General features: G+C 74.2%; 55 protein-coding genes and 3 pseudogenes (2 of these 58 only partly in view). 23 read left to right on the top strand and 35 right to left on the bottom strand.

Translation table 11 applies throughout. The features are described from left to right. A protein-coding gene (locus ACIRBY_RS04855) for a purine-cytosine permease family protein (protein WP_403896176.1) crosses the window boundary here: on the top strand, positions 1-454 show its 3' portion. It extends 992 nt beyond the left edge of the window; only the last 454 of its 1,446 coding nucleotides appear in the window; the start codon falls outside the window, past its left edge; it ends in the stop codon at positions 452-454. A 30-nt stretch (positions 455-484) separates the two neighbouring features. Here ACIRBY_RS04855 and ACIRBY_RS04860 read toward each other — a convergent pair whose 3' ends face one another. Further along, a complete protein-coding gene (locus ACIRBY_RS04860; protein WP_403896179.1) occupies positions 485-1,432 on the bottom strand; it encodes an NADP-dependent oxidoreductase in 948 nt (315 codons plus the stop codon). 109 nt (positions 1,433-1,541) lie between these two features. Between ACIRBY_RS04860 and ACIRBY_RS04865 the strand changes: the two genes are divergently transcribed. Further along, complete coding sequence (locus tag ACIRBY_RS04865; RefSeq protein WP_403896182.1) at positions 1,542-2,024, top strand: winged helix-turn-helix transcriptional regulator; 483 nt, start codon at positions 1,542-1,544, stop codon at positions 2,022-2,024. A gap of 417 nt (positions 2,025-2,441) precedes the next feature. After that, positions 2,442-2,717 carry an isoamylase early set domain-containing protein gene (locus ACIRBY_RS04870; RefSeq protein ID WP_366449528.1) on the top strand — a complete coding sequence of 92 codons (276 nt, stop codon included), beginning with the start codon at positions 2,442-2,444 and terminating at the stop codon, positions 2,715-2,717. Positions 2,718-2,768: 51 nt separating this feature from the next. Here the strand turns inward: ACIRBY_RS04870 and ACIRBY_RS04875 are convergent, their stop codons facing one another. Further along, complete coding sequence (locus tag ACIRBY_RS04875; RefSeq protein WP_403896186.1) at positions 2,769-3,041, bottom strand: CsbD family protein; 273 nt, start codon at positions 3,039-3,041, stop codon at positions 2,769-2,771. Between the two features lie 270 nt (positions 3,042-3,311). On the opposite strand from ACIRBY_RS04875, the pseudogene ACIRBY_RS04880 reads away from it, so the two are divergent. The 3 genes and pseudogenes from ACIRBY_RS04880 to ACIRBY_RS04890 form a co-directional block, all read left to right on the top strand. Further along, positions 3,312-3,596 (top strand): annotated as a pseudogene (locus tag ACIRBY_RS04880) (MFS transporter); the annotation flags it as partial. 527 nt (positions 3,597-4,123) lie between these two features. After that, positions 4,124-5,170, top strand: coding sequence for an endonuclease/exonuclease/phosphatase family protein (locus ACIRBY_RS04885; RefSeq protein ID WP_403896189.1), 1,047 nt, complete (start codon positions 4,124-4,126; stop codon positions 5,168-5,170). A 344-nt stretch (positions 5,171-5,514) separates the two neighbouring features. Next, positions 5,515-6,177 (top strand): deoxynucleoside kinase, encoded by a 663-nt coding sequence (locus ACIRBY_RS04890; RefSeq protein WP_403896192.1) that lies wholly within the window; start codon positions 5,515-5,517, stop codon positions 6,175-6,177. Between the two features lie 24 nt (positions 6,178-6,201). Here the strand turns inward: ACIRBY_RS04890 and ACIRBY_RS04895 are convergent, their stop codons facing one another. Further along, positions 6,202-6,972 (bottom strand): ATP-grasp domain-containing protein, encoded by a 771-nt coding sequence (locus ACIRBY_RS04895; RefSeq protein ID WP_403896195.1) that lies wholly within the window; start codon positions 6,970-6,972, stop codon positions 6,202-6,204. A gap of 403 nt (positions 6,973-7,375) precedes the next feature. Further along, positions 7,376-7,621 (bottom strand): annotated as a pseudogene (locus ACIRBY_RS04900) (cytosine permease); the annotation flags it as partial. Between the two features lie 24 nt (positions 7,622-7,645). Here ACIRBY_RS04900 and ACIRBY_RS04905 point away from each other — a divergent pair. After that, positions 7,646-9,244, top strand: a complete 1,599-nt coding sequence (locus ACIRBY_RS04905) for an amidohydrolase (RefSeq protein WP_403896893.1) — start codon at positions 7,646-7,648, stop codon at positions 9,242-9,244. Positions 9,245-9,342: 98 nt separating this feature from the next. On the opposite strand, the gene ACIRBY_RS04910 is transcribed toward ACIRBY_RS04905, so the two are convergent. Then, positions 9,343-10,122, bottom strand: coding sequence for a hypothetical protein (locus ACIRBY_RS04910; RefSeq protein ID WP_403896198.1), 780 nt, complete (start codon positions 10,120-10,122; stop codon positions 9,343-9,345). Positions 10,123-10,510: 388 nt separating this feature from the next. Here ACIRBY_RS04910 and ACIRBY_RS04915 point away from each other — a divergent pair, with 388 nt between their 5' ends. After that, positions 10,511-10,945, top strand: a complete 435-nt coding sequence (locus tag ACIRBY_RS04915) for a VOC family protein (protein WP_403896201.1) — start codon at positions 10,511-10,513, stop codon at positions 10,943-10,945. 95 nt (positions 10,946-11,040) lie between these two features. Here the strand turns inward: ACIRBY_RS04915 and ACIRBY_RS04920 are convergent, their stop codons facing one another. The 3 genes from ACIRBY_RS04920 to ACIRBY_RS04930 all read right to left on the bottom strand — a co-directional run bounded on the left by ACIRBY_RS04920 (position 11,041) and on the right by ACIRBY_RS04930 (position 12,739). Then, complete coding sequence (locus tag ACIRBY_RS04920; protein ID WP_403896204.1) at positions 11,041-11,418, bottom strand: hypothetical protein; 378 nt, start codon at positions 11,416-11,418, stop codon at positions 11,041-11,043. A 212-nt stretch (positions 11,419-11,630) separates the two neighbouring features. Further along, on the bottom strand, positions 11,631-12,077 hold the full coding sequence (locus ACIRBY_RS04925; RefSeq protein WP_403896206.1) for a carboxymuconolactone decarboxylase family protein: 447 nt from the start codon (positions 12,075-12,077) through the stop codon (positions 11,631-11,633). After that, entirely contained in the window at positions 12,074-12,739 is a 666-nt protein-coding gene (locus ACIRBY_RS04930; RefSeq protein WP_403896209.1) for a class II aldolase/adducin family protein, read from the bottom strand. Before ACIRBY_RS04930 ends, ACIRBY_RS04925 begins: the two co-directional genes overlap by 4 nt. 132 nt (positions 12,740-12,871) lie before the next feature. Between ACIRBY_RS04930 and ACIRBY_RS04935 the strand changes: the two genes are divergently transcribed. Next, a complete protein-coding gene (locus ACIRBY_RS04935) occupies positions 12,872-13,258 on the top strand; it encodes a MerR family transcriptional regulator (protein WP_403896896.1) in 387 nt (128 codons plus the stop codon). A gap of 113 nt (positions 13,259-13,371) precedes the next feature. Here the strand turns inward: ACIRBY_RS04935 and ACIRBY_RS04940 are convergent, their stop codons facing one another. The 11 genes from ACIRBY_RS04940 to ACIRBY_RS04990 form a co-directional block, all read right to left on the bottom strand. Then, entirely contained in the window at positions 13,372-13,944 is a 573-nt protein-coding gene (locus ACIRBY_RS04940) for a hypothetical protein (protein WP_403896212.1), read from the bottom strand. Positions 13,945-14,078: 134 nt separating this feature from the next. Next, positions 14,079-16,799 carry a cation-translocating P-type ATPase gene (locus ACIRBY_RS04945; RefSeq protein ID WP_403896215.1) on the bottom strand — a complete coding sequence of 907 codons (2,721 nt, stop codon included), beginning with the start codon at positions 16,797-16,799 and terminating at the stop codon, positions 14,079-14,081. Between the two features lie 48 nt (positions 16,800-16,847). Further along, complete coding sequence (locus ACIRBY_RS04950) at positions 16,848-17,867, bottom strand: polyphosphate kinase 2 family protein (protein ID WP_403896217.1); 1,020 nt, start codon at positions 17,865-17,867, stop codon at positions 16,848-16,850. A gap of 75 nt (positions 17,868-17,942) precedes the next feature. Next, positions 17,943-18,518 (bottom strand): GNAT family N-acetyltransferase, encoded by a 576-nt coding sequence (locus ACIRBY_RS04955; protein WP_403896220.1) that lies wholly within the window; start codon positions 18,516-18,518, stop codon positions 17,943-17,945. 85 nt (positions 18,519-18,603) lie between these two features. Next, a complete protein-coding gene (locus tag ACIRBY_RS04960) occupies positions 18,604-19,947 on the bottom strand; it encodes an MFS transporter (protein ID WP_403896223.1) in 1,344 nt (447 codons plus the stop codon). Then, positions 19,944-20,567: a helix-turn-helix domain-containing protein gene (locus ACIRBY_RS04965; RefSeq protein ID WP_403896226.1), complete on the bottom strand. Its 624-nt coding sequence runs from the start codon at positions 20,565-20,567 to the stop codon at positions 19,944-19,946. The genes ACIRBY_RS04960 and ACIRBY_RS04965 overlap by 4 nt, the downstream gene beginning before the upstream one ends. A gap of 86 nt (positions 20,568-20,653) precedes the next feature. Then, positions 20,654-20,836 (bottom strand): antitoxin, encoded by a 183-nt coding sequence (locus ACIRBY_RS04970; RefSeq protein WP_403896229.1) that lies wholly within the window; start codon positions 20,834-20,836, stop codon positions 20,654-20,656. 69 nt (positions 20,837-20,905) lie between these two features. Continuing rightward, positions 20,906-23,317: a SpoIIE family protein phosphatase gene (locus ACIRBY_RS04975; protein WP_403896231.1), complete on the bottom strand. Its 2,412-nt coding sequence runs from the start codon at positions 23,315-23,317 to the stop codon at positions 20,906-20,908. Continuing rightward, complete coding sequence (locus ACIRBY_RS04980) at positions 23,314-25,053, bottom strand: ATP-binding protein (RefSeq protein ID WP_403896899.1); 1,740 nt, start codon at positions 25,051-25,053, stop codon at positions 23,314-23,316. Before ACIRBY_RS04980 ends, ACIRBY_RS04975 begins: the two co-directional genes overlap by 4 nt. Before the next feature lie 204 nt (positions 25,054-25,257). Further along, positions 25,258-26,853, bottom strand: coding sequence for a HAMP domain-containing protein (locus ACIRBY_RS04985; protein WP_403896234.1), 1,596 nt, complete (start codon positions 26,851-26,853; stop codon positions 25,258-25,260). Between the two features lie 67 nt (positions 26,854-26,920). Further along, entirely contained in the window at positions 26,921-27,265 is a 345-nt protein-coding gene (locus tag ACIRBY_RS04990) for an STAS domain-containing protein (protein WP_403896237.1), read from the bottom strand. A 186-nt stretch (positions 27,266-27,451) separates the two neighbouring features. Between ACIRBY_RS04990 and ACIRBY_RS04995 the strand changes: the two genes are divergently transcribed. After that, positions 27,452-28,372, top strand: coding sequence for a SigB/SigF/SigG family RNA polymerase sigma factor (locus ACIRBY_RS04995; RefSeq protein ID WP_403896240.1), 921 nt, complete (start codon positions 27,452-27,454; stop codon positions 28,370-28,372). Positions 28,373-28,612: 240 nt separating this feature from the next. Continuing rightward, positions 28,613-29,080 carry an ATP-binding protein gene (locus ACIRBY_RS05000; RefSeq protein WP_403896243.1) on the top strand — a complete coding sequence of 156 codons (468 nt, stop codon included), beginning with the start codon at positions 28,613-28,615 and terminating at the stop codon, positions 29,078-29,080. A gap of 52 nt (positions 29,081-29,132) precedes the next feature. On the opposite strand, the gene ACIRBY_RS05005 is transcribed toward ACIRBY_RS05000, so the two are convergent. The 3 genes and pseudogenes from ACIRBY_RS05005 to ACIRBY_RS05015 all read right to left on the bottom strand — a co-directional run. Next, positions 29,133-29,354, bottom strand: a complete 222-nt coding sequence (locus ACIRBY_RS05005) for a hypothetical protein (RefSeq protein WP_042811755.1) — start codon at positions 29,352-29,354, stop codon at positions 29,133-29,135. A 123-nt stretch (positions 29,355-29,477) separates the two neighbouring features. Continuing rightward, positions 29,478-30,590, bottom strand: coding sequence for a glutamate--cysteine ligase (locus ACIRBY_RS05010; RefSeq protein WP_403896247.1), 1,113 nt, complete (start codon positions 30,588-30,590; stop codon positions 29,478-29,480). A gap of 349 nt (positions 30,591-30,939) precedes the next feature. Continuing rightward, positions 30,940-31,440, bottom strand: a pseudogene (locus tag ACIRBY_RS05015) (FAD-dependent monooxygenase); the annotation flags it as partial. Between ACIRBY_RS05015 and ACIRBY_RS05020 the strand changes: the two are divergent. Further along, the gene (locus tag ACIRBY_RS05020; protein ID WP_403896901.1) at positions 31,363-32,046 is read left to right on the top strand and encodes a TetR/AcrR family transcriptional regulator C-terminal domain-containing protein; all 684 of its coding nucleotides are present in this window, start codon (positions 31,363-31,365) and stop codon (positions 32,044-32,046) included. The pseudogene ACIRBY_RS05015 and the gene ACIRBY_RS05020 overlap by 78 nt on opposite strands. Here ACIRBY_RS05020 and ACIRBY_RS05025 read toward each other — a convergent pair. Then, positions 31,988-34,333 carry an Orn/Lys/Arg decarboxylase N-terminal domain-containing protein gene (locus ACIRBY_RS05025; protein WP_403896250.1) on the bottom strand — a complete coding sequence of 782 codons (2,346 nt, stop codon included), beginning with the start codon at positions 34,331-34,333 and terminating at the stop codon, positions 31,988-31,990. The two genes, ACIRBY_RS05020 and ACIRBY_RS05025, sit on opposite strands and share 59 nt — an antisense overlap. A gap of 289 nt (positions 34,334-34,622) precedes the next feature. Between ACIRBY_RS05025 and ACIRBY_RS05030 the strand changes: the two genes are divergently transcribed. After that, complete coding sequence (locus ACIRBY_RS05030; protein ID WP_403896253.1) at positions 34,623-35,261, top strand: ankyrin repeat domain-containing protein; 639 nt, start codon at positions 34,623-34,625, stop codon at positions 35,259-35,261. Next, on the top strand, positions 35,258-36,415 hold the full coding sequence (locus ACIRBY_RS05035) for a hypothetical protein (RefSeq protein ID WP_403896256.1): 1,158 nt from the start codon (positions 35,258-35,260) through the stop codon (positions 36,413-36,415). Before ACIRBY_RS05030 ends, ACIRBY_RS05035 begins: the two co-directional genes overlap by 4 nt. Positions 36,416-36,425: 10 nt before the next feature. Here ACIRBY_RS05035 and ACIRBY_RS05040 read toward each other — a convergent pair whose 3' ends face one another. Beyond that, a complete protein-coding gene (locus ACIRBY_RS05040; RefSeq protein ID WP_403896259.1) occupies positions 36,426-37,970 on the bottom strand; it encodes a hypothetical protein in 1,545 nt (514 codons plus the stop codon). Between the two features lie 428 nt (positions 37,971-38,398). On the opposite strand from ACIRBY_RS05040, the gene ACIRBY_RS05045 reads away from it, so the two are divergent. Then, complete coding sequence (locus ACIRBY_RS05045; protein ID WP_403896262.1) at positions 38,399-39,259, top strand: DUF6426 family protein; 861 nt, start codon at positions 38,399-38,401, stop codon at positions 39,257-39,259. Then, a complete protein-coding gene (locus ACIRBY_RS05050) occupies positions 39,259-40,407 on the top strand; it encodes a Fic family protein (protein ID WP_403896265.1) in 1,149 nt (382 codons plus the stop codon). The genes ACIRBY_RS05045 and ACIRBY_RS05050 overlap by 1 nt, the downstream gene beginning before the upstream one ends. On the opposite strand, the gene ACIRBY_RS05055 is transcribed toward ACIRBY_RS05050, so the two are convergent. Beyond that, positions 40,314-40,760, bottom strand: a complete 447-nt coding sequence (locus ACIRBY_RS05055) for a VOC family protein (protein ID WP_403896268.1) — start codon at positions 40,758-40,760, stop codon at positions 40,314-40,316. The two genes, ACIRBY_RS05050 and ACIRBY_RS05055, sit on opposite strands and share 94 nt — an antisense overlap. A 205-nt stretch (positions 40,761-40,965) precedes the next feature. On the opposite strand from ACIRBY_RS05055, the gene ACIRBY_RS05060 reads away from it, so the two are divergent. After that, positions 40,966-41,739 (top strand): hypothetical protein, encoded by a 774-nt coding sequence (locus ACIRBY_RS05060; protein ID WP_403896271.1) that lies wholly within the window; start codon positions 40,966-40,968, stop codon positions 41,737-41,739. Here the strand turns inward: ACIRBY_RS05060 and ACIRBY_RS05065 are convergent. Together ACIRBY_RS05065 and ACIRBY_RS05070 are read right to left on the bottom strand one after the other, a co-directional pair. After that, positions 41,727-42,620 (bottom strand): ergot alkaloid biosynthesis protein, encoded by an 894-nt coding sequence (locus ACIRBY_RS05065; protein ID WP_403896274.1) that lies wholly within the window; start codon positions 42,618-42,620, stop codon positions 41,727-41,729. The genes ACIRBY_RS05060 and ACIRBY_RS05065 overlap by 13 nt on opposite strands. After that, positions 42,617-43,072, bottom strand: coding sequence for a nuclear transport factor 2 family protein (locus ACIRBY_RS05070; RefSeq protein WP_403896277.1), 456 nt, complete (start codon positions 43,070-43,072; stop codon positions 42,617-42,619). The genes ACIRBY_RS05065 and ACIRBY_RS05070 overlap by 4 nt, the downstream gene beginning before the upstream one ends. An 86-nt stretch (positions 43,073-43,158) precedes the next feature. On the opposite strand from ACIRBY_RS05070, the gene ACIRBY_RS05075 reads away from it, so the two are divergent. Together ACIRBY_RS05075 and ACIRBY_RS05080 are read left to right on the top strand one after the other, a co-directional pair. Beyond that, positions 43,159-43,770, top strand: a complete 612-nt coding sequence (locus ACIRBY_RS05075; protein WP_403896279.1) for a TetR/AcrR family transcriptional regulator — start codon at positions 43,159-43,161, stop codon at positions 43,768-43,770. Between the two features lie 65 nt (positions 43,771-43,835). Beyond that, positions 43,836-44,051: a hypothetical protein gene (locus ACIRBY_RS05080; protein WP_366449490.1), complete on the top strand. Its 216-nt coding sequence runs from the start codon at positions 43,836-43,838 to the stop codon at positions 44,049-44,051. 31 nt (positions 44,052-44,082) lie between these two features. Here ACIRBY_RS05080 and ACIRBY_RS05085 read toward each other — a convergent pair whose 3' ends face one another. Continuing rightward, entirely contained in the window at positions 44,083-44,871 is a 789-nt protein-coding gene (locus ACIRBY_RS05085) for a VOC family protein (protein ID WP_403896283.1), read from the bottom strand. A gap of 129 nt (positions 44,872-45,000) precedes the next feature. On the opposite strand from ACIRBY_RS05085, the gene ACIRBY_RS05090 reads away from it, so the two are divergent. Then, positions 45,001-45,651: an HAD family hydrolase gene (locus ACIRBY_RS05090; protein ID WP_403896285.1), complete on the top strand. Its 651-nt coding sequence runs from the start codon at positions 45,001-45,003 to the stop codon at positions 45,649-45,651. 19 nt (positions 45,652-45,670) lie between these two features. On the opposite strand, the gene ACIRBY_RS05095 is transcribed toward ACIRBY_RS05090, so the two are convergent. Next, positions 45,671-46,306, bottom strand: a complete 636-nt coding sequence (locus ACIRBY_RS05095) for a hypothetical protein (RefSeq protein WP_403896288.1) — start codon at positions 46,304-46,306, stop codon at positions 45,671-45,673. A 185-nt stretch (positions 46,307-46,491) separates the two neighbouring features. Between ACIRBY_RS05095 and ACIRBY_RS05100 the strand changes: the two genes are divergently transcribed. Continuing rightward, positions 46,492-47,427: a VanW family protein gene (locus tag ACIRBY_RS05100; protein WP_403896290.1), complete on the top strand. Its 936-nt coding sequence runs from the start codon at positions 46,492-46,494 to the stop codon at positions 47,425-47,427. 122 nt (positions 47,428-47,549) lie between these two features. After that, positions 47,550-47,870, top strand: a complete 321-nt coding sequence (locus ACIRBY_RS05105; RefSeq protein WP_366449486.1) for a hypothetical protein — start codon at positions 47,550-47,552, stop codon at positions 47,868-47,870. A 22-nt stretch (positions 47,871-47,892) separates the two neighbouring features. Here ACIRBY_RS05105 and ACIRBY_RS05110 read toward each other — a convergent pair whose 3' ends face one another. From ACIRBY_RS05110 to ACIRBY_RS05130, 5 genes are all read right to left on the bottom strand, one after another. Next, positions 47,893-48,495: a GTP-binding protein gene (locus ACIRBY_RS05110; RefSeq protein ID WP_403896293.1), complete on the bottom strand. Its 603-nt coding sequence runs from the start codon at positions 48,493-48,495 to the stop codon at positions 47,893-47,895. Further along, positions 48,482-48,853, bottom strand: coding sequence for a DUF742 domain-containing protein (locus ACIRBY_RS05115; RefSeq protein WP_403896296.1), 372 nt, complete (start codon positions 48,851-48,853; stop codon positions 48,482-48,484). The genes ACIRBY_RS05110 and ACIRBY_RS05115 overlap by 14 nt, the downstream gene beginning before the upstream one ends. Then, complete coding sequence (locus tag ACIRBY_RS05120) at positions 48,853-49,254, bottom strand: roadblock/LC7 domain-containing protein (RefSeq protein ID WP_042818750.1); 402 nt, start codon at positions 49,252-49,254, stop codon at positions 48,853-48,855. The genes ACIRBY_RS05115 and ACIRBY_RS05120 overlap by 1 nt, the downstream gene beginning before the upstream one ends. Further along, positions 49,251-51,641 (bottom strand): nitrate- and nitrite sensing domain-containing protein, encoded by a 2,391-nt coding sequence (locus tag ACIRBY_RS05125; RefSeq protein ID WP_403896299.1) that lies wholly within the window; start codon positions 51,639-51,641, stop codon positions 49,251-49,253. Before ACIRBY_RS05125 ends, ACIRBY_RS05120 begins: the two co-directional genes overlap by 4 nt. A gap of 139 nt (positions 51,642-51,780) precedes the next feature. Beyond that, on the bottom strand, positions 51,781-52,968 hold the full coding sequence (locus ACIRBY_RS05130; protein ID WP_403896904.1) for an FAD-dependent oxidoreductase: 1,188 nt from the start codon (positions 52,966-52,968) through the stop codon (positions 51,781-51,783). A gap of 361 nt (positions 52,969-53,329) precedes the next feature. Here ACIRBY_RS05130 and ACIRBY_RS05135 point away from each other — a divergent pair, with 361 nt between their 5' ends. Beyond that, the gene (locus tag ACIRBY_RS05135; RefSeq protein ID WP_403896302.1) at positions 53,330-53,548 is read left to right on the top strand and encodes a hypothetical protein; all 219 of its coding nucleotides are present in this window, start codon (positions 53,330-53,332) and stop codon (positions 53,546-53,548) included. 114 nt (positions 53,549-53,662) lie between these two features. Here ACIRBY_RS05135 and ACIRBY_RS05140 read toward each other — a convergent pair whose 3' ends face one another. Continuing rightward, a protein-coding gene (locus tag ACIRBY_RS05140) for a hypothetical protein (protein WP_403896304.1) crosses the window boundary here: on the bottom strand, positions 53,663-54,729 show its 3' portion. It continues 532 nt past the right edge of the window; the window shows 1,067 of its 1,599 coding nt (coding positions 533-1,599); the start codon falls outside the window, past its right edge; it ends in the stop codon at positions 53,663-53,665.

The raw sequence follows: 54,729 nt of genomic DNA on the forward strand, positions 1-54,729 counted from the left end.
CTACATCGTCGGCTTCATCGCGGTGTCCATGGCCATCGCGCTCGCAGCCAGCGACGACTTCCTGAACAACTTCAAGAACTTCGTGCTGCTGCTCCTGGCCGTGTTCACGCCCTGGAGCGCGATCAACCTCGTCGACTACTACCTGATCTCCCGCGAGCGGGTCGACATCCCCGCCCTCTACGACCCGGACGGCCGCTACGGCCGCTGGAACGCCGCCGCGCTGAGCTGCTACGTCATCGGCATCGCCGTCCAGGTCCCGTTCCTGGCCACCAAGCTGTACACGGGCGCGATCACCAAGATGCTCGACGGCGCCGACATCTCGTGGATCGTCGGGCTGGCCGCCACCTCCGCCCTCTACTGGCTGTGGGCGCGCCGCACCGCCAACCCGCCCGCCGAGACCGTCCACCCCGCCGCGGCCGACGGCGGCACCCCGGCGGCGACACCGATCGGCTGACCGGGCACGCCCGGCGCCGGCAGGAGGGCGTCACGGAGTGAGGACGATCTTGCCTCTGACGTGACCGGTCTCGCTGAGCGCGTGCGCCGTGGCCGCGTCCTCCAGCGGCAGGACCCGGTCGACGGCGACGCGGAGACCGCCGTCCTCCACCAGGGCGGCGACGCCCTCCAGGTCGGCGCCGGACGGGGTGAACCCGAACTCGACGAACCGCAGGCCGCGCGCCTGCGCCCGCTCCCGGACGGCGGACCGGTCGGGACCGGTGCCCCGGACGTCGACGAGGATCCCGCCCGGCGCGAGGGTCTCCAGCGACCGGGGTCCGTAGTCGCCGCCGATCGGGTCCAGGACGACGTCGACGTCCCGCACGGCCTGCGCGAAGTCGGCGCTCGCGTAGTCGACGAGCTCGTCGGCGCCCAGGTCGCGCAGGAACGCGTGCCCGACCTCCCGGGCGGTGCCGATGACGTACGCACCGCGCGCCGCGGCGATCTGCACGGCGAGATGGCCGATCCCCCCGGCCGCCGCGTGGACGAGGACCCGTCGGCCGGGGCCGACGCCGGCGACCCGCACGAGCGACTGCCATGCGCTGAGCGCCGCCACCGGCAGCGCGGCGGCGGACACGGGGTCGATGCCCGCCGGCGCGAGGGCGAGCGCTTCCGCCGGTGCGACGGCGTACTCGGCGTAGGCGCCGTGCGGCGGGAAGGCGCAGCCGTACACCTCGTCACCGGGCCGGAACCGCCCCGCCGCCCGCTCGCCGACCGCCTCCACCACTCCGCAGAGGTCGAGGCCCAGGGTGAACGGCGGGGCGCCGAACTTCCGCACCGCACCGGAACGGATCTTCCAGTCGGCCGGGTTCACTCCTACCGCGCGGACGCGCACCAGCACCTCTCCCGGGCCCGGCACCGGCACGTCGGTCTCGACGACCTCCAGGACGTCCGGGCCGCCGTAGCCGCGCTGGCTGACCGCGCGCATGCGGGTGGTCATACGGGCACTCCCCTCGATCGGTCGGCCTGCTCGGCCGATGGCGGTCACCATCCTCGACGGCATCGGTATCCCTTGTGAAGTAGGCACCTGATTGATATCTAGGTACCCCATGGATACCGACAAGCCGGCCTCCGCCTCCGCCTCCGCCTCCGCCTCTGCCTCCGCCTCCGCCTCGGAGGACTGGACCGCCGCCTACCGCCGCGACTGCCCCTCGCGCACCGTCGTCGAGGTGCTGGCCAACAAGTGGGTGCTCTACGTCCTGGCGGCGCTCCGCCGGCAGGACCGGCCGATGCGCTTCAGCGAGCTGCGGCGCCTCCTGGACGGGATCACGCAGAAGATGCTGACGCAGACCCTGCGCGCGCTGGAACGGGACGGGCTGGTGCACCGCACGGTCTACCCCACCGTCCCGCCCCGCGTGGAGTACGGCCTCACCGGACTCGGGGTCGAAGCCGGACGGCTGACCGGGGCCATCGGCGAGTGGTCCGTCGAACACGCCCGGCAGATCCTGGCGGCCCGCCGGACCTTCGACGACCGGGCCGCCGAACCGTCACGGCCCGTCGGCCCGCGGGGCGGCGGACAAGGGGGAAAATGAGGGTGATGCGGATCAACGCCCCACAAGGGGGTTCCCATGAGCAGGCACCCGCACCGGCATCGCCGTCGCCCTCCTCCGCGGAGCAGAAGAAGACGAAGGCGTCGGCACCCGCTCGGCCGCCTGGCACGGCTCGTCGTCACCCGCCGTACCGCGAGGCGGGCGATGGTGTGGGGCATGCGGCTGACGGTGCGCAGCGCCCGGCTCACCGTCCGGATGGCCCTGCGCAGCGCCGCGTCGCGGCGGCTGCGGCCGGGCTGACACGCCGCGGCGCAGCCCGGCGCCACCGGACGGCCCAGGGGGGCGGCCACCGGCCGGGTGACCGGCCGGGCGCCGACGGCGTGTACGGCGCCGGACCCCCGGGACGGGGGTGAGGATGCTCGGGCCCGCACTCCCCTCTTGACCGGCTGGAGTCTTTCCGTGCTCGAACGCAAGAAACTCAAGGGCCGCACCCAGGTCACCTTCGTCCTGCCCGAGGACACCCCGGTCGGCCCCGTCAGCGTGGTCGGGGACTTCAACCACTGGAACCCCCACGCCCACCCCCTGGCCCCGCGCGGCGACGGCACCCGCGCCGCGACCGTCGCCCTCCCCGCCCACACCAGCCACGCCTTCCGCTACCTCGCCGCCGGCGACTACTGGTTCGACGACGAGCACGCCGACCACCACGACGGCAGGAACAGCCGCCTCGACACCTGACCGTCCCGGCGGCCGCCGAACGCCCGTATCGCGCGGGCCGCCGTAGGGGCGCTACTCGCGGTGGTCGTGGTGGTGGCCGTGACGGCCGTGGTGGCGGTCGCGGTGCTTGAGCGAGTCCACGATGCCCGCGGCGCGCTCGCGGACGTGCTCCGCCGCCTCGCGCACCTTGGCCTTCGCCTGGTCCGTCCTGCCCTCGGCCTGCAGCCGTTCGTTGCCGGAGAGCTTCCCGACGGCTTCCTTGATCTTGCCTCTGACCTTGCCCATGGTGGCGTCGTGGCCCATGACCACGGCCCCCTTCGGTGCGGGAACGGGTACGCCGTCCACGCTAGGAGGGCCCGGCCGGCTCCGCCTGTCGGTCGTCGCCTCCCGCCCCGGGATGCGACGACCGGGCGGGCGAGGTGAGCATGGAGGGACGCGGGTGCCTGATCCGCCCACCGGGAAGAGAGGCCAGGTCCCGTGAAGGAAGACCCAGCCGCCGACCCCCACACCGGCCCCGCCCCGGCGTGCTGATCCTCGGCGACTCCCTCCTCTAAGGCGTCGGCACCGCCTGCTCATCCCCCGGGCTACATCCTCACCACGCTGCTCTTCACCGACCTGGCCTCCCGTGCCCGCGCCTTCGGCGTCATCATGGCCGCCGGCGGCGTGGGCGCGGCCGGGGGCCCGCTGATCGGCGGCCTGATCACCGCCGCGATCAGCTGGCGCGCCGCGTTCGTCTTCCGGGCCCTGGTGATCGTGGTGATCATCGCTCTGAGCCGGAAGATCTCCGACCCCCTGCCGCCGGACCCCGACCGGCACTTCGACGTCCGCGGCGCCGTCCTGTCCGCAGGCGGCCTGGTGCTGATCGTGATGGGCATCCTCGCCGCCGACGACGACCTGTGGCTCACGCTCTGCCTGATCGCCGCCGGCGTCCTGGTCCTGGCCCGGTTCGTGCACTGGATCCGCCGTGAGGAGCGCGCCGGAGTGGAACCCCTGCTGCCCACGAGCCTCTTCCACAACCGCACCTCCAACCTCGGCCTGGTCACCCAGAACGCCCGGTGGCTGCTGCTCATGGGCACCTCGTTCACCGTCGCCACCCACCTGCAGGTCGTGCGCGGCTACGACGCCATCCAGACCGGTGTCCTTCGGCACGGCCATCGCCGGCACCATCCTCGTCGCCCACCTCGCCAAGAGCGCCTACGCGGCCGCCATGGCCGCCCTCGCAGTCGCCGCCCTCACCGGCCTCGCCACCGCCACCCGGCTCCCCCGCGCCGGGTCCCCGGGCCTGAGGGTCCGGCCGGGACCCGGCACCCGTCCGCGGCGCTCAAGGGGCGAAGCCGCCCCCTTCCCGCGGTGTCGCCACCGCCGCGACAGCCGGCGAATGATATGCACAGTTTCATCCGCATATCGGGTGGACCCTGGAGAGGCGCATGCCCCGGAGACGCACCGCATTGCTCGCTGCCGCCTGCCTGCTCGCCGCGGCGCTGGGTACGGCCTCGCCGGACCGGGCCGGCGCCACCGGGCACCGGACGTTCGACGTCGCCACCTACAACATCTACCAGGGCGCCGACCTCGTCCCCCTCTTCAGCGCCCCCGACCTGCCGGAACTCATCCGGCGGGCCGGGGTCGCCTACGACCAGGCCGTCGCCACCGACTTCCCCGGCCGGGCCCGGTCGATCTCCCGCCTGCTCAAGAAGGACCGGCCCGCGGTCATCGGCCTGCAGGAAGTCGCCCTGTGGAAGACGGGCCCGCGGGGCGGCGCGCTCACCACCACCTACGACTTCCTGGCCATCCTGCTGGAGGCGCTGCGCGCCGAGGGCCTGCACTACCGGGCGGCCGCGGTCGACACCACCTTCAGCGGCACCCTGCCGATCAGCGCCACCCGGCAGGCCGGCATCACGGACCGGGACGTGATCCTGGTGCGCGACGACCTGCCGACGGCGGACGCCCGGTCGCACCTCTACGCGGCCCGGCTGGTCGTCCCCACACCGTCCGGCATCACGTTCACCATCCCCCGGGGCTGGTCGTCCGTGGACGTGCGGCTCCCGGACGGGCCGGTGCGGGTGGCGAACACGCATCTGGAAACCTCGGCGGCACCCGTCCGCACGGCTCAGGCCGGGGAACTGCACACCGCCCTGGCCCGTTCGCCCCACCCCGTCGTCGCGGTCGGCGACTTCAACTCCCCGCCCGTCGACGCGACCGGTCCGTACGGCACGTTCACGGGCGGCGGCTACCTCGACGCCTGGCATGCCGTCCACCCGGTGAAGAACGGCTTCACCGCGGCCCAGGACCCCGGCCTGGCCAACCTGCCGTCCGCGCTGAGCCGCCGTATCGACCACGTATTCCCCCAGGCCGGCCGGCTGACGGCGGTCCGCGCCGAGCTCATCGGCGACCGACTGCGCGACCGCACGCCCACCGGTCTGTGGCCGTCCGACCACGCCGGTCTGGTGGTGCGGCTGCGCACCGGCCACCGGTAGGAACGGCCACCGGGCCGGCAGACCGTTTGCCACCGCCGGCGACGGCGTCGCCTACGGCCCGGCGGGTCGGCGCCGGGGCTCTGGCGGGCTCCGGGCGAACCATGATTTATGCTTCAGAGCGGCCACTGGGCGGCGGCTCGTCGCCCGATACGGCAACTGCGGAACGGTCAGTCCGACCGGTCGGGGAGAGCGACCTGCATCGGGGCCTTGGTCCGAACGGGGACCACATGACGCTGATCATGAAGATCCTGGGGAATCGAGCGGCCGCCGACAGGCGCCTCAGTGGTACGGGCGCCCGGCCCACCCGCCCCGCGCAACAGAAGACCCCCAGGGAGAAGTGAGGTATGCCAGTGATCTGCGTCGGAGGCATGATCGGCATCGGCAAGACGACCGTGGCCGAGCTGATCGCCAAGGAGTTGGGGAGCGAGGTCTTCTACGAGAGCGTGGAGGACAACCCGATCCTTCCGCTCTTCTACACGGCGAGCCCCGAGGAGATCCAGGCCAAGCGGTACCCCTTCCTCCTCCAGCTCTACTTCCTGCAGACGCGGTTCGCCTCGATCAAGGCGGCGTACAAGCAGGGCGACAACGTCCTCGACCGGTCCATATACGAGGACTGGTACTTCGCCAAGGTCAACCACGACCTGGGCCGGATCAGCTCCCTCGAGATGCAGGTGTACGAGGGCCTGCTCGACGAGATGATGCGCGAGATCGACGGCCTCCCGTACCGCAAGGCGCCCGATCTGATGGTCTACCTCAAGGCGGACTTCGAGACGGTCCTGCACCGCATCGGGCTGCGCGGCCGCGACTTCGAGCAGGACGAGGGCCTCGTGGAGTACTACCGGACGCTGTGGTCCGGCTACGACGACTGGGTGCACAAGCACTACTCGGCCAGCGAGGTCCTCGTGATCGACATGAACCACACGGACGTGGTGAACAACCCCGAGGACGCGGTCCGCGTGGCGCAGGAGGTGAAGGACGCCCTGGCGGCGGTCGGACGCCGCGCCTGACACCGCCCCGTCCGCGGCGCGCGGTCAGCGGTCGGCCCCCGGGCCCCTCAGGTGCGGCCGGTCCCGGTCGGTGACGGCGCCGAGCGGGCCGGCGGCGCGGAGCACGACGTCGAGGACGCGGTCCGGTTCGGCGGCGTAACAGTGCGCGAACCAGGCCATGTTGGCCTCGACCACCGCCCAGCCGCCGTCGGCGAGCCGCCCGATGTCCAGGCACACCGCGCTGGGCAGGCCGGCGGACGTGGCGTCGAGGACGGTACGGCCGAAGGCGCGGCTTCCCCCGTCCAGCGGCGCCGGGTCGAGGCGTCCGTGGACGGCGTAGCGGCTGCCGGTGACGGCCTCGCCGTCGAGGACGAACAGCCGGTACTCGGCGGCGAATTCGACCACCCCGCTGACCAGGACGGGCTGGGCTCCGTCGAGGCCGCCGGGCAGGCCGGTCCCGTCCTCGTGGACGGCGGCGGGCAGCAGGTCGAGCTTGGCCGAGGGCGGCTTCACGAAGACCCGCTCCCGCAGCGTCCGGGCCTCGGCGAGGGTGGTGAGCCGTACGGCGCGCCCGAGGAGGGGGCGCGGTACGCGCGTCAGCCAGTCGTCGGCCGGTTCGAGCAGTCCGAGGCCCAGCGGGCCGGCGACGCGGGCGGCCGCACGGGGACCTCCGTACCAGTGCGCCCGGCGCCCCTCGGCGTGCGCCGCGCGGCCGGCCACCTCGTAGCCGCGCCAGGCGGCCGCGCGGGCGAGGAGTTCGGCGGTCGAGGTACGGGGAGCGGGCAGGAGGAGTACGGGCGGGGTACGGGCGTCCATTCCGGCGAGCCTACGGGGCCCGGCACCATCGCTCCCGCGCGGGACCCGGCCGTGCGGGCGGGACGGGCGGAGGGTGTGCGGGCGGCATGCCGTCGGGGGAGGCCGCCCGGCCGTCATCCCCGCGCGCGGGCGGCGCGCACGCCGCCGTCGGTGCGCATCAGCGCCGCGTAGAGGGCCGCGGAGACGAGCAGGCCGGCCGGGAGGGAGAGGTCGATGCCGCCGAGGGCGCCCGCGACCGGACCCGTGTAGAGGGTGTCGACGCAGAGGGCGGCCGCGCCGACGCCGGCGAGGACGGCCAGGGCGCCGGCCCCGGTTGACCCCGCCCGCGTACCAGAAGGGGCCGCCGGGGGTCTCGTCGCAGAGCGCCTCCCCGTCGTAACGCCCGCGTCGCAGCAGGACGTCGGGTGAGCAGCCAGAACAGGTTGCCGACGACGAGCACGGCGACGGCCTGCCAGAGGGTCAGCCCCATCAACACGAGCGCGCCGCCGATCACGAGGCTGAGGTAGTTGGCGTTGGCCGCGGCCCAGACCGCGAAGAGGTCCCGGGGCCGGCCGTGGCACTCGGATTCCGGGATGCGGTCGATGCCGTGGGCCTCGATGCGCCCCGCGCGCTCGGGGGCCGGGCGGACCGGTTCGGGCGCGCCGTCCAGGAAGGGCTACGGGTCTCCGCCCGCCTGCTCGACCCCGCGAGGGGGCTGTTCCTGCCGCACACCGCGCTCGCGGCCGGGGAGGACGGCCGGATCCTCGCCCTGGGCGACGGCCGGGAGGTCCGGGCGCTCTCCGGCCCGGCGACCACGGTCGTCGACCTCAAGGGCGCCGTGGTCACCCCCGGCCTCACCGACGGCCACGTCCACCCGGTCTCCGGTGCCGAACTCACCCACGGCCTCGACCTGTCGGGCTGCACCGGCCTGGACGACGTGCGGCGGGAACTCGCCGGCCGGGTGCGCTCCCTCGCCCCCGGCGAATGGCTCTTCGGATGGTGCCTGGACCCCAACGCCTTCGGGGACCGGCCGGTGGCGACCGCCCCCTTCGACTCCGTGCTCGACGGCGTGCCCGCCTTCCTGCTGCTCTTCGACGCCCACTCGGCCCTGGCCAGCCGCCGCGCCCTGGAACTGGCCGGCGTCGACGGCCCGCGCACCTTCGGGCAGGCCTGCGCCGAGGTCGTCCGCGACGCCGACGGGCGCCCCACGGGCCTGCTCCAGGAGGACGCCGCCTGCGCACTCGTCGAGCGGGTCGCCCCGCAGCCCACCCGAGCACAGCGCCGGCAGCGGCTCGCGGCGGCCCTGCGGGCCATGGCCGCCGCCGGGCTGACCGGCGGCCACGCCATGGACGCGAACGGCGACAGCCTCGAGCTGTACGCGGAACTCGACGCGGCCGGCGAACTCCCGCTGCGACTGCGGGTCGCCCCCTGGTGCCAGCCGGGCACCGACACCGACGGGGTGCGCGCCCTCATCGCGCGGCAGGGCACCGGCGGGGCCCTGTGGCGGGTCGCGGGCGTCAAGCTGTTCATGGACGGCACCATCGACAACGGCACGGCGCGGCTGGAACACCCCGACCGCCGCGGCGAGTCCACGCGCTCCTTCTGGCCGGACCCGGCCGCGTACACGCGGATCGTGGCACAACTGCACCGGGCGGGCGTGCCCACCGCCACGCACGTGATCGGCGACGCCGCCGTCCGGCACGTGCTCGACTCCGTCGAGGCGGCGCGGGCCGCCGGCGGTCCGGCCGGGGTCCGCCACCGGGTGGAGCACATCGAGACCGTCCCGGACGACACCCTGCGCCGCTTCGCCGACCTCGGTGTCATCGCGTCGATGCAGCCCACCCACTGCTGCGACTTCACCCGCGCCGACCACACCGACAACTGGTCGCGCCGCCTGGGCGGGGATCGGGCGTCGCGCGCCTGGCGCTGCCGCGACCTGGGGGACGCCGGGGCCACCCTGGTCCTCGGCTCCGACTGGCCGATCGCACCGTTCCCGCCGCTGGGGGTGATGGCCGGCGCCCGCCACCGCCGGCCGAGCCGGGACCTGACGCTCGCGCCGCACGGTCCCGAGCAGGCGCTGACCGCCCTGGAGGCGCTGCGCGGGATGACCACGGCCCCCGCGTACGCGGAGGGGGCCGAACACGAGGCCGGGCGGCTCGCCCCGGGATTCCGCGCGGACCTCACGGTCTTCGCCGATGACCCGCTCACCACCCCCGCCGCGGACCTGCCCGGACTCCCCTTGCTGCTCACGGTGCTGGACGGACGCCCCACCCACCGAGCCGAGGGCGTATGACGCGAGGCCCCGGCCGCCGCGGGGAGGCCGGGGCACGCGCCGCGCGGGCCCGGCCCGCCGCGGCCGGTGCGGGGAGGGTGGCGCCCCCCGTCAGGCGGTCAGCGTCCGAGCGCGCCGCGGACCGTCAGCCCGTGGTGGAGACGCAGGCGGCGCATCTCCCACCAGGACAGGGCGGTGACGGTGACGGGCGCACCCAGGATGAAGGCCGCCCGGACGCCCGCCGGGACCTGGGGGTAGGCGCCCGTGACCACGTCCAGCAGGGCCATCTCCCACACCAGGACGCCGGCGAGGACCGGCGGCACCACCTCGTGGATGTCGGCGGTACGGAAGACGTGGACGAGCGAGAGGCCGATGCCGTAGAGGGCGAAGCACACCGCCCACACGAACAGCGCCCCGATGGCGATCTTCCCGGGCGTCCCGACGGCGGCACGCAGCCCTGCCAGTTCCGGCGCCATCGCGAGCGCCGAGGTGCCCATGGAGGCCATGACGGCCAGGACCGCGCCGAGCGGGCGCACGGCCCGCCGCAGGTAGACGCGCCGCAGCCCGCCCCGCGCGGCGGCGACGAAGGCGCCGACCACCACGGGGAAGGTGCAGACCAGGACCAGGACGCTGGACCAGCTCTGGTCGAGGCGCTCGTCCGCCACGGCCTTGACGTCACCGGCGCTCAGGACCGCCTTGTAGGTGAGCGTCAGCCCCACCCAGGCGGCCAGGCCGAGCACGGTCCGCCCCATCTGGAGCCGGCGGACCCGTGGATCGTCCACGATCCCGGAACGCGAGGGCCGGAAGGCCCGTTGGGCGGCGTAGAGCGGATTGCGGATCCCGCGCAGGACCTTCCGGGCCCGGGAGGGCTCGACGGGCGGCGGCGCGGCAGGCGGCACGTACGCGGGGTACGCCGGGTACGGGGGGTACCGGTATCCCTGCGGTGGGACCGGTCCCGCGGAAGGGTGTGCCTGCGGCGGGTACGGGTACCCCTGCGGGGGCGGCTGTGCGGGCCATCCCGCCGGCGGCTGACCGCCCGCGCCGCCTGCCGGACCCCCGTACCCGGCCCCGTATCCGCCCCCGCCGTACCCGCTCACCGCGTGACCCCGTCCCACCCGTCCTGACCTGTCGATGGCACGCATCGTAATGGGTGCGCCGCGCCCGGCTCCGCCGGCCCGCCCGCTCGCCGGCGACGGTCGGGACCCGGGCCCGACCCTCACCCGGATCCTGTCAACGGGGCTGAAGTCAGCGGGAATTGGGAAAATCGGCCCCTGCTACGGTGGGCCGATGACATCGATCAAGCAGTTCCAGGTCACCTTCGACTGCGCGGACCCCGAGCGCGTCGCCCGGTTCTGGTGCGAGGTGCTGGGGTACGTCGTCCCGCCTCCGCCGGAGGGGTTCGCCGACTGGGACGAGTTCAACCGGTCGCTGCCGCCCGAGCGGCAGGGTTCGGCGTTCGCCTGCAACGACCCCTCGGGCGCGGGCCCGCGGCTCTTCTTCCAGCGCGTTCCCGAGGGCAAGGCCGCCAAGAACCGGGTGCACCTCGATGTGCGGGTCGGTACCGGGCTCGTGGGGGAGGAGCGGCTGGCCGCGCTGGAGGCCGAATGCGCACGCCTGCTCCCGCTGGGCGCGGTGCGCGTGCGGCTGCTGCGTGCCGACGGCGTCAACGAGTCGTGCCTCGTGATGCAGGACGTCGAGGGCAACGAGTTCTGCCTCGACTGAGCCCCCCCCCGGAGACCTCTCCCCCGCCGGGCGAGGGCCTCGGTTCCCGACCGGACCGGCCCGGATGTCGGTCGGTCCGGCGGGGTGGCCGCGGCTCAGCCCCGTACCGCTGCCGCGGCCTCCAGGAAGGTCCAGCCGTCTACCTTCGTCTCCCCTGCCTCCCCCGGCTCCCATCCACGGGCGAGCGCCGCGTCGAGCAGGCAGCGCACGGTGCCCGGTTCGTGGAGGTTCAGGGCGCCGACGCCGACGGCTCCCACCTCCCCGGACCCCGCGGTGAAGCCGGAGACGTACCGGCCGGGGCCCTCGTCGAACACGAAGCGCAACAGGCCTCCGCCGCCCGGCGGGCGGGAGCGCAGCGTGAGGGTCTTGCGGCAGCCGCCGCCCTCCAGTACCCGGTGCCCGTGCCGGACCGTCCACAGGTAGGCGCGCCCGTCGGCGACGAGGAGACGGGGCTTCTTCGGCGAACGCGGCATACCGCCGAGCCTATGCGACCGGGCGCGGGCCCCGCGGCCGCAGGGCGCCGGGGCGTCAGAACGTGAAGAGCGGGTTGCCGTTCAGGGCCGCGGACCGCGCACGGGTTGGCGGCCGCGGTCCGGGGCGGCCGGCAGGCGGTCGAACCGGCCTGCGGTGGCCCGCCCCGGCCCGTCCCGGCCGCGGGCGGGACGGTACCGGGCGGGCCCGCGCCTCAGGGGCGGGCCTCAGGACCGTCCCTGAGGTCCGACGGTCCCCGTTCGCCGCCGTCCGCCTGCGGAGGGAGTTCGGCGATGATCTCGGTGCCGAGTGCGTACGCCGGCACACCCGCGGTGATGAGCGCGGTCTCGGCGACGCCGACGAGGTCGGCGATGGTGGCTCCGGCGTGCAGCGCGCCCCGGGCGTGGATCCGGGCGGGATGCGCCCGGCCGAGGGCCAGCAGCTGCCCGAAGTGGACCAGCTGCTGCACCCGCGCACCCAGCGGACTGTCCGTCAGGACGATGTGTCGCAGTGCCGCGATCGCCTCCTCCGTCGGCAGCCGGTCGTACGCCTGGGCCAGGCGCAGCCGATCCTGCACTCCCCCGGGAACGGTTCCGAGGGTGGATCGGTAGCGGTCCCGCACGGCCTCCGCGCGGGAGGCGGGGGTGGTGTCGTCCGTCACGACGCGACCTGCGCGATCGCGGCGCGCACGGCCTCCTGGGCGCCCGGGGGGAAGTCCACGGCACCGCCGATGGCCGCGGCGGCGATCTCGGCCTCGGCGCTCTCCTCGATCGCCACCACGAGGTGGGCGGCGGCCGCCGGATCCGGGCCGAAGACGAGGAGGCCGTGGTTGGCCAGCAGCACCGCGGCCGTCGTCGGGCGCCGTTCCAGCACCTCGGCGATGCCGCGCACCGACACGTCCGATCCTCGGGGCCCCCAGGGGACCACGGGGACGTCCTCGGCCTGCCCGAAGCGCAGCATCGGCTCGGTGCGGCAGGGCAGCGGCCGGTGGGCCACCGCGAAGGCGGTCGCGGCGGGCGAGTGGGTGTGGATGATCGCGCCCACGCGGGGCCGGGCCTCGTACACGGCGGTGTGCATGGCGATGATCTCGGCGCTGACGGACTGCAGTTCGCCTTCGAGGACCCGCCCGTCGAACCCGACGGTCGCCAGCTGTCCGGGCCGCAGGCCGCGGACGTGTCCCGGCGTCAGGAGGAGCCGTTCGCCGTCCAGCCTGGCGCTGAGGTTGGCGTGTCCGGAGTGGGCCATCACCCCGGCCGCGAAGAGTTGCTCCGTGGCTTCCACCAGCCGGCCGGCCAGTTCGTCCCGTACGCGTGCGCCGCCCATGGCGGTACCTCCACATGTGCTGTCGTCGGCGACCCGTTCGCCGCCGTCCACCTGCGGACCACTCTTCAACTTGAACTAAGGTTCAAGTCAAGCGCCGGGAGCGGCGGGGAGCAGGAGGAGCACAGCGTGCGCATGACGATCGGCCGGCTTTCCGAGATCACGGGAGTGCCCGCTTCGGCCATCCGGTACTGGGAGCGCCACGGCCTGCTGCCGGCGCCCGAGCGGGTGAGCGGGCAGCGGCGCTACCCGCCGGAGGCCGCGGAGCGGATCACCGTGCTGCGCACGTGCCAGCAGGCCGGGCTGACCCTGGTGGAGATCGCCGAGTTCCAGCGGGAGCAGCCGCTCAGGGAGGCGATGATCCGTGCCAAGATCGGCGAGATCGAGCAGCGCATGGTCGATCTCGAACACGCCCACCAGCTCCTGACGCACGCCCTCAGGTGCGGCGAGGAGGACATCGTCCGGTGTCCCAAGTTCCGGGAGCAGATGGCCGCCTGGCGGACGCCGGACCCCGCGTCCTGAACCGTGCGCGGCGGGAGCGGCGCCCGCCGGACCGGTGCGCCCACCGGGCGGCCCCCGCCGCCCGGTGGGCGGCGGGGGCGGCGTCGCCGGCCTGCCGGGGCCGGGCGGACGGGTTACTTCTTGATCTGGTTGAGGCAGAGCACGAACTGCTTGCCCGACCTGCGCCGGGAGCCCCGGCTCTGCTCGTAGTAGCCCATGTCGGACTTGCCCTGGCAGCGGTTGGTGTCCAGCGTGCCGGGTATCACCTCGACCACCTTGTACGTGGCCCCGGCGGACCCGCAGTCCACCACCTGGAGGTCCAGGCTCGCGGCCGTGGTCCCGTTGTTCTTGAGGCAGTTGCCGACCTCGGCGTGGTCGGCGTCGTCCTGGCTCAGGAAGTACCCCACCGCGCAGGCGATGAGGACGAGCACGATGCCGATGCCCTTGAGGACCTTCATGATGCCGGGGCCGCCACTGCGGGACGGCGGGGGCGGCGGGGGCGCGGACCACTGCTGCGGGTGCGGCGGCTGCATCTGCATCGGCGGCTGGTTCGGGTACATCTGCTGCTGCGGCGCCCCACCGTACGGCGGCTGGGCCTGCGGCGGCGGGTACGCGTACCCCGGCTGGGGCGGGTAGCCCTGCGGGGGCGGTGCGTACGGGCCGGGCTGGCCGTAGGGGCCGGGGCCCTGCTGCGGCGGATAGGTCATGCGGGATTCCCTCGTCGGTCAGGCTCTTACGTCGAATTGACGTGGGCACGCTATAGCAATCGATCACGATCGCTTCAATCCGTCCGCCGGCGCGGGCCCGCCGTCCGCGCCGCCGCGGCCCGGACGCGCCGTCCTCAGGCGCCCTTGGACCGCCGGGCGACGAGCTTGCCCAGCTCCCACGCCAGCAGGAGCACGACGGCGGCCAGCAGTGCCCAGCCGAACTGCCGCGCGTCGATGTCGGTCGTCCCCAGCAGGCGCCGGAAGCCGTCCAGCTGGGTGACCATCACGGCGAGCACGAACTGGGCCAGGGCCACCCAGTTCATCTGCTTGCTGTCGAACGTCGAGGTCGTCAGCACGGACTCCGTCTCGCTGCGGCATTCGAAGGCGGCCACGATCAGGCACAGCGAGAAGGCCGTGAACGCGATCGACTGACCGACTCCGGTGCTGCCCCAGTGGCTCTCGCCGAGCTTGATCAGCGCGAGCAGCAGGATGGTGAGCGCCAGCCCGCCCAGCCCGACGGTGACGAAGACGGGGCGGGTGAGGACCGATTCCCCGCGCGGGCGGGGCCTGCGCCGCATGAGTCCGGCGCTCTCCCGGTCGAAGCCGAGCGCGAAGCCGAACGAGGCGTTGACGACGAAGTGGATCCACAGGACCTGCGGCGGGGTGAAGGGCTCACCGGCGGCGATGTTGAAGACAGTGGCGCCCAGGAAGGTCAGGACGAACGTGACCAGCAGGAGCAGCACGAACCGGATGTACTTGGTCAGGTTGTCGTAGATCGTCCGGCCCTGCTCGACGGCGTAGACGATGGTGGCGAAGTTGTCGTCCGAGAGGATCATGCGTCCGGCGTTCTTCGCCACGTCCGTGCCGCTGCCCATGGCGATGCCGATGTCCGCCGCCTTGATGGCGGGCGCGTCGTTGACGCCGTCCCCGGTCATCGCGACGACCTCGCCCTTCTTCTTGAGGGTGTTCGCCAGCAGCACCTTGTGCTCGGGGGCGACCCGCCCCACCACTCCGATCCCCTCGATGCGGGCGAGCTGCTCCTCCTCGCTCATGGCCGCGAAGTCGGCGCCGAGGACGGCTTCACCGGGGATGCCGATCTGCCGGGCGATCGCCGCCCCGGTGGTGACGTCGTCACCGGTCACCAGGCGGACGCGGATGTGCGCCGCCTGCGCGTCGGCCACCGCGGCCTTCGCCTCCTCGCGCGGCGGGTCGACCATGCCGACGAGGCTGGCCATCCGCAGACCGGTGACGTAGCCGAGCAGGTCGCCGTCCGGATCGAAGCCGTCCGGGTCCAGGTCGCGGCTGGCCGCGGCCATCACCCGGCGCCCCTCGCCGCCCATCCGCTCGCTCGCCGCCTCCGCTCGGCGCTGGAGCTCGCCGTCCCACGGGATCGTCTCGCCCGCCGCCAGGGCGGTGGTCGCCCGTGCCATCACGGCCGGGCCCGCTCCTTTGACGAAGCAGCGCACGACCTGCCGCCCCGAGGCGTCGGTCGCCGCGTGGAAGGTGGCCATCAGCTTGTACTCGGGGTCGAAGGGGAGGGTGGCGAGCCGGGGAAGGGCCTCCCGGGTGGCGTCGGTGTCCAGGCCGGCCTTGTGGGCGAGGACCAGCAGCGCGCCCTCGGTGGGGTCGCCCACCACCTCCCCGCCGACCAGTCTGGCGTCGCTGGCCACGACGTAGGGCAGGATCGCGTCCTCGATCCCCGCGGCGGACCCGGCGGCGTGGCGGACCTTCCCCTCCAGTCCGTAGCCCGTGCCCGAGACGGTGTACCGGTCGGTGGGGCTCAGCACCTCGACGGCCGTCATCTCGTTCATCGTCAGGGTGCCGGTCTTGTCCGAGTTGATCGCCGACGTGAACGCCAGCGTCTCCACCGACGGGAGTTCCTTGACGATGGCGTTGCGCTTGGCCAGGTTCAGGCTCCCGACCGACAGGATGGCCTGGGTGACGGTCGGCAGGGCCTCGGGGATGGCCGCGATCGCCAGCGAGACCGCGCTGACGAACAGGACGTCCCAGGCCTGGTCCCGCTGGCGGCCCAGGGCGAACATCACGACCATGGTGAGGCCCGCCGCCGCGGTGATCCACAGGGTCAGCCGGTCGAGCTCCTTGGTGAGCGGCGGCACTTCCTTCTCGGTGGCCGACAGCATGCCGGAGATCTTGCCGAGTTCGGTGTCGGCACCGGTCGCGGTGACGACCATGAGGCCGCTGCCGTGCGTCACCGGGGTGTTCATGAACGCCGTGTTGGTCCGGTCGCCCGGCGCCGGCCGGCTGCCCTCCAGCGCGCCCGTCTCCTTCGCGGCGGGGACGCTCTCGCCGGTGAGCGCCGACTCGTCGATCTGCAGGGCGCTGGCCTCGACCAGGCGTCCGTCGGCCGGCACCTGGTCCCCGGCGGAGATGAGCACGACGTCGCCGTCGACGAGCTGTTCGGCGGGGACCTCGGCCTCCGTACCGTCCCTGCGGACCCGCGCCGTCGCCTTCATCATCGACTTCAGCGCGTTCATGGCGCTCTCGGCCTTGCCCTCCTGGCGCAGGCCCACGACGGCGTTCAGCAGGGTCAGCACGATCAGCAGGATCGCGGTGGTCCACTCCCGGATGAGCAGCGAGACGATCGCGGCGGCCACGAGGACGATCTGCATGTAGCTGCGGTACTGGGCCAGGAACCGGCGCCAGGCCGGGGTGCGCGCCTCCTCGGGCAGCGCGTTCGGGCCGTTCGCGGCCAGGAGTTCGGCGGCCCGGGCCGCGGACAGGCCGACGGCGGGATCGACGCCGAACGCCGCCGCGACCTCCTCGGGCGAGCGCGTGTACCAGCCGTCACCGGCAGCCCGGGGCGGTTCCGCCACGGAGTCCGACCGCACCGTCATGGTTGTGCCTTCCGATCCGGGGCCGCGGACGCATCCGGGCCGGACGCCCTAGCCGTGCTTCCTCCGCCTCTTGCGCTTCCTGCGCTTCCTCCCGCCGTGCCCCCCGGTCCCGTCCGACGCCGGGTGCCGGGCCGCGTACGGATCGGACGGGGCCCCGGCGGGGGCCTCCCGTTCCAGGCCGCGCTTCGTGACGAGGAGGTCCTTGCGCACCTCCGGCGACACCTCGGGGTACTGGGGGTCGATGTCCATCAGGGTGTGGGCGAGGACCGCCGCCGCGCAGATCCGCGCGAACCACTTCCGGTCGGCCGGTACGACGTACCACGGCGCCCACCGCGTGCTGGTGGCGGAGAGCATCTCGGAGAACGCCTTCTGGTAGTCGTCCCACCGGCGCCGCTCGCGGACGTCGGCGGCGGAGAACTTCCAGTTCTTCTCCGGCAGGTCGATCCGCTTCAGGAAGCGGGTGCGCTGCTCCTCCTTGGACAGGTTCAGGAAGACCTTCACCACCTTGAACCCGTTGTCCGTGAGGTAGCGCTCCCAGCGGTTGATCTCCCGGTAGCGGCGGTCCCAGATGCCGTGCCCGACGCCCCGTCCGGGCTCCTGCTCCGGAAGGTGCTGCCGCAGGAGGACCTCCGGGTGGACCCGCACGACGAGGACCTCCTCGTAGTGCGAACGGTTGAAGATCGCGATCTCGCCGCGCGCGGGCAGCCTCTGGGCGTAGCGCCACAGGTAGTCGTGGTCGAGCTCCTCCGTGGACGGCACCTTGAAGCTGCTGACGCGGACGCCCTGGGGGTTGACCCCGCTCATGACGTGGCGGATCGTCCCGTCCTTGCCGCCGGCGTCGAGGGCCTGGAGGCAGAGCACGACGCCGTACGTGTCCTGGGCGGCCAGCCGATCCTGGTACTCGGCGAGCAGCGACACCCCGGTCCGCAGCAGCTCGACGCCTTCGCTCTTCCTCAGGCCGCCCTTGTAGCGGGGGTCGAAGTCCCGCTCCAGGTCCACCCTGGACCCGGGCTCCACCCGCAGCGGCTCGACGAACTCCGCGATGCGCTCGGCTCTCCCGTCCGACATGGCCCGTCACCCCTTTCGTGGCCATTCTGGGCGTGACCCGCCAAGATCGCCCTCCGGAGGCCCGCCGGGCCGGGATCACCCCCCGGCAGGGGTTCGCCGCTCCCGTCCCGGGCCCGCGGCACCGGGCTCGTCGTCCCAGTCGGGCACCGTGGTGGTGCCCGAGAGCCAGTGCCGTCGAAGGACGGCGTAGCCGACCGCGTCGCGTGCCCGGCCGTCCGCCGCCGGCCAGGCGTCGCGGTAGTGGGCCTCCTTCACGTAGCCGCTGCGCCGGAGGGCGCGGCGCATCGCGGTGTTGCCCTCGATCCGGCGGACGCCGGGGAACTCGGTGAACACGTTCCTCGTGAGCCAGGCCAGGGCCTGTCCGCCCAGGCCCCGCCCCCGGTGCTGCGAGCGGATCCGCAGGTCGAACAGCGGTGTGTCGTCGCGCAGGTCCGTCAGCCGGACGAGTCCGGCCCGCTCGCCGGCCCGTGTGATCCAGAAGGCACGGTTGTCCGGACCGCCGTAGCGGCCGTCCTCCACCCACTGGCGGGCCTGGGCCCGGCAAACGACGTCCGCGACGTGGAACGGCCAGGTGTCGCCGGAGAGGAAGTCGACCAGGTGCTGCGCGTGGGTCGGGTGCGTCGGCTCGACGCGTGCGTAAGTGGTCTCCACGGACGCACTCCAGGGTCGGCGGCAGCGGCCCGGACACCGGTTTACGGGTCGGTGGAGGGCGCCCTGAGCGGTCCCGGGAGCTCCGTCACCGTCCAGCCTCCGCCGGGTCGGTGGCGGCGACCGGGGTCGTGGGAGGCGGCACGGGGTGTGGTCGTGGTGGCGTCTGCGGGGCGCGGCGGGCCCATGGGAGTGCTCCCGCCAGGAGGACCGCGGCGCCCAGCAGCCAGGGCAGCGGGCCCGGGGGGAGGGCTCCGACGAGCAACCCGGCCAGGGCGCCCGCCAGTTGCAGGGCGAGGGACTGCACGGACAGGGCGGTGGTCCGGCCCCCGGCGGACACCCGGCGGTGCAGGACGTCGTTCTGGCTCGGTCCGGCCGAGCCGAGTCCGAGGTGGACCAGGCCGTAGCCGAGGGCCGCGAGAACCACCGGCCCCGCTCCGGTGGACGCCGAGGTGGCGCCCAGGAGGAGCAGTCCGCACGCGCCGGCGCCGAGGCCCACCGTGACGGCGCGCTCGCCGCCGCCCGCGAACCGGGCGGTCAGCGGTGCGAGGTGGCTGCCGAGGGCCGCGCAGACGAATCCGGCGCAGGCGAGTGCGGCGAAGAGCACCGCCCCCGACTCCGAGGCGCCCGTGAGGGCGGCCGCGCGGCCCGGGGTGAGCAGTTCGACCGCGGCCACGGCGCTGCCGGCCGCCCCCGCGCTGAGGAACACCCGGCGCACCAGTACGTCGCGGCCGCCCAGGCGCAGCCCGGCGGTGACGGTGGCCGGAACGTCGCGGAGCACATGGCGCAGGGCGGCCTTCGGGCGGGGTGGTTCGGGCAGCGCGGTCAGGACGTACAGCACGAAGGCGGCCTCGACGCCCGCGCCCAGCAGGAGCGGTACGGAGAGGGGCAGGACCAGCCCCGAGCTGGCTTCGCCGAGATCGGGGCCGCGTCCGAGCAGCCAGGGCAGGGCGCCGCCGAGCGCGGTGCCGGCGGCGAGCGCGGCGGACGTGGCGGAGGCGCCGCGAGCCAGCCCGGTGCGCAGGTCCGCGCCGGGGCCGGAGTGCGCCTGGACGGTGTCCACGTACCAGGCCTCGGCCGGCCCGCTGGACAGCGCGCGGGCCGTGCCCATCAGCGCCGCGCCCAGGCCTAGCAGCAAGGGAGTGGCGCCCAGTGCCTGGAGGGTCAGGGCGGCCAGGTTCAGCAGGCCGGCGGCGGCCAGAACGGGGCGGCGACCCAGCACGTCCGACAGTCCCCCGGTGGGCAGTTCCAGGGCTGCGGCGGTGAGGGAGTGCACGGCGATCAGACCGGCGATGGCCGGCAGGGTCAGGCCGCGTTCGGTGAACAGCAGGACGGCGGGGGCGACGGTCAGTCCCAGGGGCAGCCAGAAGAGCACGCAGACCCTGGCGTAGCGACGGCGGGCGGCGGCGGGGTCCATAGTCGGAGCGGTCATGACCCGCCCTCTCCGTCGTCCTGCCGCGCGCCGGACTCGTGCGGCGCCAGGGGCAGTCCGGCGGTGAGGAGCACGACCTGTGCGGCGCGGGGATCCGCGGCGTCACGGGTCGTCAGTTCGTCCAGCTTCCGGTGGAGCGCTTCCCAGAGCTCGGTCAGTGATTCGGGCGTCAGACGGGGCAGCAGGTCGCTGATCCCGGACGGCCCCACCCACTCCTGCCCCAGCCGTCCGGCGTCGACGTCGGCCTCGTGCCGGACGAGGGAGGCCTCCAGGTGCTCGATCTGGGCCCTGCGCGACATGCCGACGTAGGCGCGACTGGCCGGTGAGGCCCCCATCGCCGCACCGCTCCAGGACGTCGCCGCGTGCACCGCACGCCAGCGCCTCTCGCGCCCGTCACGGTGCTCGGCCTCGGCGACGAACGCGTACTTCGCCAGGACGCGCAGGTGGTAGCTGGTGGACGCGGACGACTCGCCCGTCCTGACCGCGAGCTCGCTCGCTGTGGCCGGGCCGTCCTGTCGGAGCAGCCCGAGCAGCCTGATGCGCAGGGGATGGGTGAGGGCCTTCAGGGCTGCCGCGTCGCGCTCGGGATCGAGGACGCGTCGCTGTTCGTCACTGACCATGACGGCAGGTTAGGCCCTTGCGACAGTTTTCCAAAAGTATTTTTGCAGAATTTCTTTGGGAATTGTTCGACGCCCCTGACTGCGGGTCAGGGCTGCTGCGGCTTGTTCCGGTCGATGTACTCGTTCGCCTTCTCCTGCCCCATGTCGACCTTGTCGGAGTACTTGCTCCCCGTCCGCTCGTCGATCATGTCCCCGCCGGGTTCCACGGCGTCCTTGGCCTTGTCGGGGTGCTGGCCCAGCAGTCCCTTGAGCTTGTCGACGATCGACATCGTGTCCTCCTTAGGCGGCTCTTGCCCTCCCAGCCTCCTCCTCCTTCCGGCGGACCGCATCCGCGCCCGTCAGTCGACCCGGACTCCGATGACGCAGGTGTCGTCGTCGGTGTCGGACCAGCTCTCCGTGAGCAGCCCGTCCAGCCGGCCGTCCAGGTCGTCGGCCCCGGAGGCCACCGTGTCCAGCAGATGGGCCAGGGAGTCCTGTACGGAGGCGTCCCGGCGTTCGACCAGGCCGTCCGTGAACATCAGCAGCGTGTCCCCCGGTTCGAGCCCGACCTCCTGCTCGGCGTAGGTGACGTCGGGCAGTGCGCCGAGGAGCAGGCCGTCGATCAGGGGGAGGGCCCCGGCCCCGTCCTTGCGGACGAGCACGGGCGGCAGGTGGCCGGCGCGCGCCCAGCGCATGACGCGGGTACGCGGGTCGTAGAGGCCGCAGACGGCCGTGGCCGTGACCTGCTTGGTCAGGTGGTGGGTGACCGTGTTGAGCCAGGACATCAGCTGGCCGGGACCCGCACCGGTGACCGCGAGGCCGCGCAGGGCGTTGCGCAGGACGACCATGCCGGTGGCCGCCTCGATGCCGTGGCCGGCGACGTCGCCGACGGAGAGCATGATCAGGCCGGAGGGCAGGACCAGGGTGTCGTACCAGTCTCCGCCGACCAGGGACTCCGTCTCCGCGGGCCGGTAGCGGACCGCCACGCGCAGTCCCGGCGCCTCGACATGGTGCTCCGGGGGCATGATGGCGTGCTGGAGCTGGAGGGCGAGGCGGTTGCGTTCGGCCGATTCGGCCTCGGTGAGGGCGAGTTGGTCGCGGGTGGCGGCGAGGGCCACCTCGGTCCAGTGCTGCGCGGAGATGTCCTGGCAGGCGCCGCGGACGCCGTGCAGCCGCTGGGCGGAGTCGAGGACGGGCTCGGCGACGACCCGGATGTGGCGCAGGATCCCGTCGGAGCGCCGCAGGCGCAGGTTGACGGAGGCGGGGCGCCGGTAGCGCAGTACGGCGCGCAGGAAGCGGCCGAGGGCGGCGGCGTCGTCCGGGTGGGCATGGGCGGGCAGGTCCCGCAGCGGCACCGGGGGCGCGGTGCCCGGCAGCCCGTGGAGGGCGTAGAGCTCGGAGTTCCAGGTGATCCCGCCGGTGGCGAGGTTCTCCTCGAACCCGCCGATGCGGCCCAGGCGCTGGGCGTGCTGGAGGAGGTTGGCGAGCCGGGCGGTCTCGTCCTCGATCCGCCAGATCAGCAGGACGGCGGCGCCGTGCCGGCTGACGCTGATGTCCGCGACCGAGGTCAGCGGGATCTGGTCGACGAGGGAGGTCAGGCTCACGCGTTCGGCGCGGTACGGCTCGCCGGTGGCGTGCACCCGCTCGACGATGTCGAAGAGGCCGCTGTCGCCCGCGGCCGTGGGGTAGGCCTCCAGCAGCAGTGCGCCGTTGACGTCGGCGCGGGGGCGGCCCACGGGGTCGGCGAAGCGGCTGTTGACGTGGCGGATGCGGAAGTCGGCCAGCCGGCCGTCCGGACCGAGTACGGGGGTCAGGATGACGGTGGGGTCGTGCAGCCCCTCGGCGAGGTCGATCAGCTCCGAGACGTCGGGCAGGAGCCCCTCCGGTGCGGCGGCGGGCGGGGGCGCCGTGTCCAGCGTGTGGGCGCACAGCTCGGCCAGCGCCTCGACCTGGCGGTGGATCTGCGGCGGCAGTGGCGCCAGGGGGTGCGGCCAGACCACTTCGAGCACGCCGTGCACCCGGCCGCCCGTCCCCGCCGGTACGGCCATCCGGCCGCCGCGCGGCCATTGCAGGTGCCCGACGGAGGGCAGGCCCTCGCGTTCCGGGTCGCAGAGGGTCACGGCGGCGCGCTCGCGCAGGGCGAGGCGGGGGACGGTGGCGACGCCCGGGGGGACGTGGCGCCAGCGCGAGGCCTCCTCGGCGGGGAAGCCGGCGTGGCCGGCGAGGGCCAGCGAGCCGTCGGGGGCGGCGGCCCAGACGGCCACGGCGACCGCCCCGAGCGGTGTCAGGGCGTTGGCCAGCAGGGACTCGGCCACGGCCTGGGTGTCGGCGGCGGCGAGGGCCCCGCTCTCGGCGGTGCGCAGGCGTACGGCCACGGTGGCGGCCTGCGGGGCCGGCCGGGCCGTCGCGGTGCGTTCGACGAACTCGGCCGCGATCTCGCTGACCTGGTCGCGGGCCGCCTCGTTGACGATGTCGGCGGCGAGTTCGAGGGGGGAGAGCCCGGCCTCGCGGCAGAGTTCGTCGAGCTGGCGGGCCGCGGCGGCGGGTGTGCAGTCCAGCCGCCCCATGAGGATGCCCTTGGCCAGTTCGACCAGGGCCCGGCCGTCGGCGGCCGCGTGCGCCTCCCGGACCTCCCGGCGCAGGCGCTCGACCGTGGCGACGAGCCGGCCCAGGGGGGTGGGCGCCTGCCGGGGGACGGCGGGCGGCGGCCGGTCGAAGGCCACCGCACCGTCCGCCCGGTCGCCGGGGCGGGAGGTGTCGGAGGGGGTCACCGGGCGGCCGGCCCCTCGTGGAGGCCGCCGGGGGCGGTCAGCCAGTGGCGGACCCGGTCCATGAGGTCGCCGGCGTCCACGGGCTTGGTGACGTAGTCGCTCGCCCCGGCGGCGAGGCTCTTCTCCCGGTCGCCGGGCATCGCCTTGGCCGTGACCGCGATGATGGGCAGCCCGGCGTGGGCGGGCATCCTGCGGATCTCCTCCGTCGCGGCGTAGCCGTCGAGTTCGGGCATCATCACGTCCATCAGGATGAGGTCGATGCCGGGGTTGCGCGTGAGGGTCTCGATGCCCTTGCGGCCGTCCTCGGCGTGGAGCACGCGCATGCCGTGCAGTTCGAGGATGCCGCTGAGGGCGAACAGGTTGCGCGCGTCGTCGTCGACGACGAGGACGGTGCGCCCGGTGAGGTCCCCGTCGGAGGTCCGGGGGGCCCGCTCGGCCTGCGCCCGCCCGTCCACGGGCGCGGCCGCCTCCCCGGGCCGGTCGGCGGACAGGTGCAGCACGATGCGTTCGCGCAGCTCGTCCAGGCTGCTCAGCAGCTCCACGCGGCGGGACGCGGCGCGCTCGCGCAGGGCCCGTTCGCGGCCGGTGTCGAGGCGGGGGTTGTCGTGGGCCAGGACCGGCAGCGAGCCGAACGCCGGGTCCCCGTCCAGCGCGTCGAGGAACCTCATGGCCTCGCCGTCGGCCATGTCGAGTTCGAGGACGACGCAGTGGAAGGGCCCGGACGCCAGGACCGCGGCGGCCTCGCGCGAGCTGGTGGCGCCCACCACCTGGACGCCCGTCTCCTCCCCGGACCCGGACCCGGACCCGACTCCGACTCCGGACCCGACTCCGGCCCGGCGCGGTACGAGGTCGCGCTCGGCGCTCTCGGCGACGAGGGAGAGCAGGCCGTTCGGGCGTTCCTCGATCACGAGGAGGCGGCGGGCCTGCCGCGGCCGTGCGCCGGCGGTCGCGCCGGGTCCGCTCCCCCGGCGCGGCTCGGGGAGTTCGTACCCGGCGGCGCGGGCCGCCACGGGAAGGGGTCCGGGACGTTCCTCGAAGTCCGCGTGATTGACGGGGAGGTGGAGGGTGAAGGTGCTGCCCTGGCCGGGGGTGCTCTCGGCGGTCACGGCCCCGCCCAGCAGCTGGGCGATCTCACGGGTGATGGAGAGGCCGAGGCCGGTGCCTCCGTACTTGCGGCTGGTGGTGCCGTCGGCCTGCTGGAAGGCGCCGAACACGGATTCCAGCTGCTGCTCGGGGATGCCGATGCCGGTGTCGCGGACGCGGAAGGCCATCGTGCCGCCGCGGTGGAGCAGCCCGGCGGGGACCTCGGCGTCGGAGGCCCGCTCGATGCGCAGCTCGACCCCGCCGCGCTCGGTGAACTTGACGGCGTTCGAGAGCAGGTTGCGCAGGATCTGGCGGAGCCTGGAGTCGTCGGTGAGGAGGTCGGCGGGGGCGTCGGGGGCGGTGGTGACGGTGAAGTCGAGGCTCTTCTGGGTGGTCATGGGCCGGAAGGTGGCCTCGACGTAGTCCAGCAGCTGGTGCAGGTCGACCCGTTCGGGGTGGATGTCCATCTTGCCCGCCTCGACCTTGGAGAGGTCGAGGATGTCGTTGATCAGCTGGAGGAGGTCCGAGCCGGCCGAGTGGATGATGCCCGCGTACTCGACCTGCTTCGCGGTGAGGTTGCGGGTGGGGTTCTGGGCCAGGAGCTGGGCGAGGATGAGCAGGCTGTTGAGCGGCGTGCGCAGCTCGTGGCTCATGTTCGCGAGGAACTCCGACTTGTACGTGGAGGCCAGCGACAACTGCTGTGCGCGGTCCTCCAGTTCCTGCCGGGCCTGTTCGATCTGCAGGTTCTTGGCCTCGATGTCGCGGTTCTGGCTGGCCAGCAGGGCAGCCTTCTCCTCCAGTTCGGCGTTGGAGCGCTGCAACTCCGACTGCTGGTCCTGGAGTTCGGCGGACCGGGCCTAAAGTTCGGCGGTGAGGCGCTGGGACTCGCCGAGGAGTTCGTCGGTGCGCGCGTTGGCGACGATGGTGTTGACGTTGACGCCGACGGTCTCCATCAACTGGCCGAGGAAGTCGCGGTGTACGGGGGTGAAGGCCGAGAACGAGGCGAGTTCGATCACCCCGAGGACCTGGTCGTCGACGACGATCGGCAGGATCATCAGGCTGCCGGGCGTGGTGCGGCCGAGTCCGGAGGAGATGACGTAGTCGGCGGGCACCTGGTCGCTGGCGATGGTGCGGCGGCTGCGGGCGGCCTGCCCCACGAGGGAGTCGCCGAGGGCGAAGCGTTCGCCGACCCCGTCGCGGGCGGGGCGGCCGTAGGAGCCGACGAGGCTGAGCATCGTGCCCCGCGGGGTGTCCTCCGCCAGGTAGAAGGCGCCGTACTGGGCGGCGACCAGCGGGGTCAGCTCGTCCATGACGAGTTCGGCGACGACCGCGAGGTCGCGGTGGCCCTGCATCAGGCCGGAGATCCGGGCCAGGTTGGACTTCAGCCAGTCCTGTTCCTGGTTGGCCCGCGTGGTCTCGCGCAGGGAGCCGACCATGGAGTTGATGTTGTCCTTGAGGTCGCCCACCTCGCCCGGGGCCTCCACGGTGATGGAGCGGGTGAGGTCGCCCTCGGCGACGGCGCTGGTGACGGCGGCGATGGCGCGCACCTGGCGGGTGAGGTTTCCGGCGAGCTCGTTGACGTTCTCGGTGAGCCGCTTCCAGGTGCCGGACACGCCCTCGACCTCGGCCTGGCCGCCGAGGCGGCCCTCGCTGCCGACCTCGCGGGCCACGCGGGTGACCTCGGCGGCGAAGGAGGAGAGCTGGTCGACCATGGTGTTGATCGTGGTCTTCAGCTCCAGGATCTCCCCGCGCGCGTCCACGTCGATCTTCTGCGAGAGGTCGCCGCGGGCCACGGCGGTGGCGACCTGGGCGATGGAGCGGACCTGGCCCGTCAGGTTGGACGCCATGACGTTGACGTTGTCGGTGAGGTCCTTCCAGGTCCCGGACACCCCGCGGACGGTGGCCTGGCCTCCCAGGTTCCCCTCGGTGCCGACCTCGCGGGCCACCCGCGTCACCTCGTCGGCGAACGCCGAGAGCTGGTCGACCATGGTGTTGATCGTGGTCTTCAGCTCCAGGATCTCCCCGCGCGCGGTGACGGTGATCTTCTGGGAGAGGTCGCCCTTGGCGACGGCCGTGGCGACCTGGGCGATGTTGCGGACCTGGTCGGTGAGGTTTCCGGCCATGAAGTTGACCGAATCCGTGAGGTCCAGCCAGGCCCCGCCGACCCCGGGGACGTCCGCCTGGCCGCCCAGGGTCCCCTCCGTGCCGACCTCGCGGGCCACCCGCGTCACCTCGGACGTGAACAGCGACAGCTGGTTGGCCATCCCGTTGAAGACCGTGGCGATCTCCCCGAGGAGCCCGTCCGCCGCCTCGGGCAGCCGCGTACGGAAATCCCCGTCGCGCACGGCCGTCAGCCCCGCCAGCAGCAGGCGCAGCTCCGACTCGGTGATGCCGTCCCCGCCCCCGTCCACCGGGGCTCCGCCCGCCGCAGCCGCGCCGGTCCGCTCAGCCATCGCCAACCTCACTCTCGCCGTCCCTGACGGAGGGAAGGCTAACCCCCGTCGGCGGACCCGGCGGCCGTCAGCCGGCCAGCGCCTCCCGGACGCCGGGGTACTGCGCGAGGACCGTGTCCGCGCCGGTCAGGGCGAACAGACGGCTCAACTGGCGGCCCGGGGCGGCGATCCGCAGGACGGTCGTGCGGTGCACCCGAAGGAGCAGGTTCAGGAAGGAGGAGTCGCCGAAGGTGACGGCGCCCACGTCCAGGACCACCAGCGGGTGCCGGTCCGCGGCGGCGGTCAGGGCCTCCTCCAGCGGCGCCAGGGTGTCCTGGTCCAGCTCTCCGCGCGCCACGACGACCCAGCCGGCTCCGGCCCGATGGCCGTCCCCCACCACGCCGCCGCCCCGCGCGTCCTGTGCTCCGGCCATCTCCGCCTCCCCGGACGTCACCGTACGTGTTCCGGAAGGGAGTATGCACGGTCGTCGCGCCGGGGCCGCGCCCCGGGCCAGTCGCACCGCCGGCCGGACGGGGCGCGAAAACGGCAGGTGTACGACGCGGAACCCGGGGCAGGAGCGGCCGCGGCAGCCATCGACCACAGGGAGGGAACGGCCACCATGTCCCGTTCGGCCGCAGTAGTGAACCCCGTTCGTCCGACGGACCGCCGGGCTCCGGCCTGTGCCCCGGCCACGGAGGGAACCCCGTCGGCGGGAGCGCTCCCACGGGTGGAGCAGGCGCGGGAGCTCTCCCCCGCGGACGCCCGGGAGTTGTCGCGGCTGTTCCTCGCCCGGCTGCGCTCCCTGGAGGAGGGGACGCGGGAGCACCAGTACGTCCGCAACACCCTGATCGAGATGAACCTCTCCCTCGTGCAGTACGCCGCCCGCCGCTTCCGGTCCCGGGCGGCCGGGGGCGGGATCGACATGGACGACATCGTCCAGGTCGGCACCATCGGTCTGATCAAGGCCATCGACCGCTACGATCCCGCCCGCGAGGTGGAGTTCTCCACGCTCGCGCTCCCGTACATCACCGGTGAGATCAAACGGCACTTCCGCGACACCACCTGGGCCGTCCACGTACCGCGGCGCCTCCAGGAGCTGCGCACCGAGCTGGCCAGGGCCCAGGAGGCGCTCACCGAAGCACTGAACCGGGCCCCCACGGTCAGGGAGCTCGCCGGGCACCTCGGGCTGCCGGAGGAGCAGGTGATGGACGGTCTGATCGCCGCGAACGGGTACACCAGCGGCTCCCTGGACCTCGCCTTCGAGGAGGACGGGGCCCGGGGGGCGGGCCGGCCCGCGCGCCCCCTGGCCGAGAGGCTCGGGGACCCGGACCCCGCCATGGAGCTGTTCGAGGACTTCCACACCCTGGCCCCCCTGCTGCGGGAGCTGGATCCCCGGGACCGGCTCATCCTGCGCATGCGGTTCGGCCAGGAGAAGACCCAGTCGGAGATCGGCGCCGTGCTCGGCATCTCGCAGATGCAGGTCTCACGCCGGCTCTCCCGCGTCCTGGGCCGGCTGCGCGCGGGCATGCTCGCCCGGTAGGGGGGCGGCGGACCCGCGTCCCGCGCCTCCCCGTCCCCCGGGACCGCCCGCGAACGACGCCCGGGAACCGCGGTCCCCGTACACTGTCCGGCACTCGAAGTGCCCCTCGAACGCGGCCCGCCGGGTGTCCCTGCCCCGGCCGGGGACAGGTGCGTACGGTCCGCACAGCGACGGAACCAGCCGGGGGCCCGCGGGGCCGCCACGAGAAGGGAGCCATGCAACGGTGAGGGTGAGAGCACAGTGACGAGCAGTGGATCGCCGACCGCCCATCCGCCGCAGCCGCAGCCGCGCACGGCGGCGCGCCAGCGCCGCCACCTGGCGCTGGACGGTGTCCGCGGCCAGGTCGCGAAGGGCCGCGACTTCGCGCGGCGGGCACTGCGGGACTGGGAGTGGGACGGCACCGAGAGCGGGGAGGACGCGCTGCTCGTCGTCTCCGAGCTGGTGACCAACGCCGCCCTGCACGCGGGCGGCTGCCTGCACCTCGCCCTCACCCGCGGTGAAACCCTGCGGATCGAGGTGTTCGACGGCTCGGCGGCCCTGCCGCGCCGCGACCCCTCGCCCCGGCGCGGGATCCCGGGCGGCCACGGGCTCCACATCATCGACCGGCTGTCCGACCGCTGGGGCTGCGAGACCCTTCAGCAGGGCAAGGTGGTGTGGGCGGAGATCGACGGGTCCCGGCTCGCCGGGGACCCGGCCGCCGCTCGCTGAGCCGCGCCCGGCCCGCGCGGGGCGCCGGCCCGCGCGGCCGGAGACTCCCCCGTCACCACTCGGGGTGGACGTCGTGGCTGTCGTAGCGCTCGCCCTTGTCGGTCAGCCAGGGGCGGAAGCGGCCGGGTCCGCTGCGCTCGCCGCTGTAGCGGACCGCCTCGCCGGTCTCGTCCGTGACGACGACCGCTCCGGCCTTCTGGGCGCTGCGCAGGGCATGGGTCCAGTGCCGGCCGCGGTGGCCGGTGCGGTAGTCGGGGATCTTGCACTGGGACATCGGTGTCACCGCCTCGTCGGAGTCCCGGGGGCCCGCCCCGGCCGTCAGGGGCCGCGCCCGGGGTGGGTGCCGGACCGGTGCTTCTACCCGGAATACTCCGGTTCGAACGCCGTCCGGGGCCGGCTACGCGGCGGGCGGCGTGGTGAGGCGGGCGCACTCGGCCACCACGGCCCGCAGATCGCCGGTCGCGCTCAGGAGCCGGCGCTGGATCCGGGCCCCGTTGCCGCGGTCGAGCAGGCGCGCCACCCCCTGGCGTACGCGTTCGAGGTCGCCGTTCTCGTCGAGCGCGTCCCGGACGTGGTCCAGCAGTACGTCGAGGACCGCACCGGGAGGGGCGGGGCTCATGGTGCGCGGGTCGAGCAGCGGGCCGTCCAGGCCCGACTTGGCCGCCTGCCAGGAGCCGAGCCGCAGCAGGCCGACGCCGATGCGGGCCGGCGGCAGCCCGGCGCGCCATGCGCGGGCGGCGGTGTCCACCAGGGCGCGGGCCAGGGCGGCGATCAGGACGGGCGTGTCGGGTTCGAGGCAGACGTCGGCGACGCGGATCTCGACCGTGGGATAGGCGGCGGAGAGGCGGGCATCGAAGTAGATCATGCCGTCGTCGCGCAGGACGCCGGTGGCGAGCATGTCGCGGACCCGCCCGTGGTAGCCCTCCGCGCTACCGAAGACCTCGGTGGGGCCGGCCGAGGGCAGGCGGTTCCACACGCGGCTGCGGTAGCTGGCGTACGCGCTGTCCTGACCCTGCCAGAAGGGTGAATTGGCGCTGACGGCGGTCAGGACGGGCAGCCAGGGGCGGATGCGGTCGAGCACAGCCGCGCCCTCGTCGTCCGACTCGACGCACACGTGGACGTGGCAGCCGCAGGTCAGCTGCTCCTGGGCGGTGAGACCGAACTGCCGGCTCACCCAGCGGTAGCGTTCGCCCGCCGTCGTGGACGGCCGCACCGGCAGCGGGGACGTGGCCAGCGCGGCGACGGCCCCTCCCGCGTCGGCGGCGTGGCGTGCGGCCTGGGCGCGCCAGCGGACGATCTCCTCGGCCAGTTCGCCCATCCGCAGGACGGGACGGGTGGCGAACTCCACCTGCTCGCACTTGAGCTCCGTCTCCAGCGCCCCCTCCTGCGTGCCGTTCTCCCCGTTCCCCTCGCGGGAGGCGGCCGACATCACGGCGGCCGACAGGGCGAGCGGCTCCCCCGTCCCGGCGTCGACCAGCAGCAGTTCCTCCTCCACACCCACGCTGCGCATGCCCGTTCCCTCCGTCCGCGTCGTGCGCACCCGGTGCGTCCCGTGTGCCCCGTGTGACCCGTGTGCCCCGCAGGAACGGTTGTACCCCGTGGGCGCCCGCTTCGGGGCTCGCCCCGGCGGCCGTGGCCCGCCTTCGCCCGCCAGGGGGGCGGTCCGGGCGGCCCGCGCCAGACGGCGCCCCTCCCAGCGCATCGACGCGAGCCGGTCCGCGACGAGCCGGCGCAGCCCGTCGCCGTCCGTGAGCTCGCGGCCGAGGGGGACGGACATGCTCCTCCGGGCCGAAGGCCAGGCGCCGCACCGCGGAGTGGAGGCCGTCGGCGCCGACGACGAGGTCGAAGGTGCGGGTCGGCCCGTGCTCGAAGCCGACCCGGACGCCGGTGTCGCCCTGGTCGAGCCGGGTGACGGCGTCGCCGAACAGGTACTCGATCTCCGTGCGGGTGCGCTCGTGCACCAGCAGCACCAGGTCCTCGCGCAGCAGCTCGACGTCCTCGCTGTCCAGCCGGCCGCTGCTGAAGGTCGCCTCGGTGGTGCGGTCCACCTCGCGGCCGTCGGGACCAAAGACCAACATGCCGCGCATCCGGGTCCGTACGCTCCGGACCTCCTCCAGCAGGCCCATCCGCTCCACCACGTCGAGCGCCACGCCGCCGATGTCCACGGCCTGGCCGCCGGGGCGCGGCCCGGGTGCGCGTTCGACCACGGTCGGCGCGAAGCCGCGGCGGCGCAGCCAGTGGGCGAGGACGGGGCCGGCGATGCCGCCGCCGGAGACGAACCGGTGGTCGCCGGGACCGCGCCCGCCGCCCCCGCCCTCCCGGCCCGCAGGCCCCCTGCGCCCGCCGCCCGCCCCGAGCAGGAGCTGAGCCTGGAGCGGATCGTCCGCACCGCCATCGAGATCGCCGACGCCGCGTCCGGCGAGGCCTCCTGCGGCGCGGACGCCCCCGAGGGCTGGCGCGCCGGAGTCGAGCTGGGCGCCCGCACCCCGTGGGGCCTGTACCGCAGGCAACCGTGGCTGGCCCAGACCGGCGGCCTCACCCGCCCGCTGCTCGTGCCCAACTTGCTGGTGCACGGCGAGTGGATGCTGGGCGCCCTCGACGCCCACGGCCTCGACCCCACCACCCTCTTCGACATCCACGTCCTGCTCTACAGCCACGTCCAGGGCCTGGCCGTGCACCTGGAGATGGAGGCGCACGCCCGGGCCGCCACGGGACAGACGGAGGACGAGTGGATGGACAGCCGGACCCCCGTCCTGCGGGAGCTGATGGAGTCCGGCCGCTTCCCGACCTCCGCCAAGGTGGTCGGCGCCTTCGAGGACGGCTACGACCTGCGTCTCGACGCGCTCTTCGAGCTCGGCCTCGGAACGCTCCTCGACGGCCTCACCCCCCTCGTCGAAGGCGGGCCGGCTACCGCGGAGTGCGGAGGCACTCGATCAGGTAGTCGCCCGTCTCCGGGTCCACGGTGACGCCGTGCGCCTCGCTGCCGAAGCCGGGGAAGGCCCGGTCGAAGGCCTCCAGGGCGCCCAGGTAGCGCAGCAGGGGGCCGTCCGGGCCGCCGAGGGACTCGCCGGGCATCAGGACGGGGATGCCGGGCGGGGTGACGGTCACTATGGCGGCCGCGGTCCGGTGGGCGGCGTCGGCCAGGCGCAGCCGCTCGGTGCCGCCCCGGATGAGCTGCTGGTAGCAGTGCCGGGGCGGGTGGACGGGCTCGGGGAGCTCCTGGAAGGCCTCGTCGAGCGCGTGGATGAAGGCGCCGCGGGTGAGGTGCTCGTGCATCCGGGCGCACAGCTGGCGCAGGGTCGTGTCCCGGTAGCGGCCGGGGTGGCGTGCGGTGAGGTCGGGCAGGACCCGGTCCAGCGGGGCGTCGGCGTCGTAGTGGGCCTTGAAGTCCATCAGGGCGTCCATGAGCGTGCCCCACTTGCCCTTGGTGATGCCCATCGAGAACAGGATGAGGGTGGTGTAGCTGTCGGTCTTCTCGACCACGATGCCGCGGGTGGCGAGGTATTCGGTGAGGACCCGGGCGGGGATGCCCCACGGCCGGGTCTCCCCGGTGGCGGTGACGCCGGGGCAGGTGAGGGTGACCTTGACGGGGTCGAGGAGGCAGTAGCCGTCGGTCAGGCCGGGGAATCCATGCCAGGCGGCGCCGGGTTCGAGCTGCCAGCAGGCGGGGTCGGAGGCCAGCAGGCCGGCGGGCGCGTCGGCGAAGGCGACGCGCGTACCGGTGGCGGGGTCGGTGACCGTCTCGGGCTGCCAGACGCCGAAGAACCAGTCGGGGCGGTCCCCCGCTTCCGCGATGCGGCGGCCGGTGCGGACGACGGCCTGCCGGAAGCGGATCGCCTCGGTGACGGCCTCGTCGATCAGCCACCGTCCCTGCGGCCCGTCCATCATGGCCGTCGCCACGTCGAGGGAGGCGATGGCGGGGTAGAAGGCGGAGGTGGTGCCGTGCATCATGAACGTCTCGTTGAAGCGCTCGTGCTGGACGGGTGCCCGGGGCGCGGGCCGCACGTGGACCATGGCGCACTGGGAGAGCGCGGCGAGCAGCTTGTGCGTGGAGTGGGTGGCGAACACCGTGGGCCGGTCGGGGCCCTCGAAGGTGTCCGGGCCCACGGCCATGCCGTAGCGGCCCCGGTAGAGGGGGTGGAAGCGGGCGTAGGCGAACCACGCCTCGTCGAAGTGCAGGCGGGGCGTGCTGGCCGCCAGTGCGCGGGCGGCGACGGGGGTGTCATAGCACAGGCCGTCGTAGGTGGAGTTGGTGACGACCGCGTACTGGGCGTCCGGCGAGACGGCTCCCGCGGCGAGGGGGTTCGCGGCGATGCGGGCGGCGACCGCGGCGGGGGCGGTGGCGCTGGGCGGCAGGGGTCCGGCCAGTCCGTAGCCGTTGCGGGTGGGCACCAGGTAGACAGGGCGGGCGCCGGAGACGACCAGGCCGTGCAGGACGGACTTGTGGCAGTTGCGGTCGACCAGGGCGATCTCGTCGGAGGTGACGCTGTAGTGGCCCACCATCCGGTTGCAGGTGGAGTCCCCGTGCAGCACGAAGTAGGTGCGCTCGGCGCCGAAGACGCGGGCGGCGTTGCGCTCGGCCTCGCCGATCGGCCCGGAGTGCTCGTAGAGGGAGCCGAGCTCGCCCACGGAGATGGACAAGTCCGTACGGAACAGCCGCTCGCCGTAGTAGTCGAAGAAGGCCCGCCCCGCCGGGGACTTCAGGAACGCCACCCCGCCGGAGTGGGCCGGGGTGTGCCAGGAGTACTCGTGGGCGTCCTCGAAGCGGCGCAGGGCGCGGAAGAACGGCGGCAGGAGCTCCTTCGTGTACGTGTGGGCGGCGGCCGCGACCCGGCCGGCGATGAAGGCGGGCGTGTCCTCCAGCGGCCAGATGTAGCCGACGACGGTCTCCGACACCCACAGTGGCAGGTGCTCCAGGTCGTGGTCGGAGCTGTCGGTCATCAGGAGGAAGACCGGCAGGTCCTTGAAGCGGTGCCGGATCCGGTCCAGGACCTCGGCCCCGCCGGTGGGAACGTCGGGCGCGCCCCCGGCCGGGGCGGCCGCCGAGGGGCGCGGCAGGTCCCAGGCCACCACGGCCGCGGCGATGCGCGCCTCCGTCTGGAGCATCGCCCGGGCGTCCCGCGCATCGGCCGCCCGGCGCAACTCCAGCCCCCGGGCCTGGAGTTCCTTGCCGATCCGGCGCAGTTGTTCGGCGCTCACCCCGCCGCCGAGGGGGTCCTCGCGCAGCGCCAGCAGCACCGTGCCGTTCGCCATGGGTTCCGTCCGCCTTCCGTCACGGGGCGCCCCGGCCGGCCGGGGCTTGACGGAGCCATCCTGGCCTCCCCGCCGCACCCGGAAGCGATCTCCGGAGGCGGTTCACCCGCCGGTGGGCGCGGCGGCAGCGGCCCTTGACCGGGCTCCGGCCGGGCCGTCGGGGACGATCCGGCCGGAGCCGGTCCGGGCGGATCAGCCGATCGGATGACGGGCGGGTCAGCCGGGTGTCTCGGGAGGCGCAGACCGCGGGGGGACCTCCGGCCGCGGCGGGCCGGAGCACGATGGGGGCATGAACCCGCACGACCGACTGCTGCTCGATGCCGCCAAGGCCGGGGACGCGGACGCGGTGCGCGCCGCGCTCGCCGCCGGCGCCGCTCCGGAGACCCGTGACGGGGAACTCCGCACACCGCTGCTGCTCGCGGTGCTCGGCGACCACGTCGCCGCCGCCGAGGTCCTCATCGCCGCCGGCGCCGACCCCGATGCCCCCGACTCGCGCGAGGACAGCCCCTGGCTGGTCACCGGGGTGACCGGCAGCGTCCGCATGATGCGGGCCCTGCTCCCGGCCGGGCCCGATCTGACGCAGCGCAACCGGTTCGGCGGGACCAGCGTCATCCCGGCCGCCGAGCGCGGGCACGTCGCCTACGTCCGGGCCGTACTGGCGGAGACGGACATCGACGTCGACCACGTCAACCGGCTGGGCTGGACCGCCCTGCTGGAGGCGGTCATCCTCGGCGACGGCGGCCGGCGCCACGAGGAGGTCGTCCGGCTGCTGCTCGCCGCCGGAGCCGACCCGTGGCTGGCCGATTCCCAGGGGGTGACGGCGTACGAACACGCCGTGCGGCGCGGCTTCGACGGCCTGGCCCGGCTCCTGAGCGCGGCGCAGGACCGCTCCGGCCACGACGGCCGCGACGGCCGGAGCGCCGGGTGAGCCGGCGGGCCGCGCCCCGGACCCGTGCCGGGACGGGCCGGCGGGCGCGGGCGCTGCTGGTGGTCGTGCCGGCCGTCGTCGCCCTGCTGGGCGGCGGCTGCACGGCGGCCGGCGCCGGCAGCGCCCCGGACCGGACCGCGGCATCGCCCGCGCCGAGCGGGACGCCGCTGCCCGGCGGCCTGCCCACCCCCGAAGGGACCCTGCTCGTGGCCGACTTCGGCGCCGACACCGTGACCTTCGTCGATCCCCGGCGCGGCCCGGTGGGCTCCGTCGCCGTCGGCACGGCGCCGTACGGCCTGGCCGTCGGCGCGGACGGCCTCGCCTGGGTGGCGACCGCCGAGGGCGTGGCGGTGGTCGACACCCGGACCCGGGTCGGCGTGGCCCGGATCCCGTACACCAGCGGCACGGGCCCCGCCGGGACCGGCGAGTACCGGGGAGGCGGCATGGGCCTCGCGCTCTCACCGGACGGCTCGCGCGCCTACGTCGGCGTCAACGTGCCCGGCCGCCGGGGCGTGCTGGAGGTGATCGACACCGCCGCCCGGAAGGTCACCGCCACCGTGCCCGCGGGCCGCCGCCCCTTCGACGTGGACGTCGCCCTCGACGGCGGCGAAGTGTACGTGACCGGCCACGACTCCTTCGACGTCACGGTGGTAGACGCCGGCACGCTCGCTCCGCGCCGGATCGAGGTCGCCCCGTACGGCACCGGGGGCGGCCTCGCCTCCTGGCTCAAGCCGCACTACGCCGTCGTCCGCCCGGGGGACGGCCGGCTGCTGCTGCCCTTCGAGGGGGAGCGCCTCGCCGTGGTGGATCCGCGCAGCGGAGCGGTCTCGGTGGAGCCGATGACGGCCGACACCCACCAGCACGGGGCCGCCCTCACCCCCGACGGCCGGCTGCTCGTCGTCGGCACGGGCGCCGTGCAGGAGGGCCGGGGGCCGTCGCTGACCGTCCGCGCGCCCGGCGGCGAGGAGCGGGTGTACCCGCTGGACGGCCCGCACGAGGACGTGGCGGTGTCCCGCGACGGCCGGACCGCGTACGTCACCGGCGGCTACACGCGCGAGGGCCACTGGAACGGGCTGACGGTCGTCGACCTCGCCGACGGCACCAGCCGGCGCCTCCCCGCCGGCACCCGTCCCCTCGGGATCGCCGTCCTCTGAGCGGGGCCGGTCAGCCGCCGCCCTTGAGACGGCGGTTGACCTCTTCGGTGATGCGGCGGTTCAGTTCGGCCAACTGCTCGGGGGTGTAGCCGGTGAGGTCGCCGAGGTCCGGTGGATCGGTCCGGGGTTTGTCCTTCTGTTTCTGCTCGTCGCGCCGTTTGAGCTCCTGCTCCTCCGGCGAGCCGGGTGCCGCGTACGCGCACTTGATGAGCGCGCCGTCCGCGGCCTTCAGGCAGGTCGCCTCGCGGCCTGCGACCTGGCCCCGCCCCTCCACCCGGTAGCGGATGTCCTGTTCGCTGCCGATCGTCGCGGTCCAGGTGGTGCCTCCGGTGGGGACCACCTCGAACACCTGGTCGTCGTTGTAGCAGCAGACGTCCCGGTACTCGGCCTTGATCAGGGCGACGATCGCCTTCGGCGAGGACCAGGTCGGGTCGAGCCGGTGGACGGTCAGGGGCGCCAGCCCGCTGCCCTGGTGGTGCGCCGGGACCGTCGCGACGGCGACGACGGAGCTGGCCTCGCCCTGTGGGGTGAGGGGGGTGACGTAGGCGCTGCGTCCGCTCGCGTCGCTGTAGCGCAGGGTGAACTCGGAGTCGTTGCCCGCGTTCGCGCCGTCTTCCGAGGCGTCCCAGCCACTGCGTTCGAACCACCAGTCGGTGAAGCTCCCGACGGCGGTGACCGCCTCCCGCTGCCGGGCGGCGAGGCTGACGGGGTAGGAGGGGCCCGGGACTGCTTCCGTGTCGGCGGTGATGGTGACCTTGCCCGTCCGGCCGTTGTAGAGCGCGACGCCGGCGGGCCGTTCGGTGACGACGAGGAACCCGGTCTGGCGCTTGAGGGGGACGACCACGATGGGCGTGTCGCCCGAGCAGGTCACGTAGGCGTCCCCGGCCTCGAAGCGGACCCAGCGCTTCTGCTCGGAGATCTTCCGGCCCAGGTTGTGGTCGAACCAGCCGCTGATGCGCGCGTCCGCGACGTCCACGTCGAACGAACAGCGCTGCTGCGAGCGGCTGGTGCCGCCGAGCGGGACGTCCTGTTCGAGGCCGACCTCGTACCCCGACAGCCAGCCGCTCCGCTCGACGAGGGTGGCGAAGCGGTCGGAGTCGGGCAGATAGGTGATGTCGGCGATCTCACCGGTGACATCGCCCAGGTGCGGGGCGGCCTGCGCCTTGCCGACGAGGTACGGGGCGCGGGGCGCCAGCCCGGGCACGGGGTCCGTCACGACCTGGGTGGCCTGCATGTAGGCGCGGTCCTGGAGGTACGCGCCGTAGATCATCCACCCGACCGCGAGGACGAGGCCGACGAGGACGCCCGCACAGCCGAGCGTCCCCGCGACATCGCTCCCGCCGGAGGCCTTGCCGCGCCGCCTGCGCACGAGCCGCTGCACCGACCACACCAGCAGCACGCAGCCCGCGGCCAGCAGCGGCAGGGCCAGCCAGGCGAAGAGCTTGCGCAGCTCCCACACCAGGACGGTGGAGTAGTACGGGGCGAACAGCGGCACGCACGCCGCCGCCACCACGACACCGCCCAGCGTCATGCCGACACGCAGAGCCCGGCTCATCAGCGCCTCCCCCATGGCCCGGTTCGGCTCAATTGTGGAGGGCCGGGCGCTGCGGTGCCAGGGGCTTCGCGGAAGAGGGTGTCCTGCTTCCGGACGCCGGCCCGGGCGGGACGGGCGGGACCGGCGCCTGTGGGCCCCGCCGGGCCGGGGCCCTTGAGGGAGCAGGACGTCCGGGACGCGCAGCAGGATGAGATCCCTTGACGGCCATCTCCTGAACTGCACGTTTGCGTCTGCGGCAATGACTAGATGTCAATCTTTGCATTGTCGGCGCAGCCGCCGGCACCGGAGAGTGGAGACGTCCACGATGACGTGGGCGAGCCGCGGATGAGGGACGCGTGTTCCTCAGGCACTCGACCGTTGCGCCCCCGCCGAGGAGCCACCTGCGACCTCGGCCCTCATCGAACATCCCTCCCATCGGAATGAAGGCAATGAACCTCAGGAAATTCGTGGTCGCCACAGCACTCGGCGCTACCGTGCTCACCGCCGTACCCGCACTGGTCTCCCCGCAGGAGGCCGCCGCTTCCGCCTGCGACCAGCTGTCCGAATGCGGCAACACCTGGGGTGACGACGGCGGCGGCGGCTGGGACGGCGGCGGCGACACCGGCGGCGGCTGGGACGGTGGCGGCGACACCGGCGGTGGCGGCGACACCGGCGGTGGCGGCGACACCGGCGGCGGCAACACGGGCGGCGGCGACACGGGCGGCGGCGACACCGGCACCGTGCAGGACCCCAACCCGCAGCCGGACCCCAACCCGCAGCCCGACCCCAACCCGCAGCCCGACCCGGGCATGCAGCAGGTCGTCATCTCGGGCGTGGACCCCGGCGCCGCCGAGTTTCCCGCCACTCCCCTCAACCCGGGAATCGCGCCCATCACATGGAACGCGGGCAGCAGCGGGGGCATCTTCAGCGGCGGTGACATCGAGCGCGCCGTTGCCGTTTCCGCGGGCAAGAAGACGACCGTCAAGCAGCCCTGCCACGCGAACCACAGCAACGTGCCGGTCAAGCTGCTCCAGAATTACACCTACAAGGTGATGTACAAGACCAGCGATTCTCTGTCGGCCGCGGCGAAGGGCGTGCTCTCGCGCCAGTTCACCCACGACCTCAACACCGAAGTCACCACGCAGCTCGGCGCCGAGGCCACGATCCCTCCGGGTAACGGCTGGACGCTGGACGTCGAGTACCAGAACTTCGTCTACGAGATCACGACGACGAACCTCCTCGGCATCAGCACCACCGAGACCGCGAACGTCAGCCAGCCGACCGGCGGCTGGACGGCCGTCAACTGCTGATGACCGGCCGCTCCACCACGGTGGCGGTGCGACGGGTGCTCCCCGTCGCACCGCCGCTCGGCGCCCTGGCCGTCCCGCTCGCCGCACGCCGCGAGGCACTCGACGCGCTCGCCGAACTGGCCATCGCCGCCCACGCGCACCTGGACGACCCCGACCTCTTCCACCGCCCCCGCTGGCGGCCCAAGCTCCACCTGCGCCGCGTCGCCGGAATCGAACCGGCGCAATTGACGGAGCAGTTGGCCGCCGCTGCCGAGAACCGCAGCTCGGCCGGCCTGCTGGCCGTCCACTCCGTCCGCGCCGAACTGCTCGAACACCCCGGCCGACGCCCGTGCTTCGCCCCGGACGCGCTCGCCGAGCTGCACGGGCTGCTGATCGCGGGAGACCCCAACATCACCGCCCCGGGCGGGTTCCGCCGCGCACCCATGACCGTCACCTGGCCCGACGGGCAGGTCTTCTCGATCGCGACCGCAGCGGGCGCGCAGCTGCGGGAGCGGATCGAGGACTGGCACCACTGGGGCACCCGCACCACCGCGCCCCCGCTGGACACCGCCGCGCTGTCCATGGCGGCACTGCTGACGATCCATCCGTTCCCGGACGCCAACGGCCGCACGGCCCGCCTGCTCGGCCAGTGCGACCTGGTGGCGGCGGGTCTGCTGCCCGGCCTGCTGCTCGACCTGGACGCCTGGGTCGAAGAGCACCGGGCCGAGCACGACACGGCCCTGGTCGCCGCGGCCGACGGCGACCTCATGCACTGGGGAGCGCTGTTCGCCCGCGCGGTGACCGACACCGCCCGGCACCGGACCGGCACCCTCGCCGCCCACGGCCGACTGCTCGGCGCCGCCCTCGCGCAGGTCGCCGACGATCCCGCCGCCGTGGCGGTCCTCGGCCGGCTCCGCGCCGCACCGGCGGTCTCGGCCGCCTGGCTGCGCGACCGCATCGCGCACGAGCCGCAGCCGGCGTTGGAACGCCTGCGCGCGGCAGGCATCCTCACCGACCACCCCCGCCTCCCGGGGGCACTTGTCCACCCGCAGCTCCTCGAACTGCTCGACACCCCCTACCGGCCCGAAGGGGTCCCGGTCGCCGGTGCCGGTACGGGTGCGTCGACGGCGACGAGTTCGACCTCGAAGCCGTCCGCGTTCTCCAGGTAGGCGGCGTAGGTCCCTTCCCCTCCGGCGTGCGGGTGGCGGTCGGGGAACATCAGGGCCCAGCCGTGCTCCGGCGCCCGGCGGGCCAGCGCGTCCACGGCGTCGCGGCCCTCGACGTGGAAGGCCAGGTGGTTCAGCCCGGGCCGGCAGCGGTCGTGCCGCTCCGCCGTGAGGGCGGGCGACTGCTCGAAGACCAGGTAGGTGGTTCCGAGGCGCCAGCTCCGGCCGTCGTTCCAGCTCTGGAAGGGCGTGTAGCCCAGGGATTCCAGCAGCCACCCGAAGGAGGCGACGGCCCGCTCCAGTGCGGGCACCCAGATCTCGACGTGGTGCAGGGCACCGTGCACCGGCCGCGTCACGCCGGCCCCACCGTGGCGGCCCCGGCCGCGCGAGTGCGCAGCAGCGTCATTCCGTCCCCCGTCGTCGATCCGGGCCGCGTTCCCGGCCCCCGTCATTGTAGGTCCGCCGCAGGTACCGCCCGGGCCGACCGCCGCGCACCCGTGCGGTGTCCTGGCTTAGCCTGAACGCCCTTTCCGTTCGTGCTCGTCGTGTCCGAGGAGATCCATGGTCGACACCGTCAACTCGCTGACCGCCCGTCTTCACGATCTGCTGGTGACCTGCGTGGGCGGCGCCCCGCAGCGGGGCGACCTCACCGCGGGGCTCCACGACGTGGTCGCGCGGGCCGCGCCGCTCGGCCCCGACGGCGCGTGGCTCGCCGCCGCGGGCCACGCGAACCTCGGCGACCTGGCCTTCGCGCAGGGCGACGTGAACCGGGCCCTCTACCACCTCGACGCCGCGGTGACGGCCGGCTACAACGACTGCGTCGCCCTCCACATCCCGTCCATACGCCCGCTGCACCAGGATCCCCGCTTCCGTTTCACGTACGGGCGGATGCGCATCACCCAGGGCGACTTCGACGAGCTCCTCTGGCTGCACCGGGAGATGCAGATCACGGTGGGCGAGGCCCGGGAGGCGACCGTCGACAACATCGGCCGCCTCGACACCGGGGTGTCATCGCTCCCGCAGGCCCCCCTGCCGACGCGTGCCCCGCACACCCCCGGCCTGCTGATCACCCGCGTCGAGCTGGCCGCGCTCCAGACCGCCCTCCAGCAGGCGGCGTTGAAGGCGGAATTCGGGCGCAGCGCCGGCAACACCAGCCTCGATCTCATCGACGGCACCTGGGACCTCACCCGCGCCAGGTCCGACGCCTGGCACGCCGACGACCGGGACACCCGGCGCCAGCAGGAGGCCGAGGCGCGGGCCTTCGTCGAACGTCCCGGTGCCGGCGCCGTGCTCCTGGCCTGCCCGCCGCTGGGCTCGATCACCTACCCGGGCTGATCGGAACCCCCGGGCTGCGCGAGGAGCGCCCGTTCGGCGTGCTCGCGGAAGGTGCGGGCGGGCCGGCCGGTGAGGCGCTCGACGGTGTCGGTCACGCGGTCCTCGGCCCCCTCGGAGATGGCCCGGTCCATGTCGGCCAGCATCGCGGCGAACGCGGGCGGCATCAGCCGGGCGAGCCGCTCGCGCATCTGCGCGTGGGGCAGGGGGCGGTGGACCACGGGCCGGCTGGTGACCTCGGTGAGGACGGCGGCGATGTCGTCGTGGCTCAGGGCCCGGGGGCCGGTGAGGACGAGGTCGGTGTCGGGAGCGTGCGGGTCGGTGAGGGCGTGGACCGCCACGGCCGCGATGTCGTCGGCGTCGACGAAGCCCACCCGGCCGCTGCCGGCGGCGGTGACGAGGACGCCGTCGGCCCGGATGCCGCGGGCGTGCAGGTGGTCTCCGGTGAAGTTCTGCATGAACCAGGACGGCCGCAGCACCGCCCACTCGTCGAAGAGGCCCGGCAGGGCGGCGTGCACCCGGCCCGCCGCCGGGCCGCCCTCCGGGATGGAGGAGGCGCTCAGCAGCACCGCGCGGCGCGCGCCGCGCGCCCGGGCCCGGCGCAGGAACGGAAGGACCGGGGCCGCGGGGTCGGGATCGCCCACGGGCGGGATGACGTAGAGGCGCTCGACGCCGTCGAGGGCGGTGTCGTGGGTGCCCGGGTCGTACCAGTCGAAGCGGACCGGCTCGGCCCCGGCGACGGCGGCGCCGCTGCGGCCGGCCGCCTTGACCGCGTGCCCGGCGGCGGCCAGCCGGGCGGCGACGCGGCTGCCGGTGGTGCCGGTGGCGCCGATGACGAGGGTGGTGCCGGTCGCCGGCGAGGGGGTGGCGTGCGGGGCGGTCATCGGCTGCTCCTGGCGGGTTCGGTGCCGGGTTCGAGGAGGGCGAGGGGGTTCCAGTAGTCGCGGTAGGCGGTGATGCGGCCGTCGTCGACGGTGACCACGGCGATGTACGTCATGTCGTAGGGCCGTCCGCTCTCCACCAGCCGGCCGGTGGCGCGCATCTCCACCACGAGGGTCCGCGGGTCGGCGGTCTCGTGGATCCGCAGGTCGGCCTCGGGGAAGTCGTGCAGGTCGATGTGGTCGGGGTAGGGGCGCATGTAGTCGGCGATCGCCTCGCGCCCTTCCAGCCGCCGCGGCCGTCCCGGGGGTGCGAACGGGAACTCCATCACCCCGTCCTCGGCCCACAGGGCCACCCAGCCGGGAACGTCCCCGGCCAGCAGGAGCCGCAGGCCGTGGCGGTACAGCTGCGCCGGGGAGGTGGGAGCGGGTGCGGGGGGAAGACCGGGTTCGGGCATGGGTATCCTCCGTCTCATAGAATGCGGACCGTGGGTCCGATTCAACGATACGGACCCGGGGTCCGTTTTTCAATTGGAGGAACCGCGTGCCCGAACCCGAGCGCAAGACCCGCAAGGACGCCGCCCGCAACCAGCGGGCCGTCCTGGAGGCCGCCGACGCCCTCTTCGCCCGCGCCCAGAGCCCCGAGGACCTCACCATGGCCGACGTCGCGGCCGCCGCCGGGGTCGGGAAGGGCACGGTCTTCCGCGCCTTCGGCGACCGCGCGGGGCTGCTGCGCGCGCTCTACGAGGCCCGGCTCGAACCCGTCCGGCAGGCCGTGGAAACCGGGCCTGCGCCGCTCGGGCCCGACACCCCGCCGCAGGAGCGCGTCCCCGCCCTCCTCGACGCGCTCCTGTGCTTCAAGCTCGACAACCGCCGCCTCGCGCTCGCGCTGGAGGCGAGCGGGGGCGGGACGACGCCCTACCAGGCCGGGCACTACGAGGACTGGCACGGCCTGCTGCGATCGGTGCTGGAGCGGATCCCCGGGCTCACCGACCCCGGGTTCACCGCCCACGCCCTGCTCGCCGCCACCCGGGCCGATCTCGTGGAGCGGCTGGCCGGACCGGAGGGCCTGGCGCGCGAGGACCTGCGGGCCCGGCTGGCGCGCTACGCGGACCGGGTCGTCACGGCGCGGCCGGCCGACGCGCCCCCGGAGTGAGGGCCGCGGCGGCCGGGGGCGCCCGGGCGGAGTAACTGCCGGACGGGCGGCGCGTTGGGTACTGCGTGACACTTGACGATCTGTACACCGACATCGTGGCCGAGGAACTCGACGCGGACGCCGACGCCGGGCCCGAGCGGCTGCCGGTTCTCACCTACCGCGAGGCCGTGCTCGCCCTGGCGGTCCTCGGCGCCGTCGCCGAGGGGCGGACCGGCGAGGAGGTGCGCACCACCGCCCGCGCCCTGGGCACCCGGCTCGGCATGCGCCTGCCCGCCGGCTGAACCGCCCCCGCCCGCGAGCCCGCCGCCGGGGTCAGTCCGTGGCGCTGGTGATGACCGCGAACGGCGCCCCGAACGGGTCGAGCACCATCGCGATGCGCCCCACCCCCGGGGCGTCCATGGCCGGGATGATGACGGTGGCTCCGGCCTCCGCGGCCCGCGCGAGCGCGGCGTCGCAGTCCTGGACCTCGAAGTACGGGTGCCATTCGGGGGTCGATCCGGCGTCCAGGTGCTCCGGGCCCAGTTGCAGGATGCCGCCGTGCACGGTCCGCTCTCCCCCGCCCGCGGGACCGGCGATGGTGTAGACGACGCCCCCGCCCATGGGCATGTCGCGGGTCTCCCAGGACAGGACGCTGCCGTAGAACTCCTTCGCGGCGGGGCCGTCGGTGGTGTAGAGCTCGATCCAGCTGACGCTGCCCGGCTCGTTGACGCGTTCCAGGCCGTCGGTGTCCCGCGGTTCCCACACGGCGAACTCGGCGCCCGCCGGGTCGGTGAAGCCGGCCATCCGTCCGGCCGTGAAGACCTCCGTCGGCGGGAAGCGGACGCTGCCGCCGGCCTGCTCCACCGCCTCGGCCGTGGCGTCGGCGTCCACGGTGCGGAAGTACACCGTCCACGCGGAGCCCGCACCCTCCTCGGTCAGGGGGCCGACGGCGGCCACGGTGCGGCCCTCCTTCCGCAGGAAGCCGTAGCCCCCGGCCTCCGGACCCGCCGAGACGAACTCCCAGCCGAACACGCGCCGGTAGAAGGCGACGGCCGCGTCGACGTCGGGCGTGCCCAGGTCGAGCCAGTTCAGGCCGCCCGGCACCTGCGTGGAGGTCAGCATGGGGTGCTCCTGTCGCGTGGGGTGTGCCGCGGGCCGGCGGCCCGGGACCGTACCGCCAGCCTCCCATCCCGGACGCCGCCGCGGGCGCCTTCCGCGGGGGTGCGCCGGACGTGCCCCTATCCTGCGGAGATGATCAAGCCCATCGAACTCGTCATATTCGACTGCGACGGCGTACTGGTCGACAGCGAGCGCATCGCCGCACGCGTGCAGGTCGCCCTCGGAGCCGCATGGGGGTGGCCGCTGACCGAGGAGGAGGTCGTCGACCGGTTCATCGGGCGGTCGCACGCCGCCATCCGGGAGCAGGTCGCGGACCGGCTCGGCCAGGAGACGGCCGCGATCTGGTCGGAGAGGTTCGAGGAGCTGCACCGCGAGGCCGTGGACGCCGGACTCGCCCCGGTCGACGGCCTGCCCGAGGCCCTCGACGCCCTCACCCTGCCGACCTGCGTCGCCTCCAGCGGCTCGCACGACAAGATGCGCCACACCCTCGGCCGCACCGGGCTCTACGCACGCTTCGCCGGCCGCATCTACAGCGCCACCGAGGTGGCCCGCGGCAAGCCGGCCCCCGACCTGTTCCTGCACGCGGCCCGGCGGATGGGCGTGGACCCGGCGGCCTGCGTCGTGGTCGAGGACAGCGGGCCCGGCGTCCGCGCCGCCCGGGCCGCCGGCATGCGCTCCCTCGGCTACGCCGGCGGGCTGACCCCGGCGGCCCGCCTGGAAGGCCCCGGCACCACCGTCTTCCACGACATGCGCGCGCTGCCCGCGCTCATCGCGGCGCTCTAGGCGGAGCGCGGGCCGGACGTCAGCGCCAGGACTGGTGCTGCGCCGGCTGCCCGGGGTGCCAGGGGGCCGGTCGGGCGCTGCGGAGCAGGGCGTCGAAGCGGGCGTACAGGTCGTGCGCCCGCTCGGGCGCGGGGACGTAGGCGGTGACGGATCCGTCGGTGAGCTGGACCGTCACCACGCCGGCGCCGCGCTGGTCGGGCTGGTGCCACACTCCGGCGAGGGCCGCGGCGGGGACCCAGCCCGGCTCGCTCTCCGGGGCGCGGCGGCCGCCCCGGCGGCGCCGCAGGGCCCGCCGGTAGCCGGGGATCAGCAGGGCCGGGAAGGTCACCACGGCGAACAGGAAGATCGCGATGCCCGCGATCACGCCGCCGGCCCAGTTCAGCAGCGCGATCAGGGCGCCGTAGCAGAGCGCCACGAGGAACACCCACATGGCGGCGTCGACGGCGGCCTCCGGCGCCCCGGACTTGCGGAGCAGGGTGAAGGCGCCGAGCGAGGCGAGCATCACCAGGAGGGTGACGCATCCGGCCCCCTCGCCGAGGAAGGTCTCGGCGAGGGATTCCTCGCGCTGGTCCGGCTTGACGGCGTAGCCGTGGTCGTGGAAGTGGACGGTGATCCGCCCGCCCGGCGTGGCGTTCACGCCCTTGATCGCGTACATGACGATCACGCTAGCGTCCCCGGCGGCGCTCCCGGGAACCGGCCCCCGGGCCCGGAGCCCCTGCCGCGCCCGGGTTCCGCTTCCAGGACCTCCCGGCGTGAGAACGGGCACATTTTTGTCCCTTTTGACCAAAATCGCTGGATCCTTGTCTGCGTTCGTACCAAGCCACCGCCACCGGGAGAGACATGCGCAGCGCACACCGCCTGACGGACCACGGCCGGTTCGGCCTGCCCGCGATGGCGGGAGCCGCCGCACTCGGCCTCTGCCTCACCCTGCTGATCCCGGCCGGTCGCGCCTCCGGCGCCGAGGCGCCCGCGCCCGCCGGCGCGGCGGCCGGGCGGGCGGCCGGCGCTGCCGGAGCCGCCGGAGCGGTGGCGGGCCTGCAGGAGGTGTCCTCGTTCACCGTCCACTTCCCCGCCGCCCCGTACCGGACCGCGAACATCGGGCGCGCCGTCGAGCTGATCAACGGATCGGTGGTCCGCCCGGGCCGGACGTGGAGCTTCAACGGGACCGTGGGCGAGCGCACCCGGGAGAACGGCTTCGTCGACGGCATCATGATCAACGACGGCCGGTACGTGAAGGCGCCCGGCGGCGGCGTCTCCAGCGTGGCCACCGCCATGTACAACGCCGCGTTCTTCGCGGGCGTCGACCTCGTGGAGCACGGGGCGCACTCCTTCTACATCGAGCGCTACCCCGCGGGCCGCGAGGCCACGGTCGCCTGGGGCACCCTCGACCTCCGCTGGAGGAACGACTCCGGCCACCCCCTCACCATCCGGGCCGAGTCCACCGACACCTCGGTGACGATCACCCTGCTCGGGACGAAGAAGTACGACGAGGTGCGCGCCACCGAGGGCCCGCGCACCGACGTCACCCCGCCGGGCGCGCGCCGGGCCTCCGGCCCGGACTGCGAGGCGCAGACCCCGCTCGAGGGGTTCGACGTGGCGGTGGACCGGGTGTTCGTCCGCCAGGGCCTGGAGGTCGGGCGGCAGACGTTCCGCACCCACTACACCCCGCGCGACGAGGTCGTCTGCACCGTGGAGCCCACGCAGAGCCCGTCCCCGGCGAGCCCGTCCCCCACGGCGGTCCCCGCCTCCCCCGCCCCGTCTCCCAGCGCCGGCTGACCCCGCTCCCCGGAGACGGCGGCGCGAACGCCCTCCAGGTTGGCCGAATCCCGGACTCCCTGGCGCCCGCCGCCCTGACCTAGCCTGCGGTCCGAACCAGGACCGAAACCGGGGGGACGCACGTGACGCGGGAGACACAGGCGCACGGGCAGGGCGGGGAGGACGCCGGCCTCGACTCGGTGGTGTGGGGGTGCTGCCGCGCCGGGACCGGGTGGTTCTGGATGGCCCGCCACACCGCGTGGGACGGCACCGTCCGGCGCACCGCGCACGGCTGGCGCGAGACCCGGGACGACGCCACCCGGGTGGGGGCGGCCGCGGCCCGGAACCTGGCCGCCGGCACCCGTGCGCAGGTGTTCCTGCGGCACCGGACCGCCGAGTACGCCCTACGGGTCCTGCTGGAGGACAGCGGGACCCTGGCACCCCAGCGCCCCGCGCCCCGGTAGGGCGCCGCGCCGCCGCGGCCGCTCAGGACGCCGAGAGGGCTCCGGCGCGGGCGATGACCACGTCGAGCAGGGCCAGCAGGCAGTCGCGCGCGTCGTCGCGCGAACGGGCGTCCAGCAGGAGCACCGGGGTGGCCGGATCCCGCAGGTGCAGGGCGGCGGCGATCTCCTCGGCCGTGTAGGACTGCTCGCCGTGGAAGCAGTTCGCGCCGACCACGAACGGCAGTCCGCGGCTCTCGAAGAAGTCGATCGCCGGGAACCCCCGGTCCAGGCGCCGGGTGTCGACGAGGACGAGCGCCCCCAGGGCCCCGCTCAGCAGGTCGTCCCACATGAACCAGAACCGCTCCTGGCCGGGCGTGCCGAACAGGTAGAGGACGACGCCGGCGTCGGCGAGGGTGATCCGGCCGAAGTCCATCGCGACGGTGGTCAGGGTCTTGGACTCGATGCCGTCGAGGTCGTCGACGCCGACGCCCGCACTCGTCAGGCGCTCCTCCGTGCGCAGCGGCTCGATCTCCGAGACCGACTCGACCAGGGTCGTCTTGCCCACTCCGAATCCGCCGGCGATGAGGATCTTGACCGGGGCCGCTTCCCGGGAGGCGGAGGCGGCGGAGGTGTCATATCCGGGCAAGGTTGTCCCTGATTTTCATGAGCAGGTGGACATTGGTGGTCTCGGCGCCCTCCAGGGGCGGCCGGTGGTCGATCAGACCGCGGTCGGCGAGTTCGCCCAGGAGGAGCGTCATCGGCGTGAGGCGCATGTGCATGCGGGCGGCGATCTCGGCGACCGCCATGCCGCCCGGCGGCACGCACATGGCCAGGACGGCCTGCCATTCGGTGGCCAGCCCGGCCTGGTCGACGTCCCCGGGGACCGCCGCCACGATGGTCGTGTCCATCGTGAGGACGGTCTGCGGAGCGGCGGCCGTGCGGCCGTCGGTGAGCGCGTACAGCCGGGTCCGGCGCGTGCTGCGGCGCTGCGGCTCGTCGGGCATTACGCGGTCGGCGCGGAAGTGCGCTCGGGGGTCCCCAGCCACTCGCCGAGCGCCTGGGCGGTCCGTACGGCCTCGCCCCCCAGCTCTCCGAGCCGGGCCTTGCGGTTGGTCACCACGATGAGCGTGCTGCCCTCCCCGCACCCGACGACGCACAGGTAGCGGTCGTCCATCTCCACGAGCTGGCGGATGACGCGGCCGCCGTCGATCTCCCGGGAGATCGCCTTCATGGTGGCGGCGATGCCGGAGGAGGCGGCCGCGATGCGCTCGGCCTGGTCCCGCTCCAGCAGGTACGCGCTGAGCTTGATCCCGTCGTTGGACAGGAGCACGGCTCCCTGGATTCCGGCGATCCTGCTGAGGTTGTTGTCCAGGATGCCGTAGATCATGTCGCTGGCTGTTGTCATGACTGGTCCGCTCCGAGCTCTGCTTCCACTTTCTTGGTCCCCTCTTCGTAGTCCGCCCAGGCGTCGGCCACCTCTTCGGGTGTCGCCGCGTCCCGGCCGGCCTCCGGCTCCGGGGCGCGGGGGCCGCGCAGTTGCCGGGTGAGGTGGGTCTGCGGGACGCGCTCGGGCAGGGCCGGCCGCGCGTCGGCGGCGGCCGTGGAGCGGGTGGGCAGCGCCCGCTCGGGCCGCGGCGGTACGGGGGCGGGGGCGGCCGCCCCGGGGGCCGGGGCCGGCGGGGCCTCGGGCGCCGGCTCCCCGACCGCGGGCTCCCGTACTGCGGGCTCCCGTACCGCGGGCTCCCGTACGGGGATCCGTACCGGAGCGGGCACGGCGGCCGGCCTCGGCTCGCGGTCGGGCCGGGGCCCGGGTTCCGGGTGCTGCGCGGCCGGTGCCAGCAGCGTGCCCGGCAGGACCACCACGGCCGCCGTCCCGCCGTACACGGAGCGCCGCAGCGTGACGCGGGCCTGGAGCTGTTCGGCGAGGTGGCCCACGACGAAGAGGCCGAGGCGGTGCGCGTTCTCGGCGAGGACGGAGTACGGCGGCGCCGAGTGCAGGCGCTCGTTCATGGCCTCGTACCCGGCGGGCGTCACGCGCGGCCCGCGGTCCTCGATCTCGACCGACAGCCCGTCGGCCACGAGTTCGGCGCGGACGACCACCTTCGAGCGCGGCGGCGAGAACCGGGTCGCGTTGTCCAGCAGCTCGGCCAGCAGGTGGCTGATCTGGCTGATCGCGTGCGGCTGGACGCTCGCCTCGTCCAGGGCCTGGCGTTCGATGCGCCGGAAGTCCTCGACCTCCGCGGCGGCCTCGCGCAGCAGGTCGGCGACGCGCATGGGCTCGGTGTGCGGGTCGGGGATCTCGCCGCCGGCGAGGATGAGCAGGTTCTCGATCTGGCGCCGCATGCCCACCGTCAGCTGGTCGGAGCGCATCAACTGGGCCAGGAGCGCCTCGTCGTGGCCGAAGGTGTCCTGGAGGTCCTCGGTCAGGCTCAGCTGCCGGCTGACGAGGTTCCCGGTGCGCGAGGCGATGCCCGAGGCGAACAGGCCGAAGCCGTGCCGCTCGGCGGCGAGCTGCCGGTGCCCGTCCACGGAGGCGGCGACCACCCGGGCGAAGGCGTCGGCGATCTGGCCGACCTCGTCCTGGCGTCCGCGCACCGCGGGCAGCGCCTCCTCGTCGACGGGCTCCCCGCGCTGGAGGCGGGCCACCACGTCGGGCAGCGTCTCCTCGGCGATGGCGACCGTGCGGGTGTGCAGGCGGTTCAGGCGGCGCAGGACCGAGCGCGTGGTGAGGACGACGACGGCGGTGACCAGCAGCAGGGCGCCGCCGCTGGCGCCGATCAGCCAGGAGACCTCGACCTCCAGCTCGGTGGCCTTCGCGTCGGCGTCCTCGAACACGCCGCGGGCACGGTCCGTGTTGAGCTGGGCCAGGCGGGGCGCGAAGGTGCGGTACGCGGCGGACCAGTCGCCGACGTCAGCCGGCAGCTTCACACCGGTCGCGGTGTCCTTGTGGTTGGCGATGACCGCGTTCTCGATGCGGAGCTTGGACTGCCAGGCGTCCGAGCCGGTGAGCTTGTCGTACTCCGCCAGCTCGGCGGGCGGCAGGTACGGCACGATCCAGGTGTCGTAGAGGTAGCGGTGGGTGCCGACGGCGTCGAGGAACTGGGAGAAGCCGGTGGCCGCCAGTTCGCGGGAGGGCCCGGCGAGCGCGAGGGCGGTGTCCTCGCGCGCGACCATCTCGGTGGCCGAGAACAGGGCGACGGCGGGCCTGCTCTCCTGGGCGAGTTCGGCGTCCTCGGAGTGGCTGAATTCATCCTGGTAGGCGCGGATGATGTCGTCGATGACGCCGGTGTAGTAGCCGACCGCCTGCTCGGGGCTGCCGCTGTGGGCGTCCGCCCGCTTGCGGTACGAGGCCAGCAGGTCGAGCCGTCCGCCGACGGCGTCGAGGCGCCCCTCGCCGTGGTCCTGTCCGTCCTCGTCGGCCTGCTGCGCCCCCTCGCCGCCGCCCGATATGCGGCGGAACTCCGCCGCCGCCCGGTCGGTTCCGGCCCGCTTCTCGCGCAGGGCGTCGTCGGTGACGGGTGAGCCCGCCCACCGCGCCGCCGTCATCGCCCGCTCGGCCTGGAGCTCGTTCATCAGCTTGACCAGGGGCACGCCGATCCGCTCGCCGTCCTCCACGTCGCCGCGCAGGTGCTCCGACTGGGCCAGCAACCGCTGGGCGGTGACGGCGACCTGGGTCCCCATCGCCACGGTGGGGACGACGGCCAGGCAGACCAGCATCGTGCGCAGGCGCACGGTGCGGCGGCGCCGGAGGGGCGGCGGGCTGGGCGGGCCTTCGGGTGCCATCGCAGACATCGGTCCTCGGGAGCGGCGGAGACGGGCCTGGACGAGGGCATGGGGGAACTGCCGACACGGCCCTGTGGGGTGAGGATGCCGATCATATCCAGCCAGTCCGAATAAACGGAGACCCTACTTCCACGCCGCTGCGCGGAGGTCAGCGCAGGGACTCCCGCGGGGGTCGCTCGCGCAGGGCGCCGTAGCCGATGAAATAGGCCGGAACGCGGTTCAGCCAGCGGGAGTCCGTGACCAGTTCCGTCATCCGCTTCGCCCGGCGGGGGTTGCCGAAGGCGGTGCGGCCGGCCAGCAGGGGCTCGATGACCTGGGCGTGGGCCAGCCGCTGGAGCCCCTGGGTGGCCACCGTCGTCGGCCAGCGCCGCAGTTGCACGCGGCGCACGTCGTGGAGCCCGACCGCGCCCGCGCGCAGCGGGCGCACCAGGTGGCGGGCCGCGGCCACCGCGTCCTGGACGGCCAGGTTGATGCCGATGCCGAAGACGGGCGACATCGCGTGGGCGGCGTCACCGACGCAGAGCAGGCCGGGGCGGTGCCAGCGGCGCAGCCGGTCGAGGCGGACGTCGAGCAGTTTGACCTCGTCCCAGGAGGTGACGGCGCCCGCGCGGTCGGCCAGCCAGGGCACGGCGTCCGTGAAGCGGGTCATGAAGCGCTCCAGCCCCTCGGCGCGGCGCTCGGCGTCCGTGCCCTTGGGGATGAGCGCGGCGCACTGCCAGTAGTCGCCCCGGTCGATGAGGGCGGTGAAGAACCGGTCGCCCAGGCCGCCGACGAGCCCGCCGGGGTCGTCCTCGCAGCGCGGCAGGCGGAACCACCAGGCGTCCATGGGGCAGGCGAAGTCCTCCAGGCCGAGTTCCGGCAGGGCCCTGGCCAGCGAGCCGCGCCCGTCGCACGCCACGGTGAGGGTGGCGCGCAGTTCGCCGGTGGCGCCGTCGGCGGTGCGGTAGCGGACGCCGGTGACGCGGCCGCGCTCGACGAGGAAGGAGGTCGCCCCGGTGTCCATGCGCAGCCGGAAGGAGGGCTCCTTGCCCGCCTCGTCGGCGAGGAGGTCCAGGAGGTCCCACTGGGGCACCATCGCGATGTAGTTGTACGTGCCGTGCAGCGCGGAGATGTCCCCGACGGTGACGAGGGACCGGTCCGGTCCGATGGGCAGCTGGACGGAGGTCACCCGGCGCTGCGGCAGCCGGGCGAAGCGTTCCGCGAGGCCGATGTCGTCCAGGAGCGAGAGGGTCGAGGGGTGCACGGTGTCGCCGCGGAAGTCGCGCAGGAAGTCCCCGTGTTTCTCCAGCACCGTCACCTCCACCCCGGCCCGGGCCAGCAGCAGTCCCAGCACCATGCCGGCCGGTCCGCCGCCCACCACGCAGCACGTCGTGCGTTCCTGTTCCACGGCACCACCACCCCTTTCCGGATGTCAGGCGCACGGATTCGGGTGCCCGAGGTGACGACTCACTGGTAGGTGACTAGCATGGTCAGAGGAGGGCCGCCACCGCGGAAGCAGGAATTCAGCCTGCGGTGATGCAGACGGCCCAGTGAAGAGCGGTCCCGCCCCATGGGTCCGTGGCTCGAACAGCCACGTTGACGGCGGATGCGCCTCCACGTTTATCGGGTAAAGGTAAAAACTCCGTGCTGTTGGCGAAAGGAGGCAGAAACCGCTTCGCGCCGTGGGAACGGCGCAGTGACGAGAAGGGTTCTGAACCATGCAAGCACTGAGAGTGAAGCGGCTCTTCGCGGCCTCCGCGATCGGAGTCCTCCTGGCCGGCGGCGCCGCCCTCGGCGCGGCGGGTACGGCTGCCGCGGCAGCGCCCGCGCACCCGGTCACCTACAGCCACGGTGGCGGCGGTTGGGACGACGACGACCACGGCTACTACAACAACGGCTGGGACGACGACGACTGGGGTGGCGGCGACTGCGGCTGACCGACCGCATCCCCTCCAGGCTGTGCGGACCGCCGAGCCGGCGGTCCGCACAGCGGCGCGTCCGTAGGGGCCCCGCCGAAGCCCGGGCCCGGCGCCGGGGTTCGGCGGCGGGTTTCAGCGGCGGGGGGACGCCGGGCGGGAGGTGGCGCTCGGGCCGTAGCGGTCGTAGTAGTCCTGGAGCAGGCCGGACTCCTCCAGGACGGCGTCGGCCCAGGCCCGGTCCAGTCCGGGCGGGGCGGGCCGGGTGGCGACGGCGCAGGCGCCGGTGAGCATCCCCGCGTAGACGAGGTCCGAGTGGAGGTTGCTGATGCTGTCCGTCTCGTGGAAGTTGACCGGCCGTCCGCCGGCGAGCACGGTGACGTCGACCCCGCCGGGCAGGACGTGGGTGCGGGATGAGGGGCGCGTCACGGGGTCCCCGTCGGCCAGGGCCTCCAGGGCGGGCAGGTCGAACTCGATGTCCCGGCTGCTGACACTGGCCAGGTAGGCCGGGCGCCGCAGGGAGCGGAACTCCCGGGTGGACATGCTGGTGCGGCCGGTGACGCCGAGGACGAGCAGCGGCTCGTGCCGGTCGAGCAGGGTGGGGAGGTCCCGGTCGGTGACGTAGCCGCTCTCGTGGGCGTCGATGAGCCGGAGGATGTCGGCGTCGTGGACGGCGACCCGCATGCGGCGCTGGGTCAGCAGGGCCGCGATGTGGGCGCCCACGTTGCCGTAGCCGACGACCAGCGCGGGCTGGCCCTCGATCTTCAGGGCGGGCAGCAGTTCCAGGGCCGTGGCGACGGCCTTCTCGGCGATCCAGTACGACTCGATGCGCCCCTTGAGGCGGGACTGGGCGACCGAGAACACCGGGAACGGCAGCTCCTGTTCGCGGCCCTCCAGCTTGTAGATCCCGGACATGGTCTGCTCCACCACCCCCGCCCACCGGCCCGCCCCGTCCGGCGCGGGTGCGCCGGCGGGGGCCGCGTCCAGCAGGGCGGGGGCCACGTAGCCGCCGTCGTCCAGGGCCAGGCAGCGCAGCCCCATCCGGCGGGCCCGGCGGGTGTGCTCGCGCACGGCCGCCGGGTCCCCGGCGTCGACGACGCGCACCCCCTGTTCGACGAGGTGGCCGTGGACGCGGTGGCGCCACTGGTACGCGTAGTCCTTGCGCAGGACCGTCATCGCGTCGAGCGGAGCGCCCAGTTCGG

Source organism: Streptomyces sp. NPDC096136, assembly GCF_044763325.1.
In the GTDB taxonomy this organism is placed as follows: domain Bacteria; phylum Actinomycetota; class Actinomycetes; order Streptomycetales; family Streptomycetaceae; genus Streptomyces.

Bases quoted from the DNA above. Each gene is read 5' to 3' on its own strand.
- ACIRBY_RS05135 (WP_403896302.1), top strand. From the start codon at position 53,330: ATGCAAGCACTGAGAGTGAAGCGGCTCTTCGCGGCCTCCGCGATCGGA.
- ACIRBY_RS04890 (WP_403896192.1), top strand. From the start codon at position 5,515: ATGCCAGTGATCTGCGTCGGAGGCATGATCGGCATCGGCAAGACGACC.
- ACIRBY_RS04995 (WP_403896240.1), top strand. From the start codon at position 27,452: ATGTCCCGTTCGGCCGCAGTAGTGAACCCCGTTCGTCCGACGGACCGC.
- ACIRBY_RS04860 (WP_403896179.1), bottom strand. From the start codon at position 1,432: ATGACCACCCGCATGCGCGCGGTCAGCCAGCGCGGCTACGGCGGCCCG.
- ACIRBY_RS05025 (WP_403896250.1), bottom strand. From the start codon at position 34,333: ATGGCGAACGGCACGGTGCTGCTGGCGCTGCGCGAGGACCCCCTCGGC.
- ACIRBY_RS04965 (WP_403896226.1), bottom strand. From the start codon at position 20,567: ATGGTCAGTGACGAACAGCGACGCGTCCTCGATCCCGAGCGCGACGCG.
- ACIRBY_RS05100 (WP_403896290.1), top strand. From the start codon at position 46,492: ATGCGCAGCGCACACCGCCTGACGGACCACGGCCGGTTCGGCCTGCCC.
- ACIRBY_RS05125 (WP_403896299.1), bottom strand. From the start codon at position 51,641: ATGTCTGCGATGGCACCCGAAGGCCCGCCCAGCCCGCCGCCCCTCCGG.
- ACIRBY_RS05070 (WP_403896277.1), bottom strand. From the start codon at position 43,072: ATGCCCGAACCCGGTCTTCCCCCCGCACCCGCTCCCACCTCCCCGGCG.
- ACIRBY_RS05115 (WP_403896296.1), bottom strand. From the start codon at position 48,853: ATGCCCGACGAGCCGCAGCGCCGCAGCACGCGCCGGACCCGGCTGTAC.
- ACIRBY_RS04985 (WP_403896234.1), bottom strand. From the start codon at position 26,853: ATGGCTGAGCGGACCGGCGCGGCTGCGGCGGGCGGAGCCCCGGTGGAC.
- ACIRBY_RS04950 (WP_403896217.1), bottom strand. From the start codon at position 17,867: ATGTCGGACGGGAGAGCCGAGCGCATCGCGGAGTTCGTCGAGCCGCTG.
- ACIRBY_RS05090 (WP_403896285.1), top strand. From the start codon at position 45,001: ATGATCAAGCCCATCGAACTCGTCATATTCGACTGCGACGGCGTACTG.
- ACIRBY_RS05030 (WP_403896253.1), top strand. From the start codon at position 34,623: ATGAACCCGCACGACCGACTGCTGCTCGATGCCGCCAAGGCCGGGGAC.
- ACIRBY_RS04990 (WP_403896237.1), bottom strand. From the start codon at position 27,265: ATGGCCGGAGCACAGGACGCGCGGGGCGGCGGCGTGGTGGGGGACGGC.
- ACIRBY_RS05040 (WP_403896259.1), bottom strand. From the start codon at position 37,970: ATGAGCCGGGCTCTGCGTGTCGGCATGACGCTGGGCGGTGTCGTGGTG.
- ACIRBY_RS04935 (WP_403896896.1), top strand. From the start codon at position 12,872: ATGACGATCGGCCGGCTTTCCGAGATCACGGGAGTGCCCGCTTCGGCC.
- ACIRBY_RS05045 (WP_403896262.1), top strand. From the start codon at position 38,399: ATGAACCTCAGGAAATTCGTGGTCGCCACAGCACTCGGCGCTACCGTG.
- ACIRBY_RS05060 (WP_403896271.1), top strand. From the start codon at position 40,966: ATGGTCGACACCGTCAACTCGCTGACCGCCCGTCTTCACGATCTGCTG.
- ACIRBY_RS05130 (WP_403896904.1), bottom strand. From the start codon at position 52,968: ATGGTGCTGGGACTGCTGCTGGCCCGGGCCGGGGTGGAGGTGACGGTG.
- ACIRBY_RS04960 (WP_403896223.1), bottom strand. From the start codon at position 19,947: ATGACCGCTCCGACTATGGACCCCGCCGCCGCCCGCCGTCGCTACGCC.
- ACIRBY_RS04930 (WP_403896209.1), bottom strand. From the start codon at position 12,739: ATGGGCGGCGCACGCGTACGGGACGAACTGGCCGGCCGGCTGGTGGAA.
- ACIRBY_RS05085 (WP_403896283.1), bottom strand. From the start codon at position 44,871: ATGCTGACCTCCACGCAGGTGCCGGGCGGCCTGAACTGGCTCGACCTG.
- ACIRBY_RS04940 (WP_403896212.1), bottom strand. From the start codon at position 13,944: ATGACCTATCCGCCGCAGCAGGGCCCCGGCCCCTACGGCCAGCCCGGC.
- ACIRBY_RS05010 (WP_403896247.1), bottom strand. From the start codon at position 30,590: ATGCGCAGCGTGGGTGTGGAGGAGGAACTGCTGCTGGTCGACGCCGGG.
- ACIRBY_RS05050 (WP_403896265.1), top strand. From the start codon at position 39,259: ATGACCGGCCGCTCCACCACGGTGGCGGTGCGACGGGTGCTCCCCGTC.
- ACIRBY_RS04915 (WP_403896201.1), top strand. From the start codon at position 10,511: ATGACATCGATCAAGCAGTTCCAGGTCACCTTCGACTGCGCGGACCCC.
- ACIRBY_RS04920 (WP_403896204.1), bottom strand. From the start codon at position 11,418: ATGCCGCGTTCGCCGAAGAAGCCCCGTCTCCTCGTCGCCGACGGGCGC.
- ACIRBY_RS05120 (WP_042818750.1), bottom strand. From the start codon at position 49,254: ATGACAACAGCCAGCGACATGATCTACGGCATCCTGGACAACAACCTC.
- ACIRBY_RS04945 (WP_403896215.1), bottom strand. From the start codon at position 16,799: ATGACGGTGCGGTCGGACTCCGTGGCGGAACCGCCCCGGGCTGCCGGT.
- ACIRBY_RS05065 (WP_403896274.1), bottom strand. From the start codon at position 42,620: ATGACCGCCCCGCACGCCACCCCCTCGCCGGCGACCGGCACCACCCTC.
- ACIRBY_RS04980 (WP_403896899.1), bottom strand. From the start codon at position 25,053: ATGAGCCACGAGCTGCGCACGCCGCTCAACAGCCTGCTCATCCTCGCC.
- ACIRBY_RS04970 (WP_403896229.1), bottom strand. From the start codon at position 20,836: ATGTCGATCGTCGACAAGCTCAAGGGACTGCTGGGCCAGCACCCCGAC.
- ACIRBY_RS05005 (WP_042811755.1), bottom strand. From the start codon at position 29,354: ATGTCCCAGTGCAAGATCCCCGACTACCGCACCGGCCACCGCGGCCGG.
- ACIRBY_RS04865 (WP_403896182.1), top strand. From the start codon at position 1,542: ATGGATACCGACAAGCCGGCCTCCGCCTCCGCCTCCGCCTCCGCCTCT.
- ACIRBY_RS05095 (WP_403896288.1), bottom strand. From the start codon at position 46,306: ATGTACGCGATCAAGGGCGTGAACGCCACGCCGGGCGGGCGGATCACC.
- ACIRBY_RS04895 (WP_403896195.1), bottom strand. From the start codon at position 6,972: ATGGACGCCCGTACCCCGCCCGTACTCCTCCTGCCCGCTCCCCGTACC.
- ACIRBY_RS04885 (WP_403896189.1), top strand. From the start codon at position 4,124: ATGCCCCGGAGACGCACCGCATTGCTCGCTGCCGCCTGCCTGCTCGCC.